Origin of the sequence: Spirillospora sp. NPDC029432 (genome assembly GCF_040703975.1) — a bacterium.
Taxonomy (GTDB): Bacteria; Actinomycetota; Actinomycetes; order Streptosporangiales; family Streptosporangiaceae; genus Spirillospora.
Genome location: NZ_JBEZWH010000006.1, coordinates 173015 through 230064, shown reverse-complemented (window position 1 = coordinate 230064; position 57050 = coordinate 173015). Strand labels below are relative to the sequence as shown.

The following is a 57050-nucleotide window of genomic DNA, read 5'->3' as shown; positions in this document are numbered from 1 at the left end:
GACGCCGCGGTCGGCGGCGCGGCTGCCGAGCGTGTAGAGGAGGGTGTCGTACGCGAGCTCGTCGTCGCCGTTCCCGTCGGTCACCGCGACGGTCCTGCGCTCGGGGTCCACGGCGGTGACGCGCGCCAGGCGCAGCCGCACCCCGGTGCCCGCGAACACGTCGGCCAGCTCGCGTTTCCTGAGCTCCTGGCCGGCCGCGAGCTGGTGGAGCCGCAGCCGCTCGACGAACCCGGGCTCGGCGTTCACCACGGTGATCTCGGTGTCGGCCGGGGAGAGGCGGCGGGCGAGGTTCCCGGCGGCGTAGGCCCCGGCGTACCCGGCGCCGAGGACGAGGATGCGGTGCTTCATGGTGTCGCTCCTGTCAGGTTCGCTTCCTTGCCCCCTTGAGCGGGACAGGTCCCGGATTCCTGACAGGAGCGGGGTGTGAAGCGCGTCACCGCACCTTCCGCACGCGGGTGGTCTCGGTGCCGAGGGAGGTGCCGTCGGCGCTCACGGGCGCGATCTCCGGAACCGGGGTGCCGTGCCGGTCGACGAGGACCGAGTGGGCCTCGCCGGGGGCGAAGGCGTGGCGTTCCCCCCACTGCCGCAGGGTGACGACGACCGGGAAGAGATCGCGCCCCGCGTCGGTGAGCACGTACTCCCGCCGGCGGCCCGAGGGGGCGGTCCGCTGCGCGAGGAGGCCGTTCGCGGTGAGCTTGCGGAGGCGGTCGGTGAGGATGTTGCGCGCGATGCCCGTGCGCCGCTGGAACTCGGTGAACGACCGTGCCCCGTCCATCGCGTCGCGGACGACGAGCAGGCTCCACCTGTCGCCGACGAGGTCGAGCGTGCGGGCGACGGGGCAGTCCGGGTCCGTCCAGCCGGCGTCCGGGGCGCGCGTGGTGGGGCGCGGCATGGCACCTCCCGATGAGTTGCGGATTGAAACCATTGTGCCGTACGGTCCGATCGGTTGCAATTTGCTACTAATCGAGATGGGGTCGCGATGGACAGGGGGCGGCGGGCGCTGCTCGCGGTGGTGTGCGGTGTCGCGGTGGCGGGCGTGTACGCCGCGCAGCCCGTACTGGAGCCGATGGGGCGCGATCTCGGAGTGCCGGCGGGCCTCACCGGATGGATCGTCGCCGCCGGCCAGGTCGGGTACCTGGCGGGGCTGGTGCTGCTGGTGCCGCTCGGCGATGTGATCGACAGGCGTCCGCTCATCGCCGGGCACCTGGCCCTCATCGCGGTGGGCGCGACCCTGACGGCCGCGGCCCCGGCCGCGTGGGCGGCGTTCGCCGGGCTCGCGACGGCGGGGTTGTTCGCGGTCGTGGTGCAGACCGCGGTCGCCTACGCCGCGGCGGTCTCGCCGCCCACCGAACGCGGACGGAGCATCGGTGTCGTGACCTCGGGCGTCGTGGCCGGCATCCTGGGCGCCCGCGCGGTCGCCGGCGCCCTCGCCGAGATGTGGGGCTGGCGGAGCGTCTACGCCGTGCTGGCGGTGCTGTCGCTCGCGCTCGCGGCGCTCGTCCTCGCCGTACTGCCGCCGGAGGGGCGCACCCGCCGGCCCGCGGGGTACGGGCACGCCATCGCCTCGCTCGGCGGACTGTTCGGGCAGCGCTTCTTCCTCACGCGCGGGCTCATCGCGTTCTTCCTGTTCGCGTCGTTCGGAACGCTGTGGAGCGGGCTGTCCCTGCCGCTGGCGGACGGGCCGTGGCGGCTGAGCGAGAGTCAGATCGGGCTGTTCGGCATCGCGGGCCTCGCCGGTGCGCTCGGCGCGGCGCGCGCGGGACGGTGGGCGGACGCGGGGCGGGCGGCTCCGGTCACCGGTCTCGCGCTCTCCCTGCTCGTCCTGGCGTGGGCGGCGATAGCCCAGCTGCCGCGCTCGCTGTGGCTCCTCATCGCCGGGATCGTGGTCCTCGACCTCGCGGTCCAGGCCGTGCACGTGAGCGGCCAGCACCTGCTCACCGCCGCCTATCCGGATCGCACCAGCGGCGCCATCGGCGGCTACATGGTCTTCTACTCGCTCGGCTCCGCCCTCGGCGCGGCGGCGACCACCGCCGTCTACGCCGTCCACGGCTGGGCGGGCACCAGCCTCCTCGGAGCCGGATTCGCGGCCTGCGCGCTGGCCGTCTGGGCGACCGGCGGGCGCCCGCCTGCCGGCACCGCCGACCGCCGGTCCCCGGCCACCCTCCGTTATAGTCATGAACATTGATCGTCAATATTCATGACCGACTTCGGGGAGTGCTCCACCATGGCGAGCGAGACCGGGCCCGACCTGGGCGTGCTGACCGGCCGGCTGATGCGCGCGATCCAGGACGAGCTGTTCCAGCGGCTGGCCGAGCGGGGCCATCCCGACGTCCGGCCCCGGCACGGCACGGTCCTGGCCCACCTGCACGCGGGCGGGCTGCGCGCCACCGACCTGGCCGAACGCTCCGGCCAGCACAAGCAGATCGTCGGAACGATCGTCGACGAGCTCGTCCGGCTCGGCTACGTCAGCCGCGAACCCGACCCGGCCGACCGGCGCGCCAAGCTCATCGTCCCCACCGCCCGCGGCAAGGACGAGATCGCCACCGCGCGCTCCATCCTGGCGGCGATGGAGGAGCGCCACGAGCGGGCGCTGGGGGGCGGCACGTTCACGGACTTCAAGCGGATGCTCCAGCGGATCACCGAGCAACAGCGCGACTGGCGCTCTCAGGAGGACGGTGACGTGCCGGGGATTTAGTCACGAAGCTTGACTATCAAGAATCGTGACTATAGCTTGGTTCCAGAGAGACCGGGAGCGGCTCTCCCTCCGCCACGGAGGGCCAGGGGTGCCCCCGCCGATCCACCCGCGCCGGCCGCCCGCCGGCGCGGTTCGGGACCTCCTGGAAAGAGCCGTCACCATGAGCACCTCCATCGCCGCCCGCCGGCTGCACGCGGACTTCGCCGGCCCGGTGCACCTGCCCGGAGCCACCGGATACGAGCGGCTCCGCGGCACCCCGTTCGCGCCGGTCGACCCGCGGCCCGCGCTGGTCGCCGAGGCGACCGGCACGGAGGACGTGCGGGCGGCGGTCCTGGCGGCCCGCGAGGCCGGCACGGGCCTGGCGGTGCAGGCCACCGGGCACGGCACCCACACGGCCTGCGACGGCCGGCTGCTGCTGAGGACGTCCCGGATGGCCGGCGTGCTCGTCGATCCGCACCGCCGCCTCGCCCGCGTCGGTCCCGGCACCCGCTGGGAACGGGTCCTCGCGGCCGCCGCGCCGTTCGGCCTGGCCGGCCTGTCGGGATCGCACCCGGGCGTCGGCGTCACCGGCTACACCCTCGGCGGCGGCATGGGCTGGCTCTCCCGCGCGTACGGCTTCGCCGCCGACAGCGTGCTGCGCGCCCAGGTCGTCACGGCCGGCGGACGGCTCGTGACCGCGTCCCCCGAGAGCCACCCCGACCTGTTCTGGGCGCTGCGCGGAGGAGGCGGCAACTTCGGCGTGGTCACCGCGCTGGAGTTCCGGCTGTACCCGGTGGCCGAGGTCTTCGCCGGTACGGCCTGCTTCCCGGCCGAGCGCGCCGCCGAGATCGTCGCCCGCTACCGCGACTGGATCGGCGGGGTGCCCGACGAGCTCAGCACCGCGCTGGTGTTCACCTCGATGCCCGACGCGCCCGAGGCGCACCCGTCCGTCCGCGGCCGCCGCGTCCTGCAGCTCAAGGTGCTGTACGCCGGGGAGGCCGGCCAGGCCCGGCGCCTGCTGCGGCCGCTGACGCGGGCCGCCGGCCCGGCGCTCACCGAGGACTTCCGCGCCCTGCCGTACGCTGAGGCCGAGATGGGCGGCACCGCCCCCGCCCAGGTGGACCTGCTGGAGGAACTGCCGGACGCGGCGATCGCGGCGATCGTGCGCGCCGCCGGATCAGACGGCGGGCCGGCGGTGGAGATCCGCCACTGGGCCGGTGCGATGGGGCGCCCGGGCCCCGAGGCAGGACCGGCAGGCCCCCGCGCCACCCGCCTCTCGGTGATCGCCGACAGGCGGACGCCGGCCCTGGCCCGCGCCCTGCGCCCCTACAGCGGCGGCGCGTTCCTGAACTTCCTGCACGATCCCGCCCGGACCGCCGACGCCTACAGCGGCGCCGACCACCGCCGGCTGGCGGACGTCAAGCGCGGGTACGACCCCGAGAACGTCTTCGGCCTCGTCCACAACATCCCGCCCGCCCCGGCCGCCGCCGCCCGCACCGCCGGATGAGACGGCCGTGGTCGCACTCGCGGCCCGGCCAAGCACGGCGGACCCTTTCCGCGCGCGGGAGCGGCTGCGACAATCTCGCGGCAGGACCCACCCCAGGGAGCGCGGTGTTTCGCAGGAGCGTACGGAGCCAGACCGGGAAGTTCGGCACCGAACTGGAGGCGGTGAAGGCGCACACCGCGGCGGGCCGCTGGCGTGACGCGGTGCTCGCGAGCATGCGGGCGGAGCGCATCATCACGCGGTCGCAGCGCGCGGAGCCGTACGATCTCCAGCACACGTGGGTGCTCGGCTCGACCTGCTACGACCAGGCCCTGCTGTGGGACCGGCTCGGCAGGGGCCGCCAGGCCGTCAGCGCCGCCCGCAGGGCGCTGTGGGCCTACCACTTCCTGGACCCGTCGAAGGGCGTCGCGGGCCGCGTGCGGGAGGCGCTCGCCGGCGGCGGGCCCGAGGCGGCGGACGGCGCCCCGGCCACCCCGGCGGAGCTGATGGCGCACGCCGCGGACGCGCGGGCGCGGCTGGCCCGCCTCCTCGCCAAGTACCGGAACGAGCGCCGCCGCGGCGACGAATCGATCATCGAGCGCTACCGCGGCCGCTCGGTGCCCGGCGAGGTCGACCTCCTGGGCCAGGACGCGATCGGCGTGTACACGGAGCTGATCGAGGCATCGCACTACGGGCGCGACGACCTCGACCGCGTCGAGCAGCAGTACCGGGCCGCGCTGGAACACCTGCGATGAGCCCCTCCCGGGACGCGGCCACGGCCACGTTCCGGATGCCGTGGACGCCGTTCATCGTGACGAGCACGGTGAGCGGCGCCGGGATCGCGGGCCTGCGGCGCGCCGGGCTCTCAGCCCGTCCCGGCGGCCGCGCCGTGGTGGGCGCGGATCAGGGCGATCACGGTGCCGGCGGTGCGGTCGAGGTGGGTGCGGCCGTCGGGCAGCCGCGCGGCCGGGCTGATGTAGCTGCGCCGCCCTATGTGGGTGGCCGGATCGAGCCGGTGGACGGTGACCTTCCCGGCGCGGCGGGCCCGGTTCCAGCCGCTGCGGCGGAGCACCCGCCAGCGCTGCGGGAAGATCCAGGCGCCCACCCGTTCGATGTGGTCCGCGGCGCTGGTGAGCTGGTGGAGGTGGTCGGCGCCGGTGAGGTCGTTGGCGCCGTTGTGGAACCCGCCGATGTTGATCAGCAGCAGCGGAGCGCGCAGCCGCTCGCGCAGTTCGCCGGCCGCGCCGGTGGCGACCTGGGCGCCGCCGCTGTAGCTGAGCAGCACCACCGGGATCCCGCTGCCGGGCCGGTAGCCGGCGTACCGCAGCTGGCCGGCGATCTGGGCGCCGACGGCGCGGTTGTACAGCGGCCGGTACCGGCGGTCGGCGGCGACGAAGATCTGCATGACGTTGTGCAGGAAGAGCAGCAGCCCGATGTGGCGGCGGAGCCACGCCCACACGGGCCGGTCCAGGAGCGGGGCGGCCACCGGCGAGTACGGCTGCACCTGGCCCAGCACCCGCAGCTCGGGGGCGCCGGCGATGATCGCCTTGACCAGCTGGCCCCCGTCGCGGGTGTCGCGGAACTGGCGCTTCCCGATGCCGTCCAGGTAGACCACGTAGGCGTCCGGCGGACGGTCGGCGTCCGCGCCCCGGGCGTACGGCACGCCCTGCGGTAGCTCGCCGGCGGGAGTCCGCCAGCCGGCGATGAAGACCATCACCTCGTAGCGCGCGAGGAGCGCCTCGGCGAGCAGGACCGCGCCGAGCGCCAGGGCGAGCAGGGGGAACCAGTTCATGCGAGCGGCTCCCGAGCACCGGTGGCGAGGGCCGCCGCGAACAGGCGCCGGACGGCGTCGACGGCGGCGGCGAGCCCGAACCCGGCGAGCGCGACGCATCCGGCGGCGGCCCACCAGCCCAGGCCCGTCGCCGCGGCGAGCGGTCCGGCCAGTCCGGCCCCGACGCCCACGAGGAGCAGCAGGTGCAGCAGGGGGCCGAGCAGCGGGAACGCGATGACGGCGGCGAGCAGCAGCGGGGCGATCAGGCCGGGCGTCCAGGACGGCGCGGGCCCCGCCGGGGGAGCGGACGCCACCAGTTCGGCGAGGGCGCCCGCGGTCACCGGCCACAGCGCGATGACGGCGCTCTCGACCACCGACCCGATCAGCAGCAGCCCGACCATGATGTGCGGCGACATGCCGGACCGGCGGGACACGAGGGGCAGGATCCGCCCGGCGGCCTCGGACAGCCCGGCGGCCAGCAGCAGGACGGCGACGGCGGGTGACATCGGTCAGCGCTCCCCGGCCGGTTTTGCGTGGGCCGGCGGGACGGTCCGGCCGGCGCGGTTCAGGTAGTGCTCGAGTTCGTCGGCGGCTCGCAGGTGGCCGCCCGCCTCGCGCTGGACGGCCCGCAGGATGGCGGCCGCGTCCCGGAAGCGCGGCTCGCCGAGCAGGCGCCGGGCGAGGGCGCGCACGGACTCCTCGGTGACGTCCCGCACGCCGATCGACAGGCCGGCGCCGAGCTCGGCGACCCGCCGGGCCACCAGCGGCTGGTCGGCGCCGTGCGGGACCACCAGCATCGGGACGCCGGCGTGCGTGGCCTCGTTGACGCTGTTCATCCCGCCGTGGGTGACGAACATCGCGGCGCGGGCCAGCACCTCCGGCTGCGGGACGAACGGGAGGGCGAGCACGTTGGCCGGCAGCGGATCCAGCGCGGCCGGGTCGGCGGACCCGGTGGAGACGACCACGGTGCCGGCCAGCGGCGCGAGCGCGGCCGCGAAGGTCCGCAGCAGCCGCGGGTTCGGATCGATCACCGTGCCCAGCGAGGCGTACAGCACCGGGTCGCGCAGCCGGTCCGCGGGGAAGGACGGGTCCGGCGGGCGGGCGCCGAGGCTCGGGCCGACGAACCGGTACGACCCGTCGAAGGCGTCGGCGCCGGGCTGGAACGTGCGCGAGGTGTAGACGAGGTTGAGCGGCTGCCGGACGTTCGCCAGGTCCAGCAGCGGCAGCCCGCGCGTGTCGTGGCGGCGGTGCAGCAGCCACCGCGACCGCAGGTAGGCCGCGGCGTCGCGGGGCCGGGCCGCCGCCTCGGCGAGCAGCTCCCAGGAGGCGCGGGTGGGGCTGGGCACGGACCCGTTGAACGCGAACGTGGTGAACGACGCCGCCGCCGGCACCCCGAGCTCGGCGGCGGCGACCGCGCCCCACGGGCAGGCCGAGCCGTGGACGATCAGGTCCGGCCGGTCGCGCCGCAGATCCGACAGCACGGCGGGCAGCACCTCGACGGCCGTACGCGCGAGCCCGCCCAGCATCGTGACCGGCGTCGGCGGGTCCGGGAGCGGCCGGTCGCCTCCCGGGTAGAGCCGCACGGCCGCGCCGGCGGCCTCGATCTCCTTCGCGAACGCGGGGGAGGCGTGGTAGGTGACGGTGTGCCCGCGGCGGACGAGCTCGGCCACGACCGGCAGTGTCGGGTTGATGTGCCCGTGCATGCCGATGTTGAGGAACGCGATGGTGCTCACGCGCGGGCCTCCGATGCGGAGCCGTCCCGGTACAGGCCGGGCCCGGTGATGCGCAGCCGGTCGAGAAAGCGCCCCGCGGCCAGCGCGGCGGTGTCGATCAGCCGCTGGGAATGCCCGAAGTCCCAGGGCGCGGGCCAGGCGTCGACCCCGGTCGGCATCACGACGGTCGGGACCTGCCGGGCCACCTCGCGCAGATCGCGCTCGATCTGATGGTGCAACAGCAGCAGCCCGGCCCGGACGGCGACCGCGCCCGCCCGCCGCGGCGGCACGGCGGGGCGCGGCGACCACCACTCCGGCCCGGTCGACAGCACGACGACGCTCGCGGCCCCGGCCGCCAGGGCGGCCAGGACCGGGACGTAGGCGATCACCCCGCCGTCGACGAGCGTCCGGCCGTCCCGGACCACCGGGGGCAGGACCCCCGGGATCGCCGCGCTGGCCAGCAGCGCGGACTCCAGATCGCCGCGGTCGAGCAGCACCTGGTCGCCGGTGACCAGGTCCATGGCCACCGCGGTGAACGGGACCTCCAGCCGCTCGATCCGCGCCGGCAGCCCCGCCCGGCCGATCAGCCCGCGCAGCCCCCGGTCGGAGAAGACCCCGGCCCGCCGCGGCAGGTAGCCGAACGGGAACACCTCGCGGCGGCGCAGCCTCGTCCAGACGGCCTCCAGCCGCGCCGCGGCCCCGCGGGGATGGGCGGCCGCGATCGCTCCGCTGAGCGCGCCCACCGACGTCCCGAAGATCATGTCCGGGACGAAGCCGCGCCGCTCCAGCGCGTACCCGACACCGCAGTGCGCGGCCCCGTACACGCCCCCGGCTCCCACCACGGCCGCCACGGGACGGGGAAGGCCGTCCAGACCCGCCGGTTCCGCCTCTCCGGCCGGCCGCCCCGCCGGCGCGGCACGCGTGCCCCTCATGGCCCACCCTCTCCCATCGCCTGGGAACGTGCTGTCCCCAGCTAAGACAGGCGGGCCACCGGATCTGTGACAGCGCGGATGTCGAGGAGTGCGCGCGTCAGCGGGCGTCGTCGAGGACCTGGCGCAGCCGGCGCGCGAAGGCCTCCGGCTGCCCGGTCTGGCCGAACTCGCCGCCCATGAAGCCGCCGTGGTGGCTGGGGAACACCGTCGCCCGCCCGCCGAGCAGTTCGGCCGCCGCCACCGCGGTGCGCGCGGTGATGGCGGCCTCGGTCTCCTCGCCCACCGCGATCACGATCCGGGTGGGCGCCGCGGCCAGCGCCGCGATGTCGGGCCGGTAGTCGCTGACCGCCCAGGACCGGTCGGACAGCAGCGGATCGTCACGCGAACCGTCGTCCTCGGCCGGCAGCCCGAAGGCGGCGGGGTCGGGTACGGGCCGGGCGAAGTAGTCATCGGTGAACTCGCCCTGCCACGACGTCATCGCGATGAAGGCGGCCATGCCGGTGCCCCAGCCCTTGGCCTGGTACGCGTCGAGGATGCCGGCCCGGGCGCGCATGGCGGCCGGGGCGTCCGGCAGCAGCGCGATGAGCGGCGGCTCGTGCGCCACGAGGGTGGTCACGTCGCCGGGATGGGCCGTCACCAGGGCGAGCGCGGTCACGGCGCCGCCGCTGCTGGCGAACATCTCGACCGGGCCCGCGCCGAGCGCCTCGATCAGTGCGTGCACGTCGCCGGCCTGGGTCTGGGGCGTATGGTCGTCCCGGCCGTCCTTGCGGGTGCTGCGGCCCAGGCCGCGAGGGTCATAGGTGATCACGGTGCGCTCGGGGAAGTGGGACGCCAGCGTGGCGAAGCCGTCGGCCGTCATGGGCTGGCCGATCATGATCAGCGGCGGGTGCCCGCCGGCGGGCGGGAGCGGGCCGCGGACGTCATAGACGAGATCGGCCTCGGGCGTCTGGAGTGTCTGCACGGTCATACCCCTGTGGACTCCTTCCGCGGCGAGAACTCATCGCTTGAACGAGCGCCCGCCGGCGGCGAGTGCCTCCCCGAGGACGCCCACGGCCTTGGGGCCGACTCCGTGCATCGCGCGCAGTTCGGCCTCGGTCAGTTCGGCGACCTGGGCGAGGGTGGTAATGCCGGCGGCGGCGAGCGCCCGCGTGGCCGGCCGCCCGATGGCCCTGGGCAGGTCGCCGACGCCGCCGGCCGCCGCGGGGTCCGCGGCGGCGGCCTGCGCCGAGAGCCGCTTCGGCGCCCGCGAGAGCCACGCGCGCCGCACCCAGTGATTGAGCTGCTGCCCGTTGATGTCGGCGAGCCCGACGCGGACGCCGATCGCCTTCCCTCCATGCGTCAGCCGCTCGGCCCCCGGGTGTGCCGCCAGGAACTCGTCCGCCTCGCCCTCGGGCAGGAGCAGGTGCACGTCGTCGTCCCCGCCCGTCGAAGCGAAGCGCTTGCCGCGCACCGTGAACACCACCGTCCCGGAGCGCCCGGCCTCTTGGCCGGTCTCCAGCAGGGACAGCGCGGTCTTGCGTAGCTGGGCGAACGTCGTCACACGGCCTCCTTCGGCTCTCTCAGCCCATTCGGCTCTCCTGAGCCCATTCGACCATCCGCGCGCCCGGAACTCATCGGTGCCGCGATCGCGGCTTCGCCCAGCGCCGCCGGAAGGGTTCCCCGCCGCGCGGCCGCCGAATTTTGCAGAATGCGCATGTTTTCATAACATGAAAGCATGCGGGGGGATAGCGCCGGTGAGGGCGGGCTGCGGGAGCGCAAGAAGCGCGCCACGCGTGCCGCCCTCGTCGAGGCCGCGGTACGGCTGGCCGTCGAGCACGGAGCGGACAACGTCACCGTCGAGGCGATCAGCGAGGCGGCGGGCGTGTCCGCGCGCACGTTCTTCAACTACTTCGCCACCCGTGACGACGTCTTCGTCATGATCGGCGCGGAGTCGAGCGCCCGGATCCGGCGCGCGGTGACCGAGGCGCCCGCCGACCTCTCGCCGGTCGAGGCGCTGCGGGAGGCCATGGCGGCGGAGCTGGCCGACGTCGTGCGGCAGAACGAGCTGTGGAGCCTGCACGCCGAGGTGCTGCGCGCGTCGCCGCGCCTCCTCGTCCGCAGCATGGGCGTCCACATGGCCGACGAGGCCGAACTCGCCGAGGCGCTCGCGGACCGCGTCGGCACGGGCGCGTCCTCCGGACCCGGCGAGCGGCGGGCTCCGGCACCGGGCCTCTATCCGAGGCTGCTGGCGGCGGTCGCGGGCGCGGCCGTCCGGGTGGCCGTCGAGTACTGGTGCGCCCGGCAGGACGACCTCGTCTTCACCGACGTCTTCAACGAGGTGTTCGAGCACCTCGCCGAGGGCCTGCCCGCGCCGTCCGGGCCGGCCGGAGCGCACTGAGCCCGGCCACCCCGCCCCGCCCGTTCCTCGAAATCACCAGAGCTCGGAAAGAGATGCCCGTGAACGCACCACCGGCGCCCGGCCAGGCGTCCCCCGCCCCCATGTCCCAGCGGCAGATCCTGCAGGCCATGTCCGGGCTGATGGCGGGCATGTTCGTCGCCATCCTCGCCGGGACGGTGGTGGCCAACGCGCTGCCCCGGATCATCGCCGACCTGGGCGCCGGCCAGTCCTCCTACACCTGGGTCGTCACCGCCGAACTGCTGGCCATGACGGCCACGGTGCCGCTCTGGGGCAAGCTCGCCGACCTCTACAACCAGAAGCTCCTCCTCCAGCTCTCGCTGGGCATGTTCGTGGTCGGCTCGCTGCTGGCGGGCTTCTCCCAGGACGTGGGGCTGCTGATCTTCAGCCGGGTGGCGCAGGGCATCGGCGCGGGCGGCCTCACCGCGCTCGCGCAGGTCGTGATGGCCGCGATCATCCCGCCGCGCCGGCTGGGCAAGTACGCCGGGATCTTCGGCGCCGTGTTCGCCGTCGGCACCGTGGCCGGGCCGCTGATCGGCGGCGTCCTGGTGGACACCTCCTGGCTCGGCTGGCGCTGGTGCTTCTTCATCGGCGTGCCGTTCGCGCTGCTGGCCATCCTGCTGCTGCAGCGCACGCTGAAGCTGCCCACCGTCCGCCGCGAAGTGAAGATCGACTTCCTGGGCGCGTTCCTGATCGTCGCCGGCGTCTGCACCCTGCTGATCTGGGTCTCGCTGGCCGGCACGGAGTTCGACTGGGCCTCCTGGCAGACCGCCGCCCTGACCATCGGCGGCGTGCTGCTGCTGGCCGCCGCCGTCCTGGTCGAGTCGCGGGTCCCCGAGCCCGTCATCCCGCTCGGCATCTTCCGCAACCGCACCGTGACGCTGACGACCGTCGCCAGCCTGCTGGTCGGCCTGGCCATGTTCGGCGGCACCGTCTTCCTCTCGCAGTACTTCCAGGTCTCGCTGGGCAAGTCCGCGACGGTCGCGGGCCTGATGAGCCTGCCCATGATCCTCGGCCTGCTGGTGTCCTCGACCGTCGCGGGGCAGCTCATCAGCGCCACCGGGAAGTGGAAGATCTACCTCATCGCGGGCGCCGCCTTCATGACCGCGGGCCTGGGCCTGCTGTCCACCATCGGCTCCGACACCCACTTCGCCGTGCTCAGCGTCTACATGGCACTGCTCGGCATCGGCGTCGGCCTGCTCATGCAGAACCTCGTGCTCGCCGCGCAGAACGACGTCCCCGCGGCCGAGCTGGGCGCCGCGACCTCCGTGCTGTCCTTCTTCCGCAGCATGGGCGGCACCATCGGCACCAGCGTCCTCGGCGCGATCCTCGCCAACCGCGTCGCCGCCGAGATCACCGAGAGCCTCCAGGCGGCCGGCGCCCCCGCCGGCGGCCAGGCGGCCGGCCACTCCGTCCCCGACATGACGACCCTGCCCGCGCCGATGCGCGCCATCGTCGAGCACGCCTACGGGGTCGCCACCGCCGATCTCTTCCTCGTCGCCACGCCGTTCGCGCTGCTCGTCCTGCTCATCGTCCCGTTCATCAAGGAGAAGCCGCTGAAGACCACCAGCGGCATGGAGCGGCTCGCGGAGGAGAGCGACGGCAAGGCCCCGGCCGCCGCCACGTGACACGCCCCGCGCCGGGGCGCGCCGCCGGCCGACCGGTTCGGCGGGTCGTACCGGCACCGCTCCGGCGCGCCCAGGCAGACAGAGATGTCTGACAGTTGGGGGATCGCCTCCGCCCCGCCGTTCCGGACCGGTAGATTTCGATCATGGGCTGGGATGGCGACGGGGTGTTGGCGGGCCGGTACCGGAACCTCGGCCTGATCGGCCAGGGCGGCATGGGCTCGGTGTGGCGGGCCCATGACATCGACCTCGACCGCGAGGTGGCCGTCAAGGAACTCCGGGTGCCCGAGGAGGTCACCGACCAGGAGCGGCGCGTCTGGTACGCCCGGATGGAACGCGAGGCCCGCGCCGCCGCCCGGCTGCGGCACACGGGCATCGTCACCGTGCACGACCGGGTGATGGGCGAGGACGGCCGCCCCTGGATCGTGATGGAGCTGGTCCGCGGCCGTTCCCTCGAACAGCTGCTGGCCGAGCGGCAGGCGCTCCCGCGGCGCCAGGTCGCGGAGATCGGGCTCGCGATGCTGGACGCACTCTCGGCCGCCCACGCCCAGGGCGTCGTGCACCGCGACGTCAAGCCGGCCAACGTGCTCCTGGAGGGCGACAGGGTCCTGCTCACCGACTTCGGCATCGCCGCGCTGGAGGGGGACGTCACCATCACCCGCTCGGGCATGGTGCTGGGCACGCCCGCCTACATGTCCCCCGAGCAGGTGGAGGGCAGGGCCGTCACGCCGGCCTCGGACCTGTGGTCCCTGGCCGCCACCCTGTACGCGGCGGTCGAGGGCCGCCGCCCGTTCGACGGGCCCAGCCACGGCGCCGTCTTCGTCGCGATCGCCACCCGGCAGCCGCCACCGCCCCGGTGCGGCGGGCCGCTGGCGCAGGTCCTGGACGGCCTCCTCCGCAAGGACCCCGATGAGCGCCTCTCCGCCGCGCAGGTCCGCGACCTGCTGAACGCCGTCCTGGACCCGGCCGCCGCGACCGCGTCCGACGACCGGCCGCCCGCCCGTCACCGTCCGCCCCGTACCGCGATCCTCCACCCGCCCGCCCGCGCCGTCGCGCCCCCGCGCTACCGGACGGCGCTCGTCAGAGTCGCCCTCGCGTGCACCGCGCTCGCCGTCCTGGCCTTCCTGGCCGGGCCGTGGACGGGGTCCAGCGGGGACAGTCCCATCGGGATCCACTCGCAGAAGGCGGCTCTTCTGATGCTGCCCGTGCTCGTGGCGTTCATCGTCATGTGCGGGCTGTGGTTCCTGCCGCACAGGCCGGCGCTCGTCCTCGCCCTGATGATCGCGATCCTCGGCGGCGTGCACGTGGAGGCCCTCATCGTGTACGCCTACCGGCATGACGAGGCCGCCCCGGTCATCGAGCCGCACGTCGGATTCGAGGTCTCCTGGGTACTGAGCACGCTCGCGTTCCTGCTCGCGTTCGCCGCGGTGAACCCCTCGCTCGCCGCACGGGTGAGGGACCCGCCCGCCCGCCTCGCCCTGCTCACCGCGGCCGTGCTCGCCGAAGGCCTGTTCGCCCTGGTGTGGGTCGTGCCCGTCTACACGATCGCGGGATCCGGCCTGGAGTGGGAACCGGACGGCAACGCCCCCCTCATCGCCCCTCTCCTCCTCCTGGGCCTGATCTGGCTCGGCGTCCAGCCGTTCATCTGGTCGAGCAGGGTCAGAGCCGAGTTCTCCCGCCGCTGAGGCGACGGCGGCCTCAGGAACGGGCCCGGCCGCGGGCGTAGTGCCGCCCGGCCTTCGCCCGGTTGCCGCACCGGCGCATCGAGCACCACTGCCGGTTGCGGGCCGGGGAGCGGTCCACGAACCGCAGGCCGCAGTCGTCGGCCGCGCACACGCGCAGCCTGCCCGTCTCCGCGCCGGTCACCAGATCGATCGCGTCCACCGCCACCTGCGCCAGCGCGGTGGCCACCGCGGGGCCCGACGGCACGCGCGAGGGGCGGCCGGCGGCGTCGAGGGCCAGCCGCGGCGCGAGCGGCACCGCACCGGCCACCTCGTTGATCGCCTGCGCCGCCGCGTCCGGCACCGGCCGGCCCTCGGCGGCCGCGAAGACCGCGCTGTCGATCGCGCCGCGCAACCGCCGTGCGGCCGCCAGGTCGGCCGGTCCGGCCGCCCCGATCTGCGTGAAGCCCGCCTCACGTAGCCATCTGGCCAGGTCATCAGGGGTGTGAAGCGTCTCGCGACCGCCGCGGACACGGTCTCGCAGCGTGTTGAGCAGATCGACGCTGGAACGCCCGCCGTCCCACACCCAGTCGCCCACACAGTCGCCCATAACCCCATCTTAGGGTTAGGCTCGGCTCTAACCGTCTTAGGGGGTTATAGATGATCACGGACATCGCCGAGGTCAACGGGACCCGGCTGTACTACCGGCGGGCGGGGGAGGGGCCGCTGGTGCTGCTCCTGCACGGCTGGCCGCAGACCGGGCACTGCTGGCACCGGCTCATCGAGCCGCTCGCCGCCGGCCACACCGTCGTCGCGCCCGACCTGCGCGGCTACGGCTCCAGCGACAAGCCGCGCACCGGCCACGACAAGCGGACCAAGGCCGAAGACCTGCACCAGCTCGTGGCCGCGCTCGGCTTCGACTCCGCCGCGGTGGTCGGCCACGACCGGGGCGCCCGGGTCGCGCACCGCTGGGCCCTGGACCACCCGGACGACATCACCCGGCTGATGCTGCTGGACGTCGTCCCGACCCGGGAGATGTGGCGGCGGATGGATCACCGGCTGGCCGCCGGAAGCTGGCACTGGCTCTTCCACCTCCAGCCCGACCTGCCGGAACGGCTCGCCGGCGCGGACGTCGCCGGGTACCTGCGGCACTTCTTCGACGCCTGGTCGTACCGCCCGCTGCCGGAGGACGACATCGCCGAGTACGTCCGGGCGTTCTCCGCGCCCGGCGCGCTGCGCGCCGGCTTCGACGACTACCGGGCGTCCTTCCCGGACGACGCCGAGGCCGACGACGCCGACGCGGCGGCGGGCCGGAAGATCGCCATGCCGCTGCGCGTGCTGTGGGGACGGGCCAGCTTCCTCGCCGGGATCGACGCGGTCGCGGTCTGGCGCGACTACGCAGAGGACGTCACCGGCACGGTGGTCGAGGACTGCGGCCACTTCCTCGCCGAGGAACGCCCCGAGCGGATGCTCGCCGAACTGCGGGAGTTCCTCGCCGCCTGACGCCGAGGCGCCGGTCTTCCGAACCGGCCGCGTCCCGCCGTCCCCGTAAGCTTGGACGTGTGGCTCCACTGCTGACCCTGCTCGACGGTGTCCGCTGGCGGGGCGTGCCGCTGGCGGGCGAACGCGCGCAGGCCCTGCTGGCCGTGCTCGCGCTGCACGGAGGGACGGACGTCGGCGACGGGCACCTGATCCAGGAGCTGTGGAGCGAGGAGCCGCCCGCCAACCCCGTCAAGGCGCTGCAGGTGGTGGTCTCCCGCACCCGCACGGCCACCTGCCCCGACGCCGTGGTGCGCACGGCACGCGGCTACCGGTCCGGCCTGCCCGCCGGCCAGGTGGACGCGCTCCTGCTCTTCGACCTCGCCGAACGGGCGCGCGGGGCGCTGGGCGAGGGCGACACCGCGTCGGCCCGCCGGTACGCCGAGGAGGCGATCGCCCTGGGCGGGAACGGCCCCGGGCCGGCCACCGGGCCGCTGGGCGACCTGCGCGCGGTCGCGTCCGAGCGGCTGGCCGAGGCGCGCCGCGTGCGGGCCGTCGCGCTCAGCAGGGACGGCGACCACGCGGACGCCCTGCCCCTGCTGGAGGAGTGCGCCGCCGTCCGGCCGCACGACGAGGAGGTGCTGGCCTGCCTGCTGCGCAGCGAGGCGGCGGTACGCGGCGCCGCCGCGGCACTGGAACGCTACGAGCGCTACCGCACGGACCTGGCCGAGCGGCTCGGCTCCGACCCCGGCCCCGGGCTGGCGCGCGTGCACGCCGGGCTGCTGGCCGCCGACCGGCCGGTGCGCGAGGGCATCCTGTACGACGGCTCCTCGCTGCTGGGCCGCGACGGCGACATCCGCACCATCCACGCCCTGCTGGAGACCGGCCGGGTCGTCTCCATCGTCGGCCCCGGCGGGCTGGGCAAGACGCGGCTGGCGCACGTCGCGGGCCGGAACGCCGCGCAGCCGGTGGCGTACTTCGTCGAGCTGGTCGCCGTGTCCTCCCCGGAGGGCGTGGTGAGCGAGGTGGGGGCGGCGCTCGGGGTGCGCGACTCGATCGCCGGGATGCGGGTGCTGACCCCGCAGCAGCGCGCCGACGTGCGCACCCGCATCGCCAGGCATCTGGACCAGGTGCCCGCGCTGCTCATCCTGGACAACTGCGAGCACGTCATCGAGGCCGTCGCCGACCTGGTGGCGTTCCTCGTGGCCGGCACCCGCGACCTGCGGGTGCTCACCACCTCGCGGGCCCCGCTGGCGATCCCCGCCGAGCGGGTCCACCAGCTCGGCGAGCTGGGCACGGGCGACGCGGTCGAGCTGTTCCGGCAGCGGGCCACGGCCGCACGCCCGGACGTGCGGCTCGACGCGGACGCCGTACGGGAGATCGTCACCCGGCTCGACGGGCTGCCGCTGGCCATCGAGCTGGCCGCGGCCAAGGTGCGGGTGATGTCGGTCGAGGAGATCGGGCGGCGGCTGGTGGACCGGTTCGCCCTGCTGCGCGGCGGCGACCGCAGCGCTCCCGACCGGCACCGGACGCTGCTCGCGGTCATCGACTGGTCCTGGAACCTGCTGGACGAGCCGGAACGGTCCGCGCTGCGCCGGCTGTCGCTGTTCGGCGACGGCTTCTCCCTGGAGACGGCCGAGCGCCTGCTGGGTCCCGAGGCGCTGCAGGCCGTTCACGCGCTGGTCGAGCATTCCCTGCTGAGCGTCAGGGAGACCGGGTACGGCCTGCGGTACCGCATGCTGGAGACGGTCCGGGAGTTCGGCCTGATGCGCCTGGCCGAGGCCGGCGAGACGGCGCGGGCGCGGGAGGCGCAGCGATCCTGGGCGGTCGAGTACTGCGCGCGGCACGCCGGCGAGCTGTTCGGCCCCGGCCAGTTCGCGGCGGTGGACGCGCTGCGCGCCGAGGAGGGCAACCTGGCCGACCTGCTGCGCCGGGCGCTCGCCGAGGGCGACCGGGCGACGGCGGTGCGGCTGCTGGTCGCCGTCGGCGCGCTGTGGTCGCTCCAGGGCGACCATCCCCGGCTCATCGCGCTCGGCGGCGCGATCGCCCGTGCGTTCCGCGGCTGGTACCCGCCCCCCGAGCTGGAGGAGCCGACCAGGGCGGCGCTCAGCGTGGTGCTCATGAACATGATGGTGGTCTCCGAGAGCGGCCGCGAGATGCGCGACCTGCTCGCCCGCCTGCCGGACCGCGACATCGGCGACGGCCGCCTGCGGGCGATGACGGAGGTGGTGCTGGCCACCGATCCGGTGTTCGGCGACGAGGCGCACCGGCGGCTGGCGAAGCTGAGCCGGAGCACCGACCGCGACCTGGCGCTGCTGGCGTCGCTGACCCTGAGCCACGCGCTGGAGAACGTCGGGGAGCTGGCGGCCGCGACCGAGGCGGCGGAGCGCGCGCTGGCCCTGATCCGGCCGGACGAGGGCCCGTGGACGGCGGCCATCCTGCACGCCACGCTGGCCCAGCTGGCCATGCAGCGGGGCGACCGCGCGGGCGCGGACGGCCACGCCCGCGCCGCCCTGCCCGTCATGGCCAGGGTCGGCGCCGGCGACGACGAGGCGCAGCTGCGCTCCCTCATCATGTTCAACGCCATCCAGGCGGGCGACCTGGAGACGGCCGAGGCCGAGTTCGCGGGGCTGACGGCGGCGGTCGGCGACGGCGAGGCGGTGCAGCTCGGCCTGGCGTTCATCCCGATGTGCGCGGCCGAGCTGGCGCTCGCCCGCGACGACCCCGCGGAGGCCCTGGCCAAGTGCCGGCAGGCCGTGCGGCGGACCCGCGGCCTGCGGGTGCCCGGACTCCCGCAGCTGGGTTCCGAACCGTTCGTGCTCGTCTCCGCGGCGATCTCGCTGACCGCGCACGCGTACCACGCCGGCCCGGCGGACGTGCGCTACGGCGAGGAGCTGTTCGCCACCCAGTCCGCCTTCCTCGCCGGGGAGGTGCTGAACCCGGACAACCCGTGGCTGGACTACCCGGTGGCCGGGACGATGCTGTTCGCGCTCGGCGCGTGGGGCCTGCTCCGCGGCGCCCTGCCGCCGGACGACGCGATCGCCCTGCTGGTGCTGGCCGAGCGCTTCTCCTACCAGCGCATGGTGCCCAGCATGGCCTTCGAGCGGATCGAACCGTACGCGGAAGGGGCCGCGCCGGGGACGATCGCCGCCGTCCGGGCGGAGTACGGCGATCGGCGCGGCCCCGACCTGCTCGGCGAGGCCAGGCGGCGGCTGGGCGGCCGCGGCTCACATGTGCCGCTTGTAGCTCCGCACGGCCAGCGGGGCGAAGACGGCGATGCAGATCAGGCAGGCCAGTAGCGTCCAGCCGACCTCGCCGCTGACGGTCCCGTGGTTGGCGAGGTCGCGGGCGGCCGTGACCAGGTGCGAGACCGGGTTGACCTTGACGAAGGCGGCCAGCCAGCCGGGCAGCGTGTCCACCGGCACGAACGCGTTGGACAGGAACGTCAGCGGGAACAGGATCATCATCGAGATGCCCTGCACCGCCTGGGCGCTGCGCGCGATCGTGCCGATCCAGGTGAACACCCACGCCAGCGACCAGCCCGTGACGATCGCCAGCGCGATCGCGGCGAGCGTCCCGGCGACGCCGCCGCCCGGCCGGTAGCCGATCAGGATTCCCATGCCGAACGTCAGCCCGGCGGCGATCGTGTACCGCACCAGGTCGGCGACCATCGGCCCGGCCAGCGGCGCGATGCGGGCGATCGGCAGCGACTTGAACCGGTCGAAGACGCCCTTCTCCAGGTCCTCGCGGAGCTGGGTGCCCGTCGCCATGCACGTGGTCAGCACGGTCTGCGCGAGGATGCCGGGGATCATGAGCGGCAGGTAGCTCCCCACGTCCCCGGCGATGGCGCCGCCGAAGATGTAGGCGAACATCGCCGTGAACAGGATCGGCTGCATCGTCACGTCGACGAACTGCTCCGGGTTGCGGAACATCTTCTTCACCGCCCGCCAGGCCATGGTCATGGTCTGGCTCAGCGTCTCGCCCAGGGTGACGCGCCGCCGTGCGGCCGCCACGCGGTCGGCGGCCCGCACGGTGCGGCGGGCCGGCGCGGTCAGGGTGCTCATCGGTCCTCCCCGTCGTTCTCGCCGGCCTCGTGTCCGGTGAGGGCCAGGAACACTTCGTCCAGGCTGGGCTTGTCCACGCTCACCGACGCGACCGGCACCCCGGCGGTGCGCAGCGCGATCAGCACGTCGGCGGCCAGGTCGGCCCGGCCGAGCGGCGCGGTCAGCCGTCCCTGCTCCGGGCTGAGGACGGGCTCCACGCCGAGCACGCCCCGTACGATCGACACGGCCCGCTCCACGTCGCCGGGTTCGGCGAGCACCACCTGGAGGGCGGAGTCGCCGACCGTGGTCTTCAGCTCGTCCGGGGTTCCCTCGGCCACCTTCCGGCCGTGGTCGATGACCGCGACCCGGTCGGCGAGCTGGTCGGCCTCGTCCAGGTACTGCGTGGTCAGCAGGACCGTGCAGCCGTCGGTGACCAGGTCGCGGATGGTGTCCCACATCTGGCCGCGGGTGCGCGGGTCGAGCCCGGTGGTCGGCTCGTCAAGGAAGATCAGCGGCGGCTTGGTGATGAGGCTGGCCGCCAGGTCCAGCCGCCGCCGCATCCCGCCGGAGAACTGCGCAATCGGCTTGCCGGCCGCCTGCTCCAGCCCGAACCGCCCCAGCAGGTCGGCCGCGATCCGCTTGGCCTGCGCGGACCTGATGCCCTGGAGGCGTCCGAACAGCCACAGGTTCTCGCTCGCGGTCAGGTTCTCGTCCACCGACGCGTACTGGCCGGTGACCCCGACCAGCTGCCTGACCACGTGCGGGTTCGCCGCGACGTCCACTCCGAAGATCTCGGCCCGCCCGGAGTCGATCCGCAGCAGGGTCGCCAGCATCCGCATGGTCGTGGTCTTGCCGGCGCCGTTCGGCCCGAGGACCCCGAAGACCTCGCCCGGCCGCACGTCCAGATCGATCCGGTCGACGGCCCGGTGCGCGCCGAACGTCTTGACCAGCCCCTCGGCCCGGACGGCGCTCACCGCCGTCCCGGTGCCGGATCTCGTCTCCACTTCTGTAACGCTCATGATCACAGGTTCGGCGGCCCCGGTTTCACCGCACCTTCACGCCGGTTTCGGCGGCCCCCCGAGCGTGAAGCCGTACGCGCCGGCCTGCATACGTCGACGATATGCCGTGCTGCCTAGGCTGGAGGTATGCGCGTGCTGATCGTGGAGGACGAGCCCTACCTGGCCGAGGCCGTCCGTGACGGCCTGCGGCTGGAGGCGATCGCCGCCGACATCGCCGGCGACGGCGACACCGCCCTGGAGCTGCTCGGCGTCAACTCCTACGACCTCGCGGTCCTGGACCGTGACATTCCCGGCCCGTCCGGGGACGAGGTCGCCCGGCGGATCGTCGCCTCCGGCAGCGGCATCCCGATCCTCATGCTCACCGCCGCCGACCGGATCGACGACAAGGCCTCGGGGTTCGAGCTCGGCGCCGACGACTACCTCACCAAGCCGTTCGATCTCCGCGAGCTCGTGCTGCGGCTGCGGGCGCTGGACCGCAGGCGCGCCTACGCCCGGCCTCCGGTCCGCGAGATCGCGGGCCTGCGGCTGGACCCCTTCCGCCGGGAGGTCTTCCGCGACGGACGCTACGTCGCGCTCACCCGCAAGCAGTTCGCCGTACTCGAAGTCCTCGTCGCCGCCGAGGGCGGAGTCGTCAGCGCCGAGGAACTCCTGGAACGGGCCTGGGACGCCAACGCCGACCCGTTCACCAACGCCGTCCGCATCACCGTCTCCGCCCTGCGCAAGCGGCTCGGCCGACCATGGGTCATCACCACGGTGCCCGGCGTCGGCTACCGGATCGACACCGCCATGGACCCCGCCCACGCCGGCGGCACGGATGAATAGGCGCCCGGGGCTCAGCGCCCGGATGAGGCTCACCCTCAGTTACGCCGGATTCCTCATGGTCGCGGGCGCCTTGCTGCTGGCCGTGGTGTGGGTGTTCCTGCTGCGCTACGTGCCCGAAGGCGCGATCAGCATCTCCGGGCCGGGACGCGACCGGCCCGGCGGGCCGCCCGGGCACTTCATACCCGGCCGCTCCGACCTGCAGAAGGCCTTCTTCCCCCGCGCGGCCGCGGCGCTGGCCGTCCTCCTGGCGTTCGGCCTCCTGGGAGGGTGGATCCTGGCCGGCCGGATGCTCGCACCGCTCACCCGGATCGCGGACGCGGCACGGATGACCTCCGCCGGATCCCTGTCCCACCGGATCCGGCTGGAAGGCCGCCGGGACGAGTTCCGCGAACTCGCCGACGTGTTCGACACCATGCTCGACCAGCTGGAATCCCACATCGCCGAACAGCGGAGATTCGCCGCCAACGCCTCCCACGAGCTGCGCACCCCGCTGGCGATCTCGCGGACCCTCCTCGACGCCGCCCGCGACGACCCCGCCCACGACCAGGGCGAGCTCATCGCACGCCTCCACACCGTCAACACGCGGGCGATCGACCTCACCGAGGCCCTCCTGGTGCTCAGCCGCGCCGACCGCCGGAGCTTCACCCGCGAGCCCGTCGACCTGTCCCTCCTCGCCGAGGAGGCCGCCGAGACGCTGCTTCCCCTGGCCGAGAAGCGTCAGATCACGCTCGAGGTCACCGGCGAGAAGGCACAGACCGCCGGCTCCGCGGAGCTCCTCCTGCGGGTGGTGATGAACCTCGTCCAGAACGCCATCGTCCACAACCTCCCCGCCGGCGGCGCCGTGACGGTCCACACCGGATCGTGGGACGGCACGAGCGTCCTGCGGGTCGAGAACACCGGCCGGCCGGTCCCGCCGGAGCTGATCCCGACCCTCACCGAGCCGTTCCAACGCGGGACGCAGCGCATCCGCGCCGACGAGCACGCCGGCATGGGTCTCGGCCTGGCCATCGTGCAGAGCATCGTCCGAGCCCACAACGGGACCCTCGACATCGCCCCGCGCCCCGCCGGCGGACTCCTCGTCACCATCCGGCTCGCCGGCACGCCCCCGAACGGGCCCCGCTAGCGGGTGTATCGCGGGCGTATCGAAAACCGCATACGCCCCCGCAACCCCCTCCCGTCTTCATTGGAGGCATGGACCACAGTGCCTCCCCGCCAGCGTCATCCCGCCGTCCGGGCGGGAGCGTGCTCGCCGGTCTGGTGATCCTCGGTGTGGCGATCACCAGGCCCGATGCCCGCCCCGCTCTCGCCGCACCTTCGGCGTTCAGAACGCGCGCCTTCGCGGCCGTCACCCGGCTCCTCGCGGTGCTGCTGGTGCCGATCGCCTTCTGCCGTTCACCGGGCCGCTCCCGCTTCCTGGCCTGCCAGTGGGCGTTGGGCCTGCGCTTCCCCGCCGAGGACCTCCGCGGGCTGGCACCGGAGACGCTGGCGGCGTTCACGCACGCGCGGGCCGAGGCGTTCTGGCGGTACGGGCAGCTGATCAGCCTCACCTCGGGATACCGCGACGCGGCGGAGCAGCAGCGGATCTTCACCGAAGAGGTGCGGCGCACCGGTTCGGTGGCCGCGGCACGGCGCCGGGTGCTGCCCCCGGAGGAGTCCGGCCACGTGCGAGGGCTCGCGCTCGACGTCCGCCCGACCGAGGGCGCGCGGTGGCTGGAAGAGCACGGTGGGCGGTACGGGCTCTACCGCGTCTACGACAACGAATGGTGGCACTTCGAGTACCGCACGGTCGAACCGGTCCGGCTGCCGCATCCGGGCTACCGCGGCTCGGCCGCCTGAGCCCGGCGTACGTCCTACCTTGGTCCCTCGGGCGGCGAGATCGCCCGAGGGACCGTTCGCGATCATGCTGCCCGGCTGCCGGCGGCCGGCATGATGGGGAAATCGAAATAGGTGTCGGGGTACGGTTCGTCTCTCAGCGTGTAGTGCCACCACTCGTGGTCGTACCGCACGAAGCCGGCATCCTCCATGATGGAGCAGAGGCGCCGACGGTTTCTGGACTCGGCCTCGGTGATCCCCTGTGCTCCGTGATGGGAGACCGGGTCCATCAGGTCGTGGCCGCCGCCCATGAGGGCGAGCTCTCCGGTGGCCAGGTGGTAGAGGGTCAAGTCGACGGTGCCGCCGCGGCTGTGGCCCGACTTCGCGGCCACATACCCCTGCTCGAACATCTCCGTCCGGTCGATGTTCGGGTAGTGCCGCGGCTTCGTCCGGCCGTCCTCCGGCTGTCTTGACCAGCGCAGGAAGCAGTCCACGGCGCGTTGAGGACGGTAGCCGTCCCAGAGCAGCAGACCGAAGCCGAGGGAGACGGCCTGCTCCTGCGCCCGTCCCAGGGCCGCGCACAGGGCCCTCGTGCCGGCGATCCGATTCGCCAGGTAGCCGTCCACCGGCTTTCCGGTGAAGTTGTCCCAGGTGGCGTACTTGGCGTCCCAGCGGATGCCGGGCACCATCTCGTCCACGAACACGAAGTCGTCGTTCATCGCTCGCTCCCGCGCAGCGCCGTCGACACGAGCCGAACGATCACTTCGGACAGCGGCAGCCCGGCGGCCTCCATCATCCGGGGATAGCGGCTGTAGGAGGTCAGGCCGGGCAGGGTGTTGACCTCGTTGAGGACCACCTGCCCGCCGTCCGTGAGGAACATGTCGACGCGGGCGAGCCCGCGGCAGCCCAGGGCGCGGTAGACGGCCGCGGCGGCCTCCCGGACGAGCCGGCGCGAATCGTCGGGGATGTCGGCGGGAACGATGAACGTCGAGTTCTCCGAGCCGGTCTCCGGGGACTCCTCCTGATGGATCCTGAAGAATCCGTGCGACAGATCGACGCGGTCCACTTCGCCGATCACCAGGTCGGACCCCTCACCCAGGATCGCGCAGCCGATCTCTTGGCCGGCCACCGCCTCCTCGATCAGGATCTTCGAGTCGTACCGTCCCGCGGTCTCCAGCGCGCTCGGCAGCTCGTCCTCGCCGGCGACCTTGCTGACGCCGAACGAGGAACCCGAGCGAGCGGGCTTCACGAAGACGGGATAGGCGAGTTCGCTGGGATCGACGTCCTCACCGCGCTCCACGATCCGGATGCTCGGCGTGAGGACTCCGGCCCTGCTCGCGACGGTGTAGGTGAGCGACTTGTCCATGCACACCGCGGAGCTTTGGATGTCGCACCCGACGTAGGGGATTCCAGACAGCTCCAGCAAGCCCTGGATCGCGCCGTCCTCGCCGAACCTCCCGTGAAGCACGGGCAGGACCACGTCGAGGCGGATCACTTCGTACGAGCCGTGCTCCCGCACCATCAGCCCATGGACGCTCCTGTCCGGAGACAGCATCACCGGTCGCGAGGCGCCGGTGTCCCAGCCTGGGGCGGGGGAATCGCAGAGCCTCCAGCCGCCGTCGGTCGTGATGCCGATCCAGAACGGCTCGTACCGGTCGGTGTCGATGCTCTTCGCGACCTCGCGCGCGGACTTCACGGAGACGGGGTGCTCTTCGGAGGCGCCTCCGAAGAGGATTCCGACCTTCGACCTAGGCATGCCGTTCTCCGCTTTCGTAGTTCAGGCAGTTGATGAGGCTGTTCTCGACGGTGTCCGCCAGGGCGTGGTCCGTGTAGTACGCGGTGTGGGGAGTGATGAGGACGTTCGGCAGCCTTTGCAGGCGCGCGATGGTGTCATCGATGGGTCTTCCTCTGCAGTCGGCGTAGAAGACCCCTTCCTCGCCCTTGAGGACGTCCAATGCCGCGCCGCCCAATCGGCCGCTCTCCAACGCCAGAAGCAGCGCTTCCGTATCGAGGAGCGGGCCGCGTGCCGTATTGACGATGAACGCGCCCTGCTTCATCCGCTCGATGCGCCGGCGGTCGAGGAGGTGGTGCGTGTCCGCGGTCAGGGGAGTGTGCAGCGTGACGATGTCGCTGCCGCCGAGCAGTTCTTCGAGGGCGACGTGTTCGGCCGACGTCCTGGCACGGGTGTCGTGGGCGAGCACGCGGCTGCCGAAGCCTCGCAGCCGGTCGATGACGGCCGTGCCGATGCGTCCCGTACCGACCACTCCGACGGTCAGGTCCCGCAGTTCCCTGCCGCGCTTCTCGCCCAGGCGGTAGTCGTGGGCCTCGGCGCGAAGGACGACTGATCTCATATGGCGCACGGCCATCAGCATCAGCATCAGCGTGTGGTCTGCGACGCTGTCCGGCGAGTAGGCGACGTTGCCGACGGAAATGCCGACGCTCTCCGCGTATTCCACGTCGATGTGGTTGTAGCCGATGCTCCTCGTGGAGATGTACTCCACGCCGGCCCGGCTCAGTGCGAGCAATGCGGGATTCGTGATGCGGGTCTTGTGCCCGACACTGACGCAACGGTTGCCGCGTGCCAGGTCGACGGTGGCTTCAGAGAGCGCGGCTTCGGTGATGGTCGGCACCACGCCGAAGCGAGGGGCCAGTTTTCGGAACAGGACGGCCTCGTCCTGACCGCAGCTGTAGATCGTGATTCCCGTCGTGGAGGCGGCGGGCGAGGACGGCGGCCCCGATCCGGTTCTGGACGCCGCTGCTGGTGCTGGTCCGCTGGAGCTCATGCCGTCCAGCCAACAGAGACCGATGTTGCCGGTGCGTATCGGATTTTCGATATGCCGGCGATAGGGAGAGGCCGTCCAGCGGGCCCACCGGCGTTCTGACCTCCTATCGTGAGAATTGCGCGCCGGCGGCGTCCGACCATGTTCAGAGCCCGTAGGGCCGGCCGCCGGAGCGGACGGCTCAGAGATCGGCCTCGCCGTGAAGATAGCGTCCCGGGGTGGTCCCGACCGTACGGCGGAACGCCGCGAGGAACGCGCTCGGCGTCGCGTACCCCACCGCGTGCGCGGTCTCGGACACCGTGCGGCCCTCGGCGAGGAGGGTCAGCGCCGCCCGCAGGCGCATGTGGGTGCGCCAGCGTTCGAAGCTCATGCCGGTGTCCTGAACGAACAGCCGGGTCAGGGTACGGCGGCTCACACCGGCGGCCCTGGCATGCGCGTCGAGGCTGCGCGGGTCTGCCGGGTCGGCGAGCAGCGCGCCGGTGACCGCGCGCACCCGCTCGTCGGCCGGGACCGGCACGTCGATGGGGGTGGCCGGGAGAGGGTGCAGCAGGTCGAAGACGACCGCCTCGGCCCGCAGCCGCGGGCCGTCGGGGAGGTCCGGGCGGCCGAGGTGGGCGATCAGGTGGGCCAGCAGGCCGTCGACGGCGACCGCGGTGGGGACGGTCCAGTCCAGGGGGCACCGGCCCGGCTCGAAGTAGAGGCCGTGCAGCACGGCGTCGCGGGTGGCGCCCGTCCGGTGGACGACGCCCGCGGGCAGCCACAGCGCCCGGGTCGGCGGCAGGACCCAGTACGCGTCGTCGACGGCGACGCCGAGCACGCCCCGCCGCGTCCAGGCGAGCTGGTGATGGGTGTGGTCGTGCGCCGGAATCCACTCGCCCGACGACAGGGGGAAATGCCCCACGACGATCGCTCCCACCGCGGGCGGAACGGCGGTGTCGAATCCGGCCATGCCGCGAAGCCTATGTCCTCAACGCGACATCACGCGGCCTCGTTGCGGCTAGTGGCCAGGGGAGGGCGGCGCATAGCGTTCCCCGCATGCCGATCGACGACCCACGCCATCCTCGAAGCCGACCGTCCGGCGGTGGGAGGTCCACCACGACACCGAGACCGGACGGCCGCCGCCGCCCGGCGCTGGTCGTCCTGTGCTTCGTGCAGTTCATGCTGGTCCTGGACGACAACGTGGTGAGCGTCGCCCTCCCCAGCCTCCGCGGCGACCTCGGTCTCGGCACCGCCGGACTGGCCTGGGTCGTCAACGCCTACTTTCTCGCCTTCGGCGGGCTGCTGCTGACGGCCGGGCGCATGGCCGATGTGCTGGGCAGGCGCCGGGTCTTCCTCACCGGGGTCGCGCTGTTCGGCATCGCGAGCACCGCCTGCGGGCTCGCCCAGGAGCCCTGGCAGCTCATCTCCGGCCGGTTCGTCCAGGGAGCCGGCGCGGCCATGGCGAGCCCCGCCGCACTCTCCATGATCACCCTGCTGTTCCCCGGCACCGGGGAACGCGCCAGGGCCTTGAGCGTCTGGGGCGCCGTCGCGGCGCTGGGCGGCACCTCGGGCCTGGTGATCTCGGGCGTGCTGACCGGCCTGGCCTCATGGCGCTGGATCTTCCTGATCAACCTGCCCGTGGCGGCGGTGGCCCTCGTCCTGCTGCCTCGCCTGACCGCCGAGAGCCGGGCCGCCGGACGGGCGCGCCCCGACATACCCGGCGCGCTCCTGGGGACCGCCGCCGTGGTGTCCCTGGTCCACGGCCTGCTCCAAGCCGGGGAATCGGGCTGGGCGGACCCGGCCGTCATCGGCCCCCTTCTCCTTGCCGCCGCCTTGGCCGCCGGGTTTCTGATGGCGGAGGCGCGGGCGGAGGCGCCACTGGTGCCCATGTCCTTCCTGGCCGATCGGACGCGGGCCGTCGCCAACGGCGCGACCCTGCTGTTCTCCGTGGCCATGTACGCGATGGCCTTCCTGCTGATGATCCACCTGCAGACCGTCCTCGGCTACGGGCCGCTCAAGGCCGGCGTCGCCTACCTGCCGTACGGCGCCGGAATCCTCGCGGGCATGCGGCTCTCCACTCCCGCGATGCTGAAGATGGGCGTGCGCTGGACGCTGGTGCCGTCGTTCCTGATCACTTCGGCCGGACTGCTGCTTCTGGCCGGCGTGGCCGCAGGCGACTCCTACGCGACCGGCGTACTACCGGGCATGCTCGTCACGAGCCTGGGGTGCGGCCTGAGCCTGCCGACCCTGACGGTCGCCGCGCTCACCGGCACCACCGACGAGAACGCCGGTCTCGGCTCGGCCATCCTCAACTCCGTCCAGCAGATCGGCGGCGCGGTGGGGATCGCGGTCCTGGTCACCCTGGCCGAGCGCCGCAACGACGCCGTGGCGAACGCGGCGGACTCGCCGGGGGCCGCGACCGAGGGCTTCTCCTCCGCCCTCGTCATCGCCGCCGTCCTACTCGTCCTTGGCGCGGTCCTCATCGCCGTCCTGCTCAGAAAAGTAGCGCCTGGCCGCCATGATGCCGCCGTCCAGGGAGCGGGCACCGAGCAGCAGGCCCGGGAGCACTCATCCAGGGACGCCTAAGAATGCCTGGCGCGTGCCCGAAGGGCTCGTACGGCACTCACGCCCAGTGCCGTGAGCGCGAACAGCAGCATGAGGCCGAAGCCCGCCGCGACGACCCCCGGCGCGATCCAGCTCCGAGACCCCGGCGGGACCGCCGTGCCCGAACCGGCCGACATCCTCGTCCGGACCCGATCGCCGACGCCGTGCGGACACTTCCCGGGCGCCTCCAGCCGGACCTTGGTACGGACCGTCCCACGGCCGTCCGGCCGGAAGTCACCCACGCAGCCACGAGAACCGCCCTTCCCGGCGGAATGGCCCGTGACGGTCAGCGTTCCCGCGATGCCGCCTTTCTCGTGAGCCAACCGATGGTGAGTCCAGGAGACGAACCCCATGGCTCCTGTGACCGCGACCAGTGCGAGGACGAAGGTGCCCAGGACGATGTAACCGCATCCGTTCCATCGTCTGCTCACAGTCCACAGCCCTTCTCTGTACGGAAACAGCGCGACCCTCGACACTGCCCGTCCTGCCGAGGTGGCGGCGTTCAGTGTCGGAGCGCCCAGTCCGGCGCCCAGGTTCGGGCGGTGTCGGGCGCGGTCGCCGTGGCGGCGAGGTGGGCGCGGAGGACGGGCAGCGCCGGGTGGGGGTTGTCGCGGTGCCAGAGCAGGGAGTGTGGGTAGACGGGCGTCGGGTCGGTCACCGGGATGCGGCGCAGGTTGTGGTCGGCGGGCCAGATGAGGCGGGTGTCCCCGCCCATGAAGGTGGCCAGGGCCGGGGTGTCGGCGACGGTGTCCAGGAGCGCGTCGGAGCCGAAATTGGGGCCGGTCGCCTCGATGGTGATGCCGAACTCGGCCACGAGGTCGTCGTAGTAGGCGGCCCACTCGGTACCGGGGACGACTCCGGGCATCCAGATCCGGTGCCCGGCGAGCCGGGGGAGGGGCACCGACCGGGCGCCCGCCAGCGCGTGGGCCGGGCCGGTGAGGAGCTGCAGCCGCTCATCGAGCACCCAGACGGACTCGACGTCCTCGGGCAGGGGACGGCCGGGCATGGCGACGGCACGGAAGGACGCGTCGATCGAGCCGGACCGGATGGCGGCGACGGCCGTCTCGATGTCGAACAGCATCACCACGTCGAGGTCGATCTCGGGGTGCGCGCGGTGGAAGCCGCGCATCAGGCCCGACGCCGCGCTGCGCGAGGCGAGCACGTCGACGCGCAGCGGACGGCTGCCGGTGCGTACGGACTCGACCGCGCGCTCGGCGACGCGCAGCAGCTCGCGGGCGTGGGGCAGGAACGCCTGCCCGTCGATGGTGAGTTCGGCGCCGCGTGCGGTACGGGTGAACAGCCGCACGCCGAGGTCGCGCTCCAGCGCGGCGATGCGTTTGGAGACGGCCTGCTGGGTGACCGCCAGCTCGGCCGCGGCCTCCTGGAACTGTCCCGCGTCGGCGGCGGCGACGAAGGTCCGGACGGTTTCGAGGTCCACCCCCACACCCTACGGGTACAACCGATGGTTGTGGAGGTGTGGCCTGAGGTTGTTTGATCCCCAGGTACCGGGCTCGCTTTGATGCTGCTGGTCGCGAAACGGTTGTGCGGGCAAGTGGCGAGGGGCGTCGGAGCATGCGGAGCGGGCACCGGTTGGGACGGCGGTTCGGATGGCTCTGGGCGGCATACGGGACCAGCGCGTTCGGGACGTGGCTCGCCTTCGGCGCGTTCCCGCTGATCGCCGTCCAGGTGCTGCACGCCGGACCGGCGCAGGTCGCCGCGCTGGCCGGCGTCGGGGCGGCGGTGGGCGCGGCCGCGGCGGTACCGCTCGGCCCGTGGGTGGAGTTCCGCCGCAAACGGCCGGTGCTGATCGGGACGGACCTGGTGCGGTGCGCGGCGCTGCTGACGGTCCCCGCCGCGTTCGCGCTCGGGGTGCTCTCCTTCGTCCACCTGCTGCTGGTCTCGGCCGTCGTCGCGGCAGCCGACATCACGTTCCGCGCCGCCTCGGGCGCGTACCTGAAGACGCTGCTGCCGGCCGGGGACCTGCTCGTCGCCAACGCCCGATTCGAGTCCACGGCCTGGACGACCACGATCGTCGGGCCGCCGCTGGGCGGCGCGGCGATCGGGCTTCTCGGCCCGGTGGCGACCGTACTGGCCGACGCGATCAGCTATCTGCTCTCGGCCCTGGGCATCCGCGCGATCGGCGCGCATGAGCCACGCCCCGAGCGCCGCGAGGCCACGCGCATGCGCGCCGGGGACCTGCTCGACGGATGGCGGTACATCCTCGCCGACTCGGCGCTGCGTCCGCTGTTCTTCAACACCGCCCTGTTCAACGGCCTGGTGATGGCCATCGACGCGCTGCTGGCCGTCCTGATGCTCGGCCGGCTCGGATTCGCGCCGTGGCAGTACGGCCTCGCCTTGGCCGCGCCCGCGATCGGCGGGCTGATCGGTGCGCGGCTGGCCCGGCCGCTCGTCACCCGGTTCGGGCAGTACCGGGTCCTGATCATGGCCGGGACGCTGCGCGTGCTCTGGCCCCTCGGGCTGGCCTTCGTGGGGCCGGGAACCGCGGGGCTGCTGCTGGTGATGGGCGTCGAGCTCGGGCTCATCTTCTGCTGCGGGGTCTTCAACCCCGTCTACGCCACCTACCGCCTCGAACGCACCCCGACCGACCGGGTCACCCGCACGCTGACCGCCTGGACGGTGACGACCAGGGCCACCACCGCGGTCCTGACCGTCCTCTGGGGCGTGCTGGGCAGCCTGCTCGGCGCCCGCACGGCCATCGGCCTGGCCGGCGTACTCCTGCTGGCGACCCCGCTGCTACTCCCGCGCCGCACGCCCGCGCCCCTCCCCGAACCGAATACGCAGTCGCTCCACGCGTAGTCACCGTCCAAGGAGAGAAATGACCGCCACGCCCCCGACGCTGGACCCCTCGACCTCCGCGCTACTCGTCATGGACTTCCAGGAAGGAATGCTCGCTTCGCTCCCTGGCCCGGCCGACCATGAGGCACTGCTGTCACGGGTGGCCGGCGCCATCGCCGACATGCGAACGCACGGCGCCACCATCGCCCACGTCCATGTCGGCTTCACCGAAGCCGATTGGGCGGCGGTCCCGCCGACCAACAAGACGTTCTCCCTCCTGAGCCGGCAGCGCCTCCTGCACCACACGGACCCCGCCACGAACATCCACCATCGGCTCGCTCCAGAGCCCGGCGACATCACCGTCCGCAAGACCCGCTACGGCGCGCTGTCCACGACGGACCTGGACCGGCGACTGCGGGAACGCGGAATCACCACCCTGGTCATCGCCGGCATCACCACCAGCGGCGTCGTCCTGTCCACCGTCACTGACGCCGCCGACCGCGACTACGGGCTCTACGTACTCTCCGACGGCGTCATGGACCCGGACCCGCAGGTCCACCAGACCCTGATGGGCGGCATCTTCCCGAGAATGGCCCACATCATCGACACCGCCGAACTGCGCTCGCTCCTACACGAGAACCGTCCCGACCGACCAAGCACCGGCGTCCCGCCCGCCGCCGCGCTCGCGGGCCAGGACGGCGATCCAACGCGCCCGGATAACCCACCAGCGTCATGAACCTGCCCGACGCCGAGTCGCCACAACCACGCACAGCGACTCTGCGTCCGGTCAAAAGGAGGGCCTCGGAGGCGCGGCGAACGCAATCCGCGCAGGCCAGGGCAGGCCGTTCCCTGAAATGTCCGCCGGGAATGGAAGCATCCCGCTCGTGATCAAGATTGCCGAAGACTTCCAGTGGACCAGCCGCTGCCCCGGTGACCCCCACGAGAACTACGCCGTGATGATGGTGCGCGGCCTGACCTCCCAAGACCTCCTGCAGAGGTTGAACGCCCGCCCGGTCGACCCGCCCCGCATCACCGGCGCCGAGAGTCTCTACGAGCACTGGATGGACGAGTGGGCGGGCGACGACGACCTGGTCGGCGTCTTCACGATCGATGACTGGGCGGTCGCCTTCGAGCCCGGCGCGCACCTGCTCGCGGACGACGACGTGCTCACCCGACTGTCGGCCGGCACCCGCCTGGTCTGCCACTCCGGCAGCGTCTACACCCAGGACCACTTCTACTGGCTGGAGAACGGCGACCTGCGCCTCTACATCAAGCCGCACTGGTCCGAGGAACGCGAGGGGACCGCCGCCGACGATCTCCTGGAGGACATGCGCGCCATCGGCTTCCGGTTCGCCGAGGACGAGGGTGAGGAGGACCCGATCGCCAAGGCATTCGCGCTGGCGGAGCACATCACCGGGGTCGGTCTCACGGAGGAGACGTTCGAGCAGGCGGTCTACCTGCTCGGCGCCGTGCCGGGCTGACCGGCATTTCGCTCTTCACTTTGATCGAAGACGGGGCCCTGAGTCTGGGATGGCCCGTACGGACGGCGGCCTGCCCGCTGCCGCTGAGATAGGTCACGGTTGTGGTTCGCGATCGTCGCCCGTCCCGGGCGGGGCGTTCGAGCGCCGCAAGGGCTCAAGAGCACGGCACCGCCTCCGGCCGACTGAAGAAGGGCCGAAGGCGGTGCCGTACGTGAGGGTCGATCAGGCGATGGCCCCGATCCGGTAGTGGCCGGCGCCCACGGGCTCGTAGTTGCGGGTCACCTCCCCCTGCACCTTGAAGCCGCCGAGGTCGTCGTCCCAGTCGGCCGTGTCCTCATCCCAGATGCGGATCTGGGCGTTGCTGGGCACGCACTTGTCGACCTCGACCCGCTGGCCCGCGGCCATCGACACGTAAGCGGCCGTAGCCGGCCAGATCTTGGTGCCGTTGCTCGTGATGTACACCTCGTCGCGGCCGGACTCGCTGACCGCGAGGGCCCGGATGCCGTCGAGGAACACCCCGGTGCCGCACTGGCCGATCCTCTTCTGGGCCGCACCCTCGTCGGCGACCGCCGCCGAGGTTCCGGTCAACGCGAGCCCTCCGGCCACCGTGACCACGGTCGCGAGCTTCGCCGCCTTCTGCCAGGTGCGCATGTCGGTTCCCTTCTGCCGCTTCCTGGAGTCCTCAGTGAAGGCGACAGCGTCTTCACCCGCGCTTCAGTTCGGCGTCACCCCACGTCAGAAGCAGAAGCCGTTCTGAAGCTCCGGACCGTGGTCGCCAACACATGGTCGCCACCGGCGACCGCATGGACCTCTCAGTGGCGAGGCTGAGAGAGGGCACGGCTCGGTGATGTCAGTCGTTCGCCCAGGGGCCGGCGAACAGGGGCCGGCGAACAGGGGCCGGCGAACAGGGGCCGGCGAACAGGGGGCGGCAGGCGGGGTGCCGGGGAGGAGAGTGCCGGGGGGCGCGTAGGCCGTCCGGGAGGATCGCGATGATGCGGTGTCGGGCCGCGGTGGCGGCCGGACGCAGGTCGGTGCGCCCCTGCCTGCGAAGTTGTTCGATTCCGCACTCAACGGCCAGATCCCCGATCTGCGGGCCGGTCGGCACGAGGTCCTCGGGCGTGACGGCGTGACGGGTCGAGCCGCCCGGGTTGGGGGAGACCCTCGGTCGTGGCTGTGACCTGCTGGTTCGGGTGCTGCCGGTGGTGATTGGTCCGGCCGCCTCGCCGGGATGGACATTGCCGGCGAGGCGGCCGTGGCACACGCCGCGCCCTCGAGGCGGCTTCGGGGGTGCGGGCGGCCGCGATCAGATCGAGGTGGCCACCTTCCACGCCGAGTGGATCGCGCCCTCGATGTAGTTGACCTCTTCGGCGTCGCCGACGAGGTGGACCTTGACGCCGGCCTGGGCCAGTTCGTCGGCGAGCGGCGCCGCCGCCGAGACGCCCGACGCCACGACGACCATGTTCGCCGGCGCGGTCAGCGACTTGCCCTCGACCGTGAACTGGACGGTCTTGCGGGTGATGCGCTCGACGGTCGCGTTGCGGTGGATCTTCACGCCCAGCTCCTTGGCGTGCTTGACGGCGGTCCAGCGGCGCGGCATCGCCATCGGCACACCGAGCTGCCGGCCCTCCTCGATCAGGGTCACCCGGCTGCCGCGCTCGGCGAGGAACTCCGCGAGTTCGAGACCGACGAGCGAGCCGCCGATGACGACGACGTACTTGCTCATCGGCAGGAACCTGAGGTACTTGCGGCTCAGGTCGCGGATCCTGGCGGGGCTCTTGGTGATGCCGACGAGACCGCCGAGCCTGCTGGCGGCACGCAGGAACAGCGGCTGGTCCGAGACGTCACCGGTGCCGGTCATCAGGCCGCGCAGGCTGTCACCGGTGTGGACGTGGGGCAGGTCGCCGCCCGGAACGCTCGGACGTCCGCGCACGGCACCCGTGGCGACGACGACGGCATCGGGCGCGAGGGCCTTGATCGTCGCGGCGGTGGCCTCGGTCTTCAGCCGGACGTCGACACCGGCCCGCCGCACCTCCTGGGCGAGCCAATTCAGCAGGCGCTCGTTGTCGGGGGTGGTCAGCGTCGAGAACCACAGCGTTCCGCCGAGACGATCGGTCTTGTCCAGCAGGGTGACGCGGTGGCCGCGTTCGGTGGCGACACGGGCGGTCTCCATGCCGCCCGGTCCGGCACCGACGACGACGACGTGCTTGGGGGTCGTGGTGCGCGGGAGCGGCAGCAGCGTCTCGTTGCCGAGCGCCGGGTTGACCGCGCACAGCGGGGTGGCGTCCCAGAAGTTCTCCTGCACGCACACGTAGCAGTTGATACACGGGCGGACCTGCTCGCCGCGGCCGGCCTTGAGCTTGTTGACCAGGTCGGGATCGGCCAGCAGCTGGCGGCCCATGGCGACGAAATCGGTGTGGCCCTCGGTGATCATTCGCTCGCCGACCTCGGGCAGCATGCGGCCGACGGTGATGACCGGAATCGACACCGCGCGCTTCACGATCGCGGCGTTGGCGGTGTAGAAGCCGACCGTGTTGGGGAGCGGGCCGTCGGTGAAGTTCGCGAACGCGTTCAGCGCGGTGCCGGTGACGTGGATGGCATCGGCACCGGCCTGCTCGAACAAGGCGGCGGCACGGGCGGCCTCGTCGGCCGTCAGCCCATCGGACTCGCCGTACTCCTGTCCCGCCACGCGCACGATGACGGCGAGGCTGTCACCGACTTCTTCCTTGACCGCGCGGATCACCTCGCACGTCAGCCGCGCCCGGTTCTCGAGCGACCCGCCGTACTCGTCGGTGCGCTGGTTGGAGTAGCGGCTCAAGAAGCCGCCGAGCACGTAGTTGTGGGCGCAGTGGATCTCGACGGCGTCGCCGCCGGCGGTCTTCACACGGCCGGCCGCCTCCGCGAACATCCGGACCAGCCACGCGAGGTCCTCGTGGGTGGCCTCATGGTGGGCGGCCTTCTTGCCCTCCTGGATCGCGGCCATCTTCCCGAGTTCCTCGGGGGTGCAGTCGATCATCGCGCTCATGTCGCCGGGAGGCTTCGGGACGGACGGCACCAGCTGCGGCCGGCCGTCGAGGGTGTCGATCCGGGCGACCTTGCCGTGGTGCACCATCTGCACGCACAGCTTGCTGCCGGCCTCGTGGACCGCGTCGGCCAGCGCCTTGAGTCCGGGGATGAACCGGTCCTCGGACAGGCCCGGCTCCTTGCGGCTGGTGCAGCCCGCCGGGTAGGCGACGGCGCAGCAGCCCGTGATGATCATTCCGGTGCCGCCCTTGGCGCGGGCCGCGAAGTGGTCTATATCGCCCTGATGGATCTCGCCGTCCTCGCAGAGGTTCATGTCCATCGCGGGGAGAACCACCCGGTTGGCCAGCGCGACGGGCCCGATCTTGCCGGGCGAGAGGAGGGCAGGGAACGTTTGCTGTCGGATCACCACCGGCAGAGGATATTTCGTGACACCTAATGTTTTTTGACGCCTTCTCGCTCAGCGGGACGTCCTCAGGGGGGAGGGGCCTGGGGCGTGCCAGGACGAGGCGATGTGCCGCGTAGACGCGCCACGGCCCTTGGATGACGGGTGTCGCAGCGGGAGCCGTCCGGCCGTCCTGGCTGCTGAGGAGCAGGCAGGAGGCCGACCGGCCCGCCGTCCCGCCGACGCACAGCGACACGGCTCGGCTTGACGGAGCGGGCCCGTGGTCATGAGGCGCACAGGAGTTGCCAGAGGTCCGCAGGGCGCCGCGAGAGCTCGTAGCCAAGGACGGCATTGCTCAACGAACCCTCCGATTGAGGCCCGTAGATTAATGGATCGAGGGTTATGCAAAAGCCTTGAGGGCGGCTTTATCTTGCCTGCGGCGAATGCGTTTGCGGTGCTGCGTCCGCTTTCGATGACCGATCTGGAGAAGGACGCGCTGGCGGGTGCACGGCGAACTATCCGCTCGGCCTCGGCCACCCGTAGATTGCCGAATTCGCACACCAGGGACCCGCCGTTGACAGCTATCCCTCGGTCACGCCCCCATGAGCCATGCGCTGGGTCGGAACGATAAATCACCTGCTTGGTCGACCTGCGGGCACATTGGCTGCCGCCCGATGCTTGCCCGCGAGCAATACGGTCCTGCCAGACCCCGCCGCCTTGTCGGTCGTAATTGCTAGCTTTGCCGGTCATGACTGCTCGTCCCGGAGGTCGATAGTGGACGTAGAGGAGCTGGAAGGGCTGCTGCGAGCCGGCCTGCCCGCCTTGCACGGGCGGTTCCGCGTGGAGCTTGCCGAGCCCGGCCTCCACCTCGCCGACGACGGATCCCTCAACGTCGGGTTGCAGTTGCTCAACGACGCCACCGGTGAGTGCGGACAGCAGGAGGTCCAGCTGGTCCCAGCGGGCCAGGATCCCGCCCGGGTCCGCTCTTACCTCCAGGCGTGGGTGCGGTCGCTGCCCTCCTTGCTGGCCTGCGCCATCGACCGCTCCGGCGGACGCTGCCTGGCCCCCGGCATGCTGGAGTTCGCCAACGCCGTCCTGCAAGACGACCAGGCCCACAGCACCGAGGAGTTCGTCGAGCGGTGCACCGATCCCAGCACCGTCCAAGGCTGGGCCATGGCCGCCGATGCCGCCAGCGCCACGCAATGGATCCGAGACACCTGCCAGAACCTGGGACTGGACGAGCACGCGGACGCACTCCTGGCATTGCGCCGCACCGGGATCGACCTCATTCCCCGTCCCGACGGCACCCTCGGGCACACCCGGCTGGGCGGCCTCCCCGACCTGCCGCCGAGCGAGCCTTGGCCGCACCGCCACGACCGCCCGATGACCCTGCTGGCACAGATCGACCTGGCGGAGATCAGCCGATGCGATGACGACCGATCGCTGCCCCCGCGCGGTCTGCTGCAGATCTTCGCGGACCTCACCGGCGATACCGCCTGGGAGGACACCGCACACGGCCCTGGCATCCGGGTCATGTTCCAGCCGCCACCGGTCCGCAGCCTGACCCTGACACCACCTCCCGCCACAGCCCGGACACTCCCACAGCGCGCGGTGGTCCCGGCGGTGGAGCTGTCGCTGCCCCCGCTGGACAGCCCCTTCTACCGCGACCAGACCAACCTGGACCTCACCGGCGACGACCCGGCCCACCCCAGCGAGCAGTACGCGGCGTTCATCGAGTTCCTCAACGAGTTCCACCCCCCATTGAGTGACGACGACCAGCCCCGGCACCGCCTGCTCGGCTACGCCGACACCCTCCAGGACGACCCTTGGCGACACTGCGCGAACATCGACCCAGGCACGCCACCCACCCAATGGCGGCTGCTCGCCCAGATCGACTCCGAACCGGACGCGCTCCTCGGCGACAACGGCATGATCTACATCTTCATCCCACGCGACGCCCTCGCGACGGGAGACTTCACCCGGGTCCGAGGCGTGTGGCAAATGCACTGACCACACTCGCAACTCGGCCGTCCGCCCGTGCCTACGCCTGGCGTTTCCAGCCGCATACTCGCTGGTGGAGTCGCGGCTAGCGCGCCCCCGCGCGCGGTGCGGCGGTCGACTCCCGCGGGATCAGGTGCGGCGGAGGGTCCGTGATCAGCACGCGGTCGGACGGCTCCTTCCCGGCGAGGGTGCCCAGGAGCAGGCCGGCCGCCGTCTCGCCCAGCTCGAACAACGGCAGCTGGACGGTCGTCAGCGGGATCGCGAGGTGCTTCGCGAACCAGGCGTCGTGGATCGCGACGACGGAGATGTCGTCCGGTACGCGCACGCCCGCCGATCGGAGCACCGTGAGCACCCCCGACGCGGTCACCACGTTGGCGACGACGATGGCCGTCGGCAGGGCCGGGCGGCGCAGGAGTTCGAGGGCGGCCGCCTCGCCGTCCTCGGGGCCCCAGCCCGCGCGGATCGCGTCGATTCGCGGCTGCCGCCCGCTCTCCTCCAGCGCGGCCTCGTAGCCGCTCTGCCGCCCGAGCGAGGTCACGGATCCCTCCGGCCCGCCGATGAAGCAGATGTCGGTGTGGCCCAGCGAGATCAGATGGCTCGTGGCGAGGCGCCCCGCGGCGGTGTCGTCGAGCCGGACCGCGGGGACGGGGGCCGTGAGGTCGGCGTTGACGAGGACGGCGGGCAGATGCCGCGAGACCTCCTCGATCAGCCGGTCGTGGTGCCCGTAGCCGACGTGCAGGATCACGCCGTCCAGGCGGCCGCGCGCGAGGAACGTGCGCAGCCTGCTGCTGTCGACGGTCAGCTGATCGGAGTCGGCGACCAGGGTGACGTACCCCGCGTCCGCGCACCGGCCGCGTACACCCTCCAGCACCGTGGTGTTCAGGGGGCTCGCGAGGTTGTGCATGACGAGCCCGATGGCGTCCGAGCGCGACTTGCGCAGGGAACGGGCGAGGCCGTTGGGCACGTAGCCGAGCGCCTGGGCGACCTCGTGGATGCGGGCACGCGTGTCGTCGCGCACGCGCACCGACGGGTCGTCGTTCAGGACGCGTGACGCGATCGTCGCCGAGACATCCGCGCGGGCGGCGACGTCCCGCAGGGTCGGCGCGGGTCCGCGTTTGTCTGGTGCCGTCGGCATCCCTCGATGATATCGGGCGGATTGACTCGGGTGCGGGCGGCCGCTACGTTCTGGAAAATCGATTGTTCACTGGTGTCGCGGCGCGGCGCCCGCATACTTGGAGACCGCGATCATGCTCAAGCCCGGACTGCGCGAGAGGTCCGTCACCTACGACGTCGCCGTGATCGGCGGAGGCCCCGGCGGATTCCCGGCGGCGCTCGCGGCCGCGAGGAACGGCGCGCGGACCATCCTGGTCGAGCGCTCCGCGGCGCTCGGCGGCGCGGCGGCCTCGGGGCTGAGCATCCTCGGCTTCCTCGACCGCTCCGGCAACAAGGCGCTGGACGGCATCCCGCAGGAGTTCATGGACCGCCTCGCCGCTCTCGGGGGCGCTCCCGGTCACTTCTGGTGCCCGGTGCACAACTCGATCTCCCCGGTCTCCTCCGACCTGGTGAAGATCGTGGCGATGCGGATGTGCCGTGAAGCGGGTGTCGACATCCTCTTCGAGAACGAGCTCATCGGTGCCGAGGTCGACGAGAACGCCCGCCTGAAGGCGGTCACCGTGTTCGGCAAGCTGACCAACACGCGGATCGAGGCCACGCAGTTCATCGACGCGACCGGGGACGGCGACCTCGCCTATCTCGCCGGCGTCCCCTTCACGCGCGGCCAGGAGGGCACCGAGATCATGCAGCCGAGCACGCTCGTGTTCACGGTGACCGGCCACGATCTCGAGAAGCTGTTCGCCTTCCTCGACGAGCGCCCCGAGGAGATGGGCATCAAGGAGGACTACGCCGACGGCTACGACGTCGACTTCCTCCGCCGGACGCGGGGGCACTGCTTCATCGGCCTGACCGACCTCGTCCGCGAGGCGCGCGAGGCCGGCGACTTCTCCGTCCCGCGCAATCAGTTCATCCACATCGCGACCGCGTCCGAGAAGCTGCTCACGATCAACACCTCGCGGGTCACGCGCATCGACGCCTCCGACCCGGTCGAACTGTCCGCCGGGCTGGAGACCGGGTACCAGCAGGTGCTGGAGATCGTCGAGTTCATGCGCAAGTACGTGCCCGGCTTCGAGAACGTCGTGATCTCGCAGATCTCGCCGGCGCTCGGGATCCGCGAGACGCGCCACTTCATGGGCAGGACCCGCCTGACGATGGACCGTCTCTACACCGAGGACACGAGCCGGAAGGCCATCGCGCAGTCGGCCTACAACGTCGACATCCACTCCGGTACCGGAGAGGGCATCGACCTCACCGTGATCGAGAAGCCCTACGGCATCCCCTACGACTGCCTCGTGCCGCAGGAGGTCGACGGACTCCTGCTGAGCGGGCGCACCATCTCGGTCGACTCGACGGTCTTCGCCTCGGCGCGCGTCATGGGCACCTGCATGGCCGTGGCCGAAGCGGCCGGGACGGCGGCCGCCATGGCGCTCGCCGCGTCGGGCGAGGTCCGTGACATCGACATCGAAGAACTGCGGGCCAGGCTCGTCGCCCAGGGGGCGATGATCCCGGCCTGAGGCGCCCGAACCACATCGGCCGCCGGCCGGGCCCGGCCGGCGGCCTCGCGTAAATCGAAGGACGAATCACGTGGTCAACGTCGCTCAACGCGAGGGCGAGGATCGGCCGGACTCGACGGAGCAGTCCCGGCGCACGTTCCTCGCCAGCACGGTCGGCACCGTACTGGAATGGTACGACTTCAATCTCTACGGCCTGGCCGCGGCGCTGGTGTTCGGCCCGCTGATGTTCGGGCAGGAGGGGGTCGGCGGCACCCTCGCCGCATTCGCCTCGCTCGGTGTGGGCTTCTTCGCGCGCCCGATCGGCGGCTTCGTCCTGGGCAACCTGGGCGACAAGGTGGGACGCAAGCCGGTCCTGATGTTCACCTTCATCGCGATGGGGCTCAGTTCGGCTCTGATCGGCCTCCTGCCGACCGCCGCGCAGATCGGCGTCTGGGCGCCGATCCTGCTGTGCCTGCTCCGGATCGTCCAGGGCTTCGCCGTCGGCGGTGAGTTCGCCGGCGCGACGCTGATGACGATGGAGAGCGCCCCGGTCCGCAGGCGCGGATTCTTCGGCGCGCTGCCCTCGATGGGCACGGGGGCCGGCTTCGTGCTCGCCACGGTCGTGTTCGCCCTCGTGTCGGCACTGCCGGACGAGCAGTTCCTGTCGTGGGGATGGCGCATCCCGTTCCTCGGCAGCGTCGTCCTGGTCGTCTTCGGCGCCGTCGTCCGCGCGCGCCTGCCCGAGACGCGCGCGTTCACCGACATCAAGGACACCGAGACCGAGCGCCGGCCGATCCTCACGGCGTTCGCGAAGCACCCGAAGGCCATCCTCCGCACGATCGGCCTGGTGATGGGCGGCGCGGTCTGGGGGTACCTGATCCAGACGTTCTCGCTGTCCTACGGAACCAGCGACCTGGGGCTGGACCGCACCCTGATGCTGTGGGTCATCGGTGTCGCCGCGGCGCTCGAGATGGTGACCATCCCGTTCTGGGGCTGGGTGTCCGACAGGGTCGGGCGCAAGAAGGTGATCGTCACGGGCGTCGTGCTGACGGCGCTGTTCGTGTTCCCGTTCTTCTGGCTGCTGAACACGCGCGAGCCGTGGCTGATCTTCCTCGCCGTCGTCATCGGGCTGCCGGTGCTGAAGGACATGATCTTCGGCCCGCAGGCGGCGTTCGCCGCGGAGATGTTCCGCTCCAGCGTGCGCTTCAGCGGCGTGAGCGCGGGCCGTGAGCTCGGCGGCGCGCTCTTCGGCGGCAGCGCGCCCTACATCGCGACGGCCCTGATCGCGGTGAGCGCCGGGGCGGTCTGGCCGCTGGCGCTCTACATCATCATCACGCTGGTGATCACGGGCGTCACGGTCATCACCGCGCCGGACAATCAGGACAAGGATCTCAACGAGATCTGAACACCGCCGCAGGGGCGATCGCATCTGCAGGGAGAGATGCGATCGCCCCTGCGGCGGTCAGGCGGTGAAGGGGCGCAGGTCGCACATCGCGCCGTGCTGCGTCACGACATAGGAGCCGATGGACACGGCGCGGCGGAGGGCCCGCTCGGCGTCGTCCCTGCCGATCCTCCGGGGTGACGGCGCCGCGAGAACGCCGTCCAGCAGGGCCGCCAGCGTCGCGTCGCCGGCGCCGGTGGTGTCCACGACGGTGACCGCCTCGATCGGCACGCGCACGTCGAAGCGCGAGGTGACCAGGCGCGCGGCGGCGGCCCCGTCCGTGACGAGCCACAGGGCGTCCGCGGCGACGGCGGAGGTGAGCGTGACGCCGAGGATGCGAAGCTCCTCCTCGGTGACCTTGATGATGTCGGCGCGGCGGAGCATCTCCCTCGTCGCCGTCAGCATCGCCTCCGGGGCCGGCCAGGCGGCCGTGCGGATGTTGACGTCGTACGAGACCAGCGTGCGGTCGCGGTCGACGGCGCCGAGGACGCTCTGCTGCACCCGTTCTCCGGCCTCGGAAGCGGCGAGGAGCGAGCTGATGTGGACCACGCGGCTCGTCTCCACCGCCCGCCGTGCATCGGCCGTCAGTGTCAGGTGCGCATCCGCCGAGGCCGAACGGTAGAGCAGGAAACCGGGCTGGACGCCGGCGGGTGCGACGACGGCGACACCGGTCGCGCGGTGAGGGTCGCGGGACACGTACGTGCAGTCGACGCGCGCGTCGCGCAGCGCGCCGAGAACGGTGTCGCCGAGCCAGTCGGCGCCGACGGCGGAGATCAGGGCCGATCGGCGGCCCAGCCCCGCCGCGGCGGCCGCGACGTTCGCCGGCGCACCGCCGGCCCGCGGCGCGTAGAGCCCGCCATCGGGCACGAGATCGATGAGCGCTTCGCCGACGCAGAGGACGTCATGGGGCGCGGTGTTCGTCAACGCGGCCTCAGCCCTGCGGCAGGATCAGCGTCTTGCAGACGCTGGCCCGTCCGGCCGTGTCGATCGCCGTGCCGGCCTCGCTCAGCGGGTACCGTCCGCTGATGAGCTCGGCGACGCGAACCCGCCCCGAGGCGATGAGCTCGATCGCGGTCGGGAAGCAGTCGGCGTAGCGGAAGACCCCGGTGATGACCAGCTCGCGCTCCTGGATCAGCGACACCGGCACGTCGAGGGCGTCGTCGCCGCCCATGCCGACGAGGACGGCGGTGCCGCCGCGCGCCAGCCTGCCGATGCCGTCGCCGGTGGCCTGGGGGTTTCCCGAGCACTCGACATGGACGTCGAACTCGCCGGCGGACGCGCCGAGCTCGGTGGCGTCGACCGTCATCGCGCCGAGTGTCTCCGCCAGCGCGCGCTTGGCGGGATCGACGTCCGTGATGACGACGGAGGACGCGCCGAAGGCCAGCGCGGTCTGCGCGGTGAGCAGGCCGACGGGCCCCGCGCCGGTGACGAGCACGCGGGTGCCCGGGGCGACGCCGGCCTTCCGGCATGCCCAGACCGACACGGCGAGAGGCTCGGCGAGCGCACCCTGCTCCACCGGCACCCCGTCGGGGAGGCGGAACGCGTAATCCCCGCGCACGGCCACGTACTCGCGCAGCGTGCCGTCGACGGGAGGGGTGGCGTGGAACGCGACGTCCGGGCACAGGTTGTAGCGCCCGCGGCGGCAGATGTCGCAGCGACCGCAGGGCACGCCGGGCTCGATGGCGACGCGGTCGCCCACCTGGTGGCCCCCCGCCTCGGGCCCGGCGGCGACGACCGTACCGGCCGTTTCGTGTCCGAGGATGAGCGGACCGGTCACCACGTAGCTGCCGATGCGCCCGTGCCGGAAGTAGTGCGCATCGGAGCCGCACACGCCGACCGCGTCGACACGCACCAGGATCTGGTCCGGAGCGAGCTCGGGGACGGGGACCTCCTCGACGGCGATCTCACCGATCCCGGTGAGAACCGCGGCACGGTTGCTGGGTGGGAGAGCAGTCGTCATCACGGCATCCTTCTGATCGACGGGACGAGCCGCCCGGCGCACGGAGGTGCGGCGCGCCGCGGTGTTCGGGCCGGGCCGTGCACAGCGTAGAAACGCGGGAGCCGGCGTTCTAGGCGGGCGATCGTCGACTTTCTGATACTTTCTTGCGCCGGAGAGGCGTCGGAAGCACGCTTGCCCGCACGGTGGTATCGGTACTCTGGTCCAATGAGCGAGACTGCACCGGCGTACCGCGAAGTGGTTCCGCGTGCGCCGGACGCGACGTTCACCTGGCGCACGCACGGGTATCCGGATCCGCTGGCGCGCTGGAACCTGCATCCCGAGGTCGAGATCCATCTCATCCGGCGCGGCACCGGCCACTACGTCATCGGCGATGCCGTGGGCGGGTTCACCGCGCCGGCGCTGTTCGTCGTGGGGGCGCGGGTCCCGCACGACTGGCTGAGCGATCTCGAGCGGGGGGAACGGATCGACGATCGCGACGTCGTGCTGCAGTTCGATCCGGAGCGGGTCGCGCGGCTGGCGGCCGCCGCCCCCGAGCTGGATCCGGTGAACGGGCTGCTCGCGAGGTCGGCGCGGGGGATCGAGTTCTCCGGAGCGACGCTGGAGCGCGCGGGCGAGCTGCTGCTGGGCATCGGCGAGCAGGACGGCGGCGCCGCGATCGCCGGGTTCCTCCATCTGCTCGCCGTGCTCGCCGGTGCGCCGGAGGACGAGTGGCGCGCGGTGGCGTCGCGTCCGGCCGACGGTGCCGCGGTACCCGCCTCCGACACGTTCGCGGAGGCGGTCGACTACATCTTCCGGAACCTGCGGTCGGGTCCGCGGCTGTCGGAGGCGGCGCGGATCGCGGGAATGTCGGTGTCGGCCTTTTCCCGGCATTTCGCTCGGGCGAGCGGCCAGAACTTCAGCGATATGGTGCGGCATCTGCGCCTGGCCCACGCATGCCGCCTGCTGGCCGACCCGAAGCGCTCCATCGCGTCGATCGCGCACGATGCCGGCTACGCGAACCTCTCGAACTTCAATCGCCGGTTCCGCGAGGAGTACGCGATGACCCCCCGGGCGTACCGCCGCCTCCTCGCGGACGAGAACCACCGGCCGGCGGAGCCCCGCGCCCAGGCCGGTCCGGCCGTCCGCGACCCGCTGCCGGTTCCGCGCTCACAGGCTGGTGGCGATGAAGACCACGAAGAGCAGGAAGACGAGCAGTAGCACGCCCAGGCAGCCGAGCAGCATCGACTGCATCACCAGCCCGCGCTGGCGCACGGTGCCGGGCGGGCCGACCTCGCCGGCCATCGCCAGGTGGGCCGGGCCGCGGTACTCCAGCGCGGGCGGCGCCCCGGGCGGCAGCACCGTCGTGGCGAGCCCCGCCTGGGTGCCCCGGAACCTCTGGAAGACCGCGACGGCAACCGGGCGGTCCGCGGGGATCTCGAACGCCGTCCGGCCCCAGTGCCGGGGATACTCGCTTCCGTCGATGCTGACGGTGGCCGAGTTGCCCGCGATCAGGCCGCGCCGCAGGTCGAGGACGAGGATCCGGCGCGGCCCGGCGTGGTGCCCCGCGTAAGGGATCGGAGGCGTGCCCGTCGGTGGCTGCATGACCACGAAGCTACCGAACCAAGCCGAACGCGGCCATGCGTTGCATTAGAAGGGAACCAGCAGCTCAAGGACCGGATTCGGGAGTTGGAGACGGAGTGCCCGATCTGGTCGGCGGGAACGGTGAGCCAGGGTGGAGTCAGGGGCGGATGGGTGTTCGCTTCGTTACCGGCTCCTATGGGCGGCGGTGAGTTCCTCCAGGACGGGAACGACCTCGTTAGGGCTGGGGCACCCGAGAATCTCCTCGCGAAGCCGCATCGCGTTCTCCTTATAGGACGGCTTCTCCAGAAGGCTTATCAGCACCTCACGCAGACGGTCCGGGGTGAATTCGGCGGAGGCGGGAATGTGGATGCCCGCGCCCAGATCCTCCAGCCGTTGCGCCCGGTAGATGGTGTCCCACACCCAGCCCGTGGCTCCCTGCGGCACGCCGCATACCCCCGCCGTCGACCAGGTGCCGGCGCCACCATGGTGGATGATCGCCGAGCAGGACGGCAGCAGCACGTGCATCGGGACGTGCTCGACCACCCGCGTGTTGGAGGGCACCCGCGACACCTCGGCGCACTCCGCGGCGGTGAGGGTGGCGACCAGCTCGATGTCGAGATCGGCGATGGCCTCGAAGACGTCCTCGACCGAGATGGGGGTGGGGAAGGGAATGCTGCGGAGCGTCTCTCCCAGCGTCAGGCACACCCGCGGCCGCACCGGCTCGGCGTCCAGCCAGCGGGGCGCCACCGCGGGCGTGGGGCCGTTGTACGGGACGTAGCGCATGGACACCGTCCGCAGCCCGAGGGGGAGCCTCATGCTGGGCGGCAGCTGGTCGATCGTCCACTGGCCGGTCATGACCTCCTCGTCGAACGTGCGGCCGAACCGGCCGAGCTTCCAGCTCAGCCACTCTCCGATGGTGTCGTCGAAGTGCTCGGGCGGTTCCTGCCGCAGCTTGTCGAGGAAGACCTGCCTGCTGTTGTGGAACGTGTCGGCGATGGAGAGCAGCCTGGCGTGGGCCGCGCCGCACGCCCGCGCGGCCACGGCGCCGCCGAAGGTGAACTGCTCCCAGATCACCAGGTCGGGACGCCACGAGCACGCGAAGTCGACCAGGTCGTCCACCATCGAATCGTTGTTGAGCTGCGAGAAGAACGTCCAGGCGAGGACGGTGTTGGACGCCTGGAGGTACTCCAGCGTCAACCGTTCGGGCCGGTTGGCCAGATAGTCGGGATCGCGGTGCATCGCCAGCATGCGGTGACCGACGGAGCCCATCATGAGCCCGAGCTCCGGGTCCTCTCCGACCTCGACCGCGGTCAGGCCGGCCCCGGTGATGCTGCCGGACAGCGCCGGCTGGCTGGCCACCCGCACCTCGTGGCCCGCCGTGCGCAGCGCCCACGCGAGCGGAACCGCGCCGTTGAAGTGGGTGTCCTGCGCGTGGGATACGATCAATACCCGCACGTGCCCTCCTCGTCTACTCGGAGCTCACCGGGAATCGGACGACGCTCCGCACGACCGGCGAACGGAGCCGGCGAACGGGTACGCCCCGCCGCGTGATCTTGGGCATGCCCTCCGCGATGGCGCGCACGGCCGTGGTCGCCCGCAGCCGCGCCAGCGGCGCCACCAGGCCGGAGTAGCAGCCGGCCAGGCTGAGATGACCGGCCTCCCCGGCTCTCGCGATCACGAAGTCGTCGGGCGCGGCGTACACGGCGGGGTCGCGGTTGGCCACCTCGACCAGGACGACGACCTCCTCGCCCGCGGCGACCGGCCGCCCGGCCAGTTCCAGATCCTCGTGCGCGATCCTGCTCTCCAGCCGGACCGGCGGGTCCCAGCGGAGCGTCTCCTCGACCGCGGCGCCCGCCAGGTCCGGATCGGCTCGGACCTCTGCCCATTGGTCGGGGTGGTCGAGCAGCGCCGCCATCGTGTTGCAGATCAGGTTGGCGGCCACCTCGCTCCCGGCGAGCGTGACCAGCATGCATATCGCCAGGAGATCGTCCGCGTCCGCCTCGGGCAGTTCGTCGCTCAGGCCGTTCCGCCGGTCCGCGATGAGTCCGGCGAAGAGGGCGCGAAGCTCGCCGATCGCGGTGAGGAGCGCGCGTGCGAGCGGGAACGGCTGCGGAACGGTCCCCGCGTCCAGCGCGATCGCGGTGTCGGCGCACAGCCGGCCGAACCTCTCGCGTTCCTCGGGCGGTACGCCGAGGAGGCGGGCCGATGACGCGACCGCCAGCGGCCTGGCCAGATCGGCCATCAGATCGAACGGGCCGTCCATCGAACCCACGACTGAGCCCACGACATCCGCCACGGCCGGCACATGCCGATCGGCACGGCCCTCGCCGAGCACCGGCTCGGCCAGCCCGCGCAGCCGCTCGTACGCGGCCGATTCCATGGTCAGATGGGCCTCGTCGAGGGGGAGTACGTGGCACACCACCGGTGCCGTCCACGAGTCCTGGTCGAGATGCTGTTGCGGGCCGTCGGGGTGGCACGGGCTCAGCCGCGGATCCCTCAGGACGCGGGCCGCCAGCGCGTGATCACTGGCCACCCACGCGCCCAACGTGCTCCTGTGCAGCGCGCCATGCTCGCGCAGACGGCGCAAGAGCGAGAGGCGATCGTCGTCGCTCGCCCTGAGGAGCAGCGCGTAGGGATCGTCCTCGGCCCCGGCCAGCCATTGGACACCGCGCATGGTCAGCAGGTGTCGCCCGAGTCGATTATCGGTCAGAACCATTGTCATATCGCCAGCCTCGCGATTTCTGTCAGCTCCACGCGCCAGCACAGGTGGTGCGGTGCCTCCGGCCAGGTTCGTGGACAGTGAGACTCAGAGTCGGTGACGGTGCTCGAGATCGGCACGAGCGTTGATGGTGCTGGCAGCTGCCTCCCGGGGGACGCAGGGCGTGGGGGCTCGTCAGCGGGACAGCACCCGGGCCAGCACGTCGCGCAGCACGGCACCGGGGTCGTCGGGGGTGCCGCGGGTGCGCCAGGCGACGATCCCGTCCGGGCGGACCAGGCTCGCGCCGGACGGTCCGATGCCGTAGCGGTCGGCGAGGTCGCCTTCGGGGTCGCCGAGGTCCTGGCCGGGACGGTAGGCGTCCACCCGGACGCCCAGCTCCGCGCCGGCCTGCTTGGCGGCCTCCGGCCACGGGGCCCCCTGCGGACCCGCGATCAGCACGAAGCCGTCCCCGAACAGCTCCACGGTCGAGACCTTCTCGCCGTCCCGCGTCAGCCACACGTGCGGGGCGCGGAACCCCGGCCGCCCGCTGGGACGCAGCGGGTCCTCCGCCGGGGCCGGGTCGTCGTCCTCCGCGAGGACGGCGCCCGAGCGGTAGCGGAAGCCGAGCAGGACCTCGGCCATGCCCTGTCCCGGCGGGACCTCGTCGAGCAGATGCGGTGCCATCCGGGAGGCGTAGATGTGCATCGCCTCGGCGACGACCAGGTCGGCGGCCTGCCTGCGCTCGATCTCGTAGCTGTCGAGCAGCCCGGGGCCGGCCTCGCCCAGGCTCACCGCGGCCAGCTTCCACGCGAGGTCGAAGCCGTCCGCGACGGCGGCGTTGCCGCCCATCCCGCCGGTCGGCGGGACGACCTTCGCGGCGTCGCCGGTGAGGAGGATCCGGCCGTCCCGCCATCGCTCCGCGATCTCGGCGACCATCTCCAGCGACTGGATGTCGAGCAGGTCGGGCTCCAGGCCGGGGTCGTTCACCGCGATCCTGATCAGCTCGGTGATCCGGGCAGGGGTCAGCTCTTCCGCGGACTCGCCCCGTTCGGGGTCGTACTCCACGAAGAACGTGTACCGGTCCGGCCGGTCGGTGGGCCCGAAGTTGCCGGTGAAGCGCGGGTTCTTCAGGTAGTACCAGCCGGTGGAGCCGGGCGGCAGCACCGCCGTGAGGTCGGCCTCGAAGATCACGCCGACCATGTGCGACAGGGTCCCGTGGCCGTGCCGCGCGATCCCCAGCCGTTCGCGGACCGGGCTGCGGTTGCCGTCCGCGGCGATCATGTAGGCCGCGCGCACGGTGCTCTCGGTGCCGTCGCGGACGTCCCGGACGCGAGCGGTCACCCCGTCCTCGTCCTGCTCGAACCCGACCAGCTCGGAATGGAACCGGACGGTCGCGCCGTACCGCTCCGCCTGTTCGAGCAGGATGGGCTCCACCTTGTCCTGGGCGGCCATCGCCCACCCCATCGGCGTGCAGGGCGCGGTCGCCTTGACCATGTCCTCGAAGCTCTCGGCGAAGGTCGCGAACACCTTGCCGCCGACGGACTCCGCCACCTTGATCGTGAACTCGCCCTCCATCCCGCGGATGTCATCGACGCTCCGGATGGCGTCGGCGACGCCGCCGATGCGCATCAGCTCCATCGTGCGCGGGTTCTGCCCGGCGGCCTTCGGGAAGATCGACGTTCCCGGATGCCGCTCGACCACGTGCACGCTCACCCCGCGCCGGGCCAGGAACATCGCCGCGGACAGGCCGCTGAGCGCCGCACCGACGATGAAGACGTCCACCTCTGTGTCTGCCACGAATCCTCCAGAATGTGCGCTGCGCCGGCTACCGGCTCATACGGGGCGGTAGCGATGCTCGGCGGTCAGTTTCTCCAGCTGCGGGACGATGTCGTTCGGCGTCGCCATGTCCGCGACCTCCGCTTGCAGCCGCTTGGCGTTCTCGGCGAAGGACGGTTCGGTCAACAGCCGCCCGACCTTCGCCGCGACCGCTTCTGCGGTCAATCCCGACAGCGGTGCCTGGAGGCCGGCTCCGATCGCCTCGATCCGGTCGGCGGTGGCCTCGGTCTGCCAGCCGAACGTGAGGAGAAGCTGGGGGACGCCATGGAGTTCGGCGGTGGACCTCGTGCCGTTGCCTCCGTGGTGCACGACCGCCGAGCACGTGGGCAGCAGGTCGGTAAGCGGTACGAAGTCGACAAGGCGCACGCTGTCGGGGAGTTCGCCGAGCTGCTCCCGCTGTGACTCGTTCACCGTGGCCACGACCTCGATGTCGCCGAGACTTGCCAGCCCCCGCAGGATCATGGGCAGCGGCTCCTCGCCGAAATCGGAGCCGCCCGCGCCGAGCGTGACGCACACGCGCGGGCGCGCGGGCGGCTCGCGCAGCCATGCGGGTACGGACGAGGCCCCGTGGTACGGAACGAACCGCACCGGGACCGTCCTCAACCCCAGATCGCCGCGCATCCCGGCCGGGGTCGAGTCGATCGTCCACTGCCCGGTCACCATGTCCTCGTCGAAGGGGCCGCAGCCCAGGCGCTCCAGCGTCCACCCGAGCCATTCGGCGGTGGGGTCCTCACGGTGCTCCGGCGGCAGTTCCCGGGCGAGCCGGAGGAACTCCCGGCGGGCCAGCGGCGCGACCTCCGGACCGGACACGATCCTGGCGTGCGCGGCCCCGGCCGCCTTGGCGACGATCGCGCCGGCCAGGGTGTAGGGGTCCCAGAGGACGAGGTCCGGCCGCCACACGCGCGCGAACGCCACCAGATCGTCCACCATCTCGTCGTTGCTCAACGCCGCGTAGAGCGTCGGCACCATGATGTTCTCCAGGGCCAGCAGCGACTCCCACGTCCACCCCACGCCGCCGCTGGCGGTGAAGTCGAAGCCCTGGACGTAGGCCGACCCCTCGTCCCAGATCCGGGCGAGCAGGTCATCGGGAGAGTCCAAGGACCATTCGACGGGAACGACGGTCAGGCCGGTACCGGCGATGGTGTCGACGAGCTGCGCCTGGCTGGCCACCCGCACCTCGTGGCCTGCGGTACGCAGCGCCCAGGCGATGGGAACCATGGGGTAGTAATGGGTCGGATGCGGCAGGGAGGTGAACAGCACCTTCATCGTCGTCTTCTCCGGTGTGGATCAGTTCGTGCGGACGGGCATGCGGAGCAGGGCCCGGGTGACGGGCGCCCTGCGGCGCCGGAGCACGGGACCGGACAGGCGAAGCCGCGGGAACCTGCCGGTGATCACGCGAACGGCGGCCTCGGCCTGGGCCTTGACGAGCGGTGCCACCAGGGCGTGGTGCGGGCCGAGCGGCACCGGCGGCCCTTCCTCCCCGCTCCGGTCGAGGGCGAACCGGTGGGGATCGGTGAAGACGGCGGGGTCGCGGTCGGCGGCGCCGACGGCGAGCACGACCCGGCTGCCCGCGGAGACCCGCTGCCCGGCGAGTTCGACATCCCGTTGGGCGATCAACGCCTGCAGGTGGGCCGGCGGGTCGAAGCGGAGCGTCTCCTCGACGGCCCGGGCGGCGCGGTCCGGGTCGTCGGAGAGCGCCGTCATCGCCTCCGCATCCTGGAGCAGGGCCAGCATGGTCTTGGTGACGACGTCCGCGGCCGCGCGCACGCCGACGATCGCGTGCAGCCCGGCCACCACCTGGGCGTCCGGAGGCCGGAGCGATCGGAGGCCGCTATCGGATCCGGTGACGAGCGTGCCCAGCTCCTCCATCGCCGAGAGCAGGAGACGCGTCTCGGCCGGCCGCTGCGGGCAGAGCAGGGCGTCGACGGCGATGCTCGCCGCCGCGCAGCATTCGGCCAGCCGCGCCCGCCGGGACTCCGGCAGCGCCAGAAACTCGCCGAGCACCTCGGCGGGGACCCGCTCGGCCAGGGCGACCAGGTCGAACTCGTCGCCGGCGGCACCGGTCGCCCGCTCCCACGCCTCGCCGAGGAACGATCGCCGTTCCTCGGCCGCTCGTGCCCCCAGCACGGGTGCGGCCATGTCCGCCAGCCGATCCAATTCCTGCCGGGAGACGTCGAGGCACGTTCGTTCCCGCGGCAGAACCTGTCGCGGGAGCTCCTGCGGGTCCGGCCGCCCCTCCACGTCGCACACGTCCAGATCGCGGTGGCCGATCAGCTCCGCCACCCGCCCGTGGTCCGCGGTGACCCAAGAGCCGAGACGGCTTCGCCACAGGGGGCCGCGCTCGCGCAGCCGGGGATAGAGCGGGGTGGGATCGTCGTCGAACCCGCGCAGCAGTGATGCGTACGGGTCGCCGTCCCCGGTCACGAAGGGCGTGCCGTTGGCCGAGTACAGCCACTGCGCCGCCTGGGTCAGGTGGAGGTGCCGGCCCAGCTCCGCGTCGGTCAGCACGACGTCGTCCCCGTCCCGGCCGGCTGTCCCGACCGGGCTTCGCGAGCGTCGGCCGAGCGGACATGGGCGAGGATCGCCCGGGAGAGCGGTTCGTGCACCGAACCGGGGAGCGCGTGCCCCATCCCGGGGATCTCCACGAGGCGGGCGCCGGGTATCAGGTCGGCGAGATGCCGCCCGTGCGGCGGCGGCGCGATCGGGTCGTTCATCGCCTGGATCACCAGCGTGGGGACGGTGACGCCGGCGAGCTCGGCGCCGCGCGAAGTGGGGGGCAGCGACACCGTGTAGTGCGCGGTGGGCTCGGCCAGCGACCCGGCGTGCTCGATGGCCCGCTCCTCCCAGCGCCGGTACTCGGCGCGGTCGAAGGGCAACTCGTCCCCGAAGAGCATCTGCCACTTGGTCACCCGCTGGTCGAGCACCGCCTCCCTGCCCTCGGCCGGCCGGGACATCATCTGCAGCATGTCGAGGAACACCTGCCGGGGCAGGGGGTACCCCTCCAGCGAGGCCTCCCCGGCCATGGCCCGCTCGAGGTTGGTGTCGAAGTCGATGTCGAGCGCTCCGCCGAGCATCACCGACATGCTGCGCAGCCGCTTCGGGTGGTCCAGCGCCATCACCTGCGCGATCGTCGTCCCCATCGACAGGCCGACGATGTGCGCGGCCTCGATCTCCCACCCGTCGAGGACCGCGACGGCGTCGGCGGCCAGGTCGTCGAAGTCGTAGGGGTGCTCGGAGAAGTCGCGCCAGGTGGAGCGTCCCGTGTCCCGGTGGTCGTATCTGATGACGTGGTAGCCCCCGGCGGCCAGCAGCTCGACGAACTCGGCCGGCCAGCCCATGGCGCTCAGGTTGCCGCCCATGATGAGGAGGATCGACGGGTTCCGGGGATCGCCGAAGCCCTCGCTCCACAGCTCGACATCGTTGGCGGCGACTGTGCGTTCCGTCATGGTCGTCCTTCTCTCGATTCTCGAATGGACATGTCCTCGCCTACGCCGATGTCAGGACCAGGAGCGAGAACTCAAAGGGCAGGACGGGGGACTTGAGCGGCACGACGGATTCCACGGCCAGGCCCGCGTCCGCCGCCAGCGCGGTGTACTCCTCACGGGTACGCACGCGGCCGCCCGAGAACGCGAGCATGCGCAGGTCCAGCAGCGTGCCGAAGAACGGGTCCGCCGCGGAATCCGGCTGGTCGAGCCGTTCGATCAGCATGATCCGGCCGCCGGGTTCGAGCGCGCCGGCGCAGTTGCGCAGGATCCGCAGGGCGTCCTCGTCCGACCAGTTGAGCAGGACGAAGGCGACGGCGACGACGTCGGCCCGCACGGGTAGCGGATCGAAGAAGTCCGCTTCCAGCAGCGCGATCCGATCGGTCAGACCGGCCTTCTCGATGGGCTCGCGGGCCCGGGAGAGAGGACCCGCCAGTTCCAGCAGCGTGCCCCGCACGTGCGGCGCGTGCCTGGCGATCCTGATCAGCAGTGCGCCCGTACCGCCGCCCACGTCCAGGACATGCCGGACGCCGTCCCAGTCGACGGCGGTGACGGACGTGTCATAGCCGTCCTCGTCCGTCGACATCAGCGCGTCGAACGAGGCGCCCAGCTCGGCGGTGCCCGACAGGTCCTCCCAGAACGGGAGGCCGTACATGACCGGATACGCCGGCCGTCCCGTGCGTACCGCTTCCAGGAGGTGGACGAAGGACAGGTCGGCATGGGCGACGGCCCCGGTGAGGTCGAGCCAGGCGCGCTGCTGCGCGGGATGGTCGTCGGCGAGCAGCAGACCGAGGCGCGTGGGGGAGAGCGTTCCCGACGGGTCCTCGTCCAGGACGCCGACGACCGTCAGATGTCTGATCACCCTGCCGAGCGGGCCCGGGGCCGCGCCGGTCACCGCCGCGAGGGCCGCCGCGTTCCGCGCTCCCGCGTTGATGTGGTCGACCAGGCGAAGTGTCGCCGCCACCCGGACGGCCATGGGCGTCACCAGGTTGCCGAGCTGCTTCAGCAGTACTTCCAGGTCCTGCGGTTCAGGTCGGGTGCCAGCCACCTGCGGTGCTCCTTCCAGAGAGCTCGGTGTCGCCGGATTCGAGCGCGGTCTCCACGGCGCATGCGCGAGTGCTCGCCAATGGCTGTGAACGGAACGTCCGCGCGTTCTTCACCCGGATGGTGGAGGTAGGGCCGTGCGGCCATCGTCACGACCGGAACTAGCAGTGGGGTCGAGCGCGGCTGGACCGGCGGAACGGGGCTGACCGGCGGCGCTCGACCGCCAGTTGAGAGCGCCCCGCCATGGTGGGGGAGTCCCAGCCCGCTCGGGTGGTTCCGCACCAGCAGGGAGAAAGCCTTGGACACGTCGTCCTACAAGACAAAGGTCACCGCGGCCTTCAGCCGGGCCGCGGCGACCTACGATCGGATGGGCGTCGAATTCTTCACGCCCATGGGCAGGCGCCTGGTCGAGCGGGTCGCCCCTCAGGCCGGGCAGCGCGTGCTGGACGTCGGGTGCGGCAGGGGCGCGGCCCTGTTCCCGTCCGCCGAGCTGGTGGGGCCCGAGGGCAGGGTCCTCGGCATCGACATCGCCCCGACCATGATCGACGAAGTGGCGAAGGAGGTCGAGCGCCGGGAATTGGCCAACGTGGACCTGGCCGTGATGGACGGAGAGCAGCCCGACCTGCCCGCGCGCTCGTTCGACATCGTCACGGGAAGCTACAGCGTCATCTTCTTCCCCGACGCGCCCGCGGCCCTGGCCAGGTACGCCGGCCTGCTCGCGGACGGCGGCCGCATCGGCTTCACGAGCCCGGTGTTCACCGACGACACCTTCCCCTTCCTGCCGCCGGTCTTCACCGAGTTGATCCCGGCCTCGCTGCTGTCCGACCTTCCTCCCGAATGGCGGCCCGACAGCCTGCGACGCAGGTTCAACAGCTGGCTGGGAGACGTGGACGAGCTGGTGCGCACCATGAACCGGGCGGGGTTCACGGCCGTCGCGGTGAACGACGAGCCGGTGAACCTGGTCGCGGAGTCCGGGACGTCCTGGGTGGACTGGTCCCATACGCAGGGCATGCGCCTGCTGTGGGAGCATCTCGAACCGCCGGCGCGGCAGCGGCTCCGCGAGCGACTCATCACCGGGCTGGACGCCATGCGCGACGGCGACGGCCGGCTGACCATCGAGACCCCGGTCCGGTACGTCATCGCCACGCGCTCCAGGTAGCCGGCCGGCGCGCGTCCGGGCCGGGCGCCCCCTCCAGGGGCCCGGTGGCCACCCGCTCGATCTGATCGTCGGTCATCGGCGGCGGCGGCCGGCCTCGGACTCCGCCCCTCCGGCGGCCCCGCCGGGCGCGACCGCCGGGTGCGGTGTCAGGGCCTGTCGTCGCGGGTGACGCGCCGCTCGCGTACCAGGAGCCGGCCGTTCTCACGGACCAGGACGTCTCGGCACACGCACATCAGATGCAACCGCGTGCTGCCGTTTCGGGGGGTGACCAGGACCTGGGTGTAGCAGGTCACGTGCAGGGACTCGTCGGGCCGCGGGTCCACGGCGATCATGCCCTGCCAGTGCCGGTGCGTCTCGCCGGCTGCGGCGCGCTCTTCGGCGGCCTTGCGCGCCCCCGCGGCCAGGTTCGCCCGGCCGCGGATCGGCTCGGGCAGCGAGGGCGGCGCGAACACACCGTCCTCGGTGAACGTCATCGCCCATTCTTCGGCCTCTCCGGCGTCCAGGAGTTGCATGTGCCTGGCGTAGAACTGCTGGACCTCGGCGTAGATGTGCTCGATCGACCGAGACGTTGTGCTGACGGACATGGGCGGGCCTCTCTGTCGCTTGCGGACATATTGGTGCGGCGACCTCGAAGTCCACTGGACCCGGTGTCCAGTGATGTTCCACCGCTCCTCGGAGGACGGATGCAAGCGTTCGGGAGTCGAGACCTTGGCCTACCGTGGAGGTTGAGCGTGCGGATCGTCGACCTGTCCTCGCCGATAAACGCCGACCAGTACGAGCCCGACCCGGTGA

52 protein-coding genes (2 of these 52 running past the window's edge) are annotated in these 57050 nt (G+C 72.3%); 22 read left to right on the top strand and 30 right to left on the bottom strand.

From position 1 onward, the window contains the following. Window positions 1-348 carry the 5' end (the start) of an FAD-dependent oxidoreductase gene (locus AB0881_RS07285; RefSeq protein WP_366615008.1) on the bottom strand. The gene continues 843 nt to the left of window position 1, outside the view, so only the first 348 of its 1191 coding nucleotides appear in the window; the start codon lies at window positions 346-348; its stop codon lies off the left edge, out of view. Window positions 349-433: 85 nt separating this feature from the next. Beyond that, window positions 434-892: a helix-turn-helix domain-containing protein gene (locus tag AB0881_RS07280; protein WP_366615006.1), complete on the bottom strand. Its 459-nt coding sequence runs from the start codon at window positions 890-892 to the stop codon at window positions 434-436. A gap of 87 nt (window positions 893-979) precedes the next feature. On the opposite strand from AB0881_RS07280, the gene AB0881_RS07275 reads away from it, so the two are divergent. The 4 genes from AB0881_RS07275 (at window position 980) to AB0881_RS07260 (ending at window position 4912) form a co-directional block, all read left to right on the top strand. After that, window positions 980-2185: an MFS transporter gene (locus tag AB0881_RS07275; RefSeq protein ID WP_366615004.1), complete on the top strand. Its 1206-nt coding sequence runs from the start codon at window positions 980-982 to the stop codon at window positions 2183-2185. 12 nt (window positions 2186-2197) lie between these two features. After that, window positions 2198-2695, top strand: a complete 498-nt coding sequence (locus AB0881_RS07270; protein WP_366615002.1) for a MarR family winged helix-turn-helix transcriptional regulator — start codon at window positions 2198-2200, stop codon at window positions 2693-2695. A gap of 160 nt (window positions 2696-2855) precedes the next feature. Further along, the gene (locus AB0881_RS07265; protein ID WP_366615000.1) at window positions 2856-4181 is read left to right on the top strand and encodes an FAD-binding protein; all 1326 of its coding nucleotides are present in this window, start codon (window positions 2856-2858) and stop codon (window positions 4179-4181) included. Between the two features lie 104 nt (window positions 4182-4285). After that, on the top strand, window positions 4286-4912 hold the full coding sequence (locus AB0881_RS07260) for a hypothetical protein (protein ID WP_366614998.1): 627 nt from the start codon (window positions 4286-4288) through the stop codon (window positions 4910-4912). Window positions 4913-5022: 110 nt separating this feature from the next. On the opposite strand, the gene AB0881_RS07255 is transcribed toward AB0881_RS07260, so the two are convergent. The 6 genes from AB0881_RS07255 to AB0881_RS07230 form a co-directional block, all read right to left on the bottom strand. Beyond that, window positions 5023-5949 carry a hypothetical protein gene (locus tag AB0881_RS07255; RefSeq protein WP_366614996.1) on the bottom strand — a complete coding sequence of 309 codons (927 nt, stop codon included), beginning with the start codon at window positions 5947-5949 and terminating at the stop codon, window positions 5023-5025. Then, on the bottom strand, window positions 5946-6434 hold the full coding sequence (locus AB0881_RS07250; protein ID WP_366614995.1) for a hypothetical protein: 489 nt from the start codon (window positions 6432-6434) through the stop codon (window positions 5946-5948). Before AB0881_RS07250 ends, AB0881_RS07255 begins: the two co-directional genes overlap by 4 nt. A gap of 3 nt (window positions 6435-6437) precedes the next feature. Further along, entirely contained in the window at window positions 6438-7661 is a 1224-nt protein-coding gene (locus AB0881_RS07245; RefSeq protein ID WP_366614993.1) for a macrolide family glycosyltransferase, read from the bottom strand. After that, window positions 7658-8572, bottom strand: coding sequence for a patatin-like phospholipase family protein (locus AB0881_RS07240; RefSeq protein ID WP_366614992.1), 915 nt, complete (start codon window positions 8570-8572; stop codon window positions 7658-7660). The genes AB0881_RS07245 and AB0881_RS07240 overlap by 4 nt, the downstream gene beginning before the upstream one ends. 97 nt (window positions 8573-8669) lie before the next feature. Then, complete coding sequence (locus AB0881_RS07235) at window positions 8670-9539, bottom strand: alpha/beta hydrolase (protein WP_366614990.1); 870 nt, start codon at window positions 9537-9539, stop codon at window positions 8670-8672. Between the two features lie 30 nt (window positions 9540-9569). Continuing rightward, window positions 9570-10112 carry a hypothetical protein gene (locus AB0881_RS07230; RefSeq protein ID WP_366614989.1) on the bottom strand — a complete coding sequence of 181 codons (543 nt, stop codon included), beginning with the start codon at window positions 10110-10112 and terminating at the stop codon, window positions 9570-9572. A 174-nt stretch (window positions 10113-10286) separates the two neighbouring features. Between AB0881_RS07230 and AB0881_RS07225 the strand changes: the two genes are divergently transcribed. The 3 genes from AB0881_RS07225 (at window position 10287) to AB0881_RS07215 (ending at window position 14277) form a co-directional block, all read left to right on the top strand. Beyond that, entirely contained in the window at window positions 10287-10949 is a 663-nt protein-coding gene (locus AB0881_RS07225; RefSeq protein WP_366614987.1) for a TetR/AcrR family transcriptional regulator, read from the top strand. Window positions 10950-11002: 53 nt separating this feature from the next. Next, complete coding sequence (locus tag AB0881_RS07220) at window positions 11003-12595, top strand: MDR family MFS transporter (RefSeq protein WP_366614985.1); 1593 nt, start codon at window positions 11003-11005, stop codon at window positions 12593-12595. A 143-nt stretch (window positions 12596-12738) separates the two neighbouring features. Continuing rightward, a complete protein-coding gene (locus AB0881_RS07215; protein ID WP_366614983.1) occupies window positions 12739-14277 on the top strand; it encodes a serine/threonine-protein kinase in 1539 nt (512 codons plus the stop codon). Window positions 14278-14290: 13 nt separating this feature from the next. Here AB0881_RS07215 and AB0881_RS07210 read toward each other — a convergent pair whose 3' ends face one another. After that, window positions 14291-14863, bottom strand: coding sequence for an ABATE domain-containing protein (locus tag AB0881_RS07210; protein ID WP_366614981.1), 573 nt, complete (start codon window positions 14861-14863; stop codon window positions 14291-14293). A 50-nt stretch (window positions 14864-14913) separates the two neighbouring features. Between AB0881_RS07210 and AB0881_RS07205 the strand changes: the two genes are divergently transcribed. Both AB0881_RS07205 and AB0881_RS07200 read left to right on the top strand, forming a co-directional pair. Continuing rightward, complete coding sequence (locus AB0881_RS07205; RefSeq protein WP_366614980.1) at window positions 14914-15756, top strand: alpha/beta hydrolase; 843 nt, start codon at window positions 14914-14916, stop codon at window positions 15754-15756. Between the two features lie 59 nt (window positions 15757-15815). Beyond that, the gene (locus AB0881_RS07200) at window positions 15816-19031 is read left to right on the top strand and encodes a BTAD domain-containing putative transcriptional regulator (RefSeq protein ID WP_366614979.1); all 3216 of its coding nucleotides are present in this window, start codon (window positions 15816-15818) and stop codon (window positions 19029-19031) included. On the opposite strand, the gene AB0881_RS07195 is transcribed toward AB0881_RS07200, so the two are convergent. Then, window positions 18960-19796 (bottom strand): ABC transporter permease, encoded by an 837-nt coding sequence (locus AB0881_RS07195; RefSeq protein WP_366614978.1) that lies wholly within the window; start codon window positions 19794-19796, stop codon window positions 18960-18962. The genes AB0881_RS07200 and AB0881_RS07195 overlap by 72 nt on opposite strands. Beyond that, window positions 19793-20794, bottom strand: a complete 1002-nt coding sequence (locus AB0881_RS07190; protein WP_366614977.1) for an ATP-binding cassette domain-containing protein — start codon at window positions 20792-20794, stop codon at window positions 19793-19795. Before AB0881_RS07190 ends, AB0881_RS07195 begins: the two co-directional genes overlap by 4 nt. Window positions 20795-20920: 126 nt before the next feature. On the opposite strand from AB0881_RS07190, the gene AB0881_RS07185 reads away from it, so the two are divergent. From AB0881_RS07185 to vanY-N, 3 genes are all read left to right on the top strand, one after another. Beyond that, window positions 20921-21616, top strand: coding sequence for a response regulator transcription factor (locus AB0881_RS07185; RefSeq protein ID WP_366614976.1), 696 nt, complete (start codon window positions 20921-20923; stop codon window positions 21614-21616). A gap of 22 nt (window positions 21617-21638) precedes the next feature. Next, a complete protein-coding gene (locus AB0881_RS07180) occupies window positions 21639-22739 on the top strand; it encodes a HAMP domain-containing sensor histidine kinase (protein WP_366614974.1) in 1101 nt (366 codons plus the stop codon). A 119-nt stretch (window positions 22740-22858) separates the two neighbouring features. Beyond that, entirely contained in the window at window positions 22859-23452 is a 594-nt protein-coding gene (vanY-N, locus tag AB0881_RS07175; protein ID WP_366614973.1) for a D,D-peptidase/D,D-carboxypeptidase VanY-N, read from the top strand. A gap of 62 nt (window positions 23453-23514) precedes the next feature. Here vanY-N and vanX read toward each other — a convergent pair whose 3' ends face one another. From vanX to AB0881_RS07155, 4 genes are all read right to left on the bottom strand, one after another. Beyond that, entirely contained in the window at window positions 23515-24147 is a 633-nt protein-coding gene (vanX, locus tag AB0881_RS07170) for a D-Ala-D-Ala dipeptidase VanX (RefSeq protein ID WP_366614972.1), read from the bottom strand. Next, complete coding sequence (gene vanA / locus AB0881_RS07165; protein WP_366614970.1) at window positions 24144-25184, bottom strand: D-alanine--(R)-lactate ligase; 1041 nt, start codon at window positions 25182-25184, stop codon at window positions 24144-24146. The genes vanX and vanA overlap by 4 nt, the downstream gene beginning before the upstream one ends. Further along, complete coding sequence (locus tag AB0881_RS07160; RefSeq protein ID WP_366614969.1) at window positions 25177-26211, bottom strand: D-isomer specific 2-hydroxyacid dehydrogenase family protein; 1035 nt, start codon at window positions 26209-26211, stop codon at window positions 25177-25179. Before AB0881_RS07160 ends, vanA begins: the two co-directional genes overlap by 8 nt. A 178-nt stretch (window positions 26212-26389) precedes the next feature. Then, window positions 26390-27157 carry a helix-turn-helix transcriptional regulator gene (locus tag AB0881_RS07155; RefSeq protein ID WP_366614967.1) on the bottom strand — a complete coding sequence of 256 codons (768 nt, stop codon included), beginning with the start codon at window positions 27155-27157 and terminating at the stop codon, window positions 26390-26392. Between the two features lie 86 nt (window positions 27158-27243). Between AB0881_RS07155 and AB0881_RS07150 the strand changes: the two genes are divergently transcribed. After that, complete coding sequence (locus tag AB0881_RS07150) at window positions 27244-28773, top strand: MFS transporter (protein WP_366614966.1); 1530 nt, start codon at window positions 27244-27246, stop codon at window positions 28771-28773. 520 nt (window positions 28774-29293) lie between these two features. Here the strand turns inward: AB0881_RS07150 and AB0881_RS07145 are convergent. After that, on the bottom strand, window positions 29294-30229 hold the full coding sequence (locus AB0881_RS07145; RefSeq protein WP_366614964.1) for a LysR family transcriptional regulator: 936 nt from the start codon (window positions 30227-30229) through the stop codon (window positions 29294-29296). A 134-nt stretch (window positions 30230-30363) separates the two neighbouring features. On the opposite strand from AB0881_RS07145, the gene AB0881_RS07140 reads away from it, so the two are divergent. The 3 genes from AB0881_RS07140 (at window position 30364) to AB0881_RS07130 (ending at window position 33068) form a co-directional block, all read left to right on the top strand. Then, window positions 30364-31608: an MFS transporter gene (locus AB0881_RS07140; protein WP_366614962.1), complete on the top strand. Its 1245-nt coding sequence runs from the start codon at window positions 30364-30366 to the stop codon at window positions 31606-31608. 19 nt (window positions 31609-31627) lie between these two features. Beyond that, window positions 31628-32323 (top strand): cysteine hydrolase, encoded by a 696-nt coding sequence (locus AB0881_RS07135; protein ID WP_366614961.1) that lies wholly within the window; start codon window positions 31628-31630, stop codon window positions 32321-32323. Window positions 32324-32471: 148 nt separating this feature from the next. After that, window positions 32472-33068, top strand: a complete 597-nt coding sequence (locus tag AB0881_RS07130; protein ID WP_366614960.1) for a DUF6461 domain-containing protein — start codon at window positions 32472-32474, stop codon at window positions 33066-33068. Between the two features lie 222 nt (window positions 33069-33290). Here the strand turns inward: AB0881_RS07130 and AB0881_RS07125 are convergent, their stop codons facing one another. Both AB0881_RS07125 and AB0881_RS07120 read right to left on the bottom strand, forming a co-directional pair. Continuing rightward, a complete protein-coding gene (locus AB0881_RS07125) occupies window positions 33291-33719 on the bottom strand; it encodes a hypothetical protein (RefSeq protein WP_366614958.1) in 429 nt (142 codons plus the stop codon). A gap of 652 nt (window positions 33720-34371) precedes the next feature. Beyond that, the gene (locus AB0881_RS07120; protein ID WP_366614956.1) at window positions 34372-36495 is read right to left on the bottom strand and encodes an FAD-dependent oxidoreductase; all 2124 of its coding nucleotides are present in this window, start codon (window positions 36493-36495) and stop codon (window positions 34372-34374) included. Window positions 36496-37245: 750 nt separating this feature from the next. On the opposite strand from AB0881_RS07120, the gene AB0881_RS07115 reads away from it, so the two are divergent. Then, on the top strand, window positions 37246-38481 hold the full coding sequence (locus tag AB0881_RS07115; protein WP_366614954.1) for a YwqG family protein: 1236 nt from the start codon (window positions 37246-37248) through the stop codon (window positions 38479-38481). Between the two features lie 76 nt (window positions 38482-38557). Here AB0881_RS07115 and AB0881_RS07110 read toward each other — a convergent pair whose 3' ends face one another. Then, complete coding sequence (locus AB0881_RS07110) at window positions 38558-39607, bottom strand: LacI family DNA-binding transcriptional regulator (protein WP_366614952.1); 1050 nt, start codon at window positions 39605-39607, stop codon at window positions 38558-38560. Window positions 39608-39719: 112 nt separating this feature from the next. Here AB0881_RS07110 and AB0881_RS07105 point away from each other — a divergent pair, with 112 nt between their 5' ends. Continuing rightward, entirely contained in the window at window positions 39720-41099 is a 1380-nt protein-coding gene (locus AB0881_RS07105; protein WP_366614950.1) for an FAD-dependent oxidoreductase, read from the top strand. A 70-nt stretch (window positions 41100-41169) separates the two neighbouring features. Continuing rightward, window positions 41170-42483, top strand: a complete 1314-nt coding sequence (locus AB0881_RS07100) for an MFS transporter (RefSeq protein ID WP_366614948.1) — start codon at window positions 41170-41172, stop codon at window positions 42481-42483. A 57-nt stretch (window positions 42484-42540) separates the two neighbouring features. Here the strand turns inward: AB0881_RS07100 and AB0881_RS07095 are convergent, their stop codons facing one another. Together AB0881_RS07095 and AB0881_RS07090 are read right to left on the bottom strand one after the other, a co-directional pair. Continuing rightward, window positions 42541-43443, bottom strand: a complete 903-nt coding sequence (locus AB0881_RS07095; RefSeq protein ID WP_366614946.1) for a PfkB family carbohydrate kinase — start codon at window positions 43441-43443, stop codon at window positions 42541-42543. A 7-nt stretch (window positions 43444-43450) separates the two neighbouring features. Further along, window positions 43451-44479, bottom strand: a complete 1029-nt coding sequence (locus AB0881_RS07090) for an NAD(P)-dependent alcohol dehydrogenase (RefSeq protein WP_366614944.1) — start codon at window positions 44477-44479, stop codon at window positions 43451-43453. Window positions 44480-44650: 171 nt separating this feature from the next. Between AB0881_RS07090 and AB0881_RS07085 the strand changes: the two genes are divergently transcribed. Then, complete coding sequence (locus tag AB0881_RS07085; RefSeq protein ID WP_366614942.1) at window positions 44651-45676, top strand: AraC family transcriptional regulator; 1026 nt, start codon at window positions 44651-44653, stop codon at window positions 45674-45676. Here the strand turns inward: AB0881_RS07085 and AB0881_RS07080 are convergent. The 8 genes from AB0881_RS07080 to AB0881_RS07045 all read right to left on the bottom strand — a co-directional run bounded on the left by AB0881_RS07080 (window position 45626) and on the right by AB0881_RS07045 (window position 55103). Further along, window positions 45626-46060, bottom strand: a complete 435-nt coding sequence (locus AB0881_RS07080) for a hypothetical protein (RefSeq protein WP_366614940.1) — start codon at window positions 46058-46060, stop codon at window positions 45626-45628. The genes AB0881_RS07085 and AB0881_RS07080 overlap by 51 nt on opposite strands. A gap of 162 nt (window positions 46061-46222) precedes the next feature. Beyond that, a complete protein-coding gene (locus tag AB0881_RS07075) occupies window positions 46223-47494 on the bottom strand; it encodes an activator-dependent family glycosyltransferase (RefSeq protein WP_366614938.1) in 1272 nt (423 codons plus the stop codon). Window positions 47495-47507: 13 nt separating this feature from the next. After that, on the bottom strand, window positions 47508-48755 hold the full coding sequence (locus AB0881_RS07070) for a P450-derived glycosyltransferase activator (protein ID WP_366614936.1): 1248 nt from the start codon (window positions 48753-48755) through the stop codon (window positions 47508-47510). A gap of 177 nt (window positions 48756-48932) precedes the next feature. Beyond that, window positions 48933-50534, bottom strand: a complete 1602-nt coding sequence (gene rdmE, locus AB0881_RS07065; RefSeq protein ID WP_366614934.1) for an aklavinone 12-hydroxylase RdmE — start codon at window positions 50532-50534, stop codon at window positions 48933-48935. Between the two features lie 36 nt (window positions 50535-50570). Further along, window positions 50571-51839, bottom strand: coding sequence for an activator-dependent family glycosyltransferase (locus AB0881_RS07060; protein ID WP_366614932.1), 1269 nt, complete (start codon window positions 51837-51839; stop codon window positions 50571-50573). 21 nt (window positions 51840-51860) lie between these two features. Beyond that, window positions 51861-53081, bottom strand: a complete 1221-nt coding sequence (locus AB0881_RS07055; protein WP_366614931.1) for a P450-derived glycosyltransferase activator — start codon at window positions 53079-53081, stop codon at window positions 51861-51863. After that, window positions 53075-54019 (bottom strand): alpha/beta hydrolase, encoded by a 945-nt coding sequence (locus AB0881_RS07050; RefSeq protein WP_366614929.1) that lies wholly within the window; start codon window positions 54017-54019, stop codon window positions 53075-53077. The genes AB0881_RS07055 and AB0881_RS07050 overlap by 7 nt, the downstream gene beginning before the upstream one ends. 40 nt (window positions 54020-54059) lie before the next feature. After that, entirely contained in the window at window positions 54060-55103 is a 1044-nt protein-coding gene (locus tag AB0881_RS07045; protein WP_366614927.1) for a methyltransferase, read from the bottom strand. 294 nt (window positions 55104-55397) lie between these two features. Between AB0881_RS07045 and AB0881_RS07040 the strand changes: the two genes are divergently transcribed. After that, entirely contained in the window at window positions 55398-56258 is an 861-nt protein-coding gene (locus AB0881_RS07040) for a methyltransferase domain-containing protein (protein ID WP_366614925.1), read from the top strand. A gap of 146 nt (window positions 56259-56404) precedes the next feature. Here AB0881_RS07040 and AB0881_RS07035 read toward each other — a convergent pair whose 3' ends face one another. Further along, complete coding sequence (locus tag AB0881_RS07035) at window positions 56405-56842, bottom strand: nuclear transport factor 2 family protein (protein WP_366614923.1); 438 nt, start codon at window positions 56840-56842, stop codon at window positions 56405-56407. Between the two features lie 147 nt (window positions 56843-56989). Here AB0881_RS07035 and AB0881_RS07030 point away from each other — a divergent pair, with 147 nt between their 5' ends. Continuing rightward, window positions 56990-57050 carry the 5' end (the start) of a cyclase family protein gene (locus AB0881_RS07030; protein WP_366614921.1) on the top strand. The gene runs 719 nt beyond the window's last position, so only the first 61 of its 780 coding nucleotides appear in the window; the start codon lies at window positions 56990-56992; the stop codon falls past the right edge of the window.

Coding starts and splice junctions, on each gene's coding strand:
- AB0881_RS07210 (WP_366614981.1), bottom strand. CDS start 14,863: ATGGGCGACTGTGTGGGCGACTGGGTGTGGGACGGCGGGCGTTCCAGC.
- AB0881_RS07110 (WP_366614952.1), bottom strand. CDS start 39,607: ATGCCGACGGCACCAGACAAACGCGGACCCGCGCCGACCCTGCGGGAC.
- AB0881_RS07255 (WP_366614996.1), bottom strand. CDS start 5,949: ATGAACTGGTTCCCCCTGCTCGCCCTGGCGCTCGGCGCGGTCCTGCTC.
- AB0881_RS07135 (WP_366614961.1), top strand. CDS start 31,628: ATGACCGCCACGCCCCCGACGCTGGACCCCTCGACCTCCGCGCTACTC.
- AB0881_RS07125 (WP_366614958.1), bottom strand. CDS start 33,719: ATGCGCACCTGGCAGAAGGCGGCGAAGCTCGCGACCGTGGTCACGGTG.
- AB0881_RS07250 (WP_366614995.1), bottom strand. CDS start 6,434: ATGTCACCCGCCGTCGCCGTCCTGCTGCTGGCCGCCGGGCTGTCCGAG.
- AB0881_RS07195 (WP_366614978.1), bottom strand. CDS start 19,796: ATGAGCACCCTGACCGCGCCGGCCCGCCGCACCGTGCGGGCCGCCGAC.
- AB0881_RS07265 (WP_366615000.1), top strand. CDS start 2,856: ATGAGCACCTCCATCGCCGCCCGCCGGCTGCACGCGGACTTCGCCGGC.
- AB0881_RS07105 (WP_366614950.1), top strand. CDS start 39,720: ATGCTCAAGCCCGGACTGCGCGAGAGGTCCGTCACCTACGACGTCGCC.
- AB0881_RS07190 (WP_366614977.1), bottom strand. CDS start 20,794: ATGAGCGTTACAGAAGTGGAGACGAGATCCGGCACCGGGACGGCGGTG.
- AB0881_RS07035 (WP_366614923.1), bottom strand. CDS start 56,842: ATGTCCGTCAGCACAACGTCTCGGTCGATCGAGCACATCTACGCCGAG.
- vanA (WP_366614970.1), bottom strand. CDS start 25,184: ATGCCTAGGTCGAAGGTCGGAATCCTCTTCGGAGGCGCCTCCGAAGAG.
- AB0881_RS07185 (WP_366614976.1), top strand. CDS start 20,921: ATGCGCGTGCTGATCGTGGAGGACGAGCCCTACCTGGCCGAGGCCGTC.
- AB0881_RS07155 (WP_366614967.1), bottom strand. CDS start 27,157: ATGGCCGGATTCGACACCGCCGTTCCGCCCGCGGTGGGAGCGATCGTC.
- AB0881_RS07070 (WP_366614936.1), bottom strand. CDS start 48,755: ATGGTTCTGACCGATAATCGACTCGGGCGACACCTGCTGACCATGCGC.
- AB0881_RS07240 (WP_366614992.1), bottom strand. CDS start 8,572: ATGAGGGGCACGCGTGCCGCGCCGGCGGGGCGGCCGGCCGGAGAGGCG.
- AB0881_RS07150 (WP_366614966.1), top strand. CDS start 27,244: ATGCCGATCGACGACCCACGCCATCCTCGAAGCCGACCGTCCGGCGGT.
- AB0881_RS07280 (WP_366615006.1), bottom strand. CDS start 892: ATGCCGCGCCCCACCACGCGCGCCCCGGACGCCGGCTGGACGGACCCG.
- AB0881_RS07270 (WP_366615002.1), top strand. CDS start 2,198: ATGACCGACTTCGGGGAGTGCTCCACCATGGCGAGCGAGACCGGGCCC.
- vanX (WP_366614972.1), bottom strand. CDS start 24,147: ATGAACGACGACTTCGTGTTCGTGGACGAGATGGTGCCCGGCATCCGC.
- AB0881_RS07235 (WP_366614990.1), bottom strand. CDS start 9,539: ATGACCGTGCAGACACTCCAGACGCCCGAGGCCGATCTCGTCTATGAC.
- AB0881_RS07180 (WP_366614974.1), top strand. CDS start 21,639: ATGAGGCTCACCCTCAGTTACGCCGGATTCCTCATGGTCGCGGGCGCC.
- AB0881_RS07205 (WP_366614980.1), top strand. CDS start 14,914: ATGATCACGGACATCGCCGAGGTCAACGGGACCCGGCTGTACTACCGG.
- AB0881_RS07220 (WP_366614985.1), top strand. CDS start 11,003: ATGCCCGTGAACGCACCACCGGCGCCCGGCCAGGCGTCCCCCGCCCCC.
- AB0881_RS07140 (WP_366614962.1), top strand. CDS start 30,364: ATGCGGAGCGGGCACCGGTTGGGACGGCGGTTCGGATGGCTCTGGGCG.
- AB0881_RS07080 (WP_366614940.1), bottom strand. CDS start 46,060: ATGCAGCCACCGACGGGCACGCCTCCGATCCCTTACGCGGGGCACCAC.
- AB0881_RS07215 (WP_366614983.1), top strand. CDS start 12,739: ATGGGCTGGGATGGCGACGGGGTGTTGGCGGGCCGGTACCGGAACCTC.
- AB0881_RS07160 (WP_366614969.1), bottom strand. CDS start 26,211: ATGAGCTCCAGCGGACCAGCACCAGCAGCGGCGTCCAGAACCGGATCG.
- AB0881_RS07275 (WP_366615004.1), top strand. CDS start 980: ATGGACAGGGGGCGGCGGGCGCTGCTCGCGGTGGTGTGCGGTGTCGCG.
- AB0881_RS07225 (WP_366614987.1), top strand. CDS start 10,287: ATGCGGGGGGATAGCGCCGGTGAGGGCGGGCTGCGGGAGCGCAAGAAG.
- AB0881_RS07060 (WP_366614932.1), bottom strand. CDS start 51,839: ATGAAGGTGCTGTTCACCTCCCTGCCGCATCCGACCCATTACTACCCC.
- AB0881_RS07050 (WP_366614929.1), bottom strand. CDS start 54,019: ATGACGGAACGCACAGTCGCCGCCAACGATGTCGAGCTGTGGAGCGAG.
- AB0881_RS07090 (WP_366614944.1), bottom strand. CDS start 44,479: ATGACGACTGCTCTCCCACCCAGCAACCGTGCCGCGGTTCTCACCGGG.